We start from the raw sequence: 56353 nt of genomic DNA, 5'->3' as shown, positions 1-56353 counted from the left end.
GCCGCTGGGTCTGCTGATCGACCGCCAAGGGGTGCATTTCGACGCCGACGCGCCGTCGGATCTGGAGCGGACCCTGGCGCGCCACCCGCTCGATGAGACGCCGCTTCTGGACCGCGCGCGCGACGCCATGACACGGCTGCGCGAGGGCCACCTGAGCAAGTATTCCGGTGTCGATCCCGCCCTGCCCTGCCCCGATCCGGGTTACGTGCTGGTGATCGACCAGACATACGGCGATGCCTCGGTGCGGCATGGCGGGGCAAGTGCGGCGCGTTTTCGCGAGATGCTGGCCTGCGCACAGGAGGAAAACCCGCACGCGCCCATCCTGATCAAAACCCATCCAGAGACCACGAGCGGACATCGCCGCGGCTATCTCAACGGCGCCGAAGCGGGGCGGGTGCGCTTCATAACCGAACCGATCAGCCCCTGGCCGCTGCTCGAAGGCGCACAGGCGGTCTATACCGTGTCGTCGCAAATGGGGTTCGAGGCGATCCTCGCGGGCCACCGCCCGCAGGTGTTCGGGCGGCCGTTCTATGCCGGGTGGGGTCTGACCGAGGATCGCCACCCGGCACCGTTCGCGCGGCGCGGACGGCGCCTCACGCGCGCACAGCTTTTCGCCGGCGCGATGATCCTCGCCCCCACCTGGTACGATCCCTGCCGCGACCGGCTGTGCGATCTGGAGACGGCGCTCGCGCAGTTCGAGGCCGAGACCCGCGCCTGGCGCGAGGATCACCGGGGCTGGACCGCGCATGGCATGCGGCTTTGGAAACGCGCACCCCTCCAACGCTTTTTCGGCAGCCAGCGGCGGGTGATCTTCGGTCGCACGCGCGATGATCGCCCGGCGATGGTCTGGGCCTCGGCAAAGACGTCAGCCCCCGAGGGCGCGGTGCGAGTCGAGGACGGTTTCCTGCGCTCGCGCGGGCTGGGGGCCGACCTGGTGCCGCCGCTGTCGCTGGTGCTCGACGATCTCGGCATGTACTATGATCCCGCCCGCGAGAGCCGGCTGGAGCGGCTGATCGCAATGCGCGCGACACTGCGCGCCGATCAGGCACGGCGCGCGCATACCCTCATCACGACGCTGACGGATCACGGGCTGAGCAAGTACAATCTCGGCAGCCCCGCCCCCGCCCTGCCTGACGGCCACCGCATCCTCGTGCCGGGACAGGTCGACGACGACGCCTCGATCCGGCTGGGCGCGGGTGGGACCGCCACCAATCTCGATCTGCTGCGCCGTGCCCGCGAGGAAAACCCCGGCGCGGTGATCCTCTACAAGCCGCACCCGGACGTGGAGGCCGGGCTGCGCCCCGGCGCGGCACCGCCGGGTGCGCTCGACGGGCTGGCCGACGCGGTGGTCGCGGGCACCGATCCCGCCGCGCTGCTGGCGCAGGTGGCCGAGGTCTGGACCATGACCTCGCTGCTGGGGTTCGAGGCGCTGTTGCGCGGCGTGCGGGTCACGACCACGGGCGCGCCGTTCTACGCGGGATGGGGTCTCACCCGCGATCTCGGGCCAGTGCCCACGCGACGCAGCACCCGGCCCGGGCTCGAGGGGCTGGTCCACGCCACACTGATCGACTACCCGCGCTACCGCGACCCGCTGACCGGGCTGCCCTGCCCGGTCGAGGTGGTGGCCGACCGGCTGAAGCACGGTGAGGTGCCGCGCGCAGGGGCGGCCAACCGGCTTCTGTCCAAGGCGCAGGGGGCACTCGCGGGCCATGCGTGGCTGTGGCGCTGAGCAGGAGTGGCCGGAGCGCGGCTGGCCTGGAGGGGACATTGCGTTGAGCCGCGCCATCGGCAGGCCGCGGGCTGGCGATCCGACGTTTATTCAGGGCACTTTATGTCTCAGCATCCGTAAAACCTGTAATCGGTGCGCATACTTGACGATATCGCCAGTCCGTCACGCCGAAGGCGTGCCGCGTATACCGGCGCACCTCCGGTGCGACGGGGCGGCGTGGCGATGGCGCGGCGGGCTTCGCCCTTGATTCCGCGCCGGAACCAAGCACCCGACGACCGCAACGGGCCAGTCCAGCCCCCCTATTCTTCCGCGCGCCCGGCCTCGATCTCGCGCCAGCGGGCGACGTTGCGGTTGTGCTCGGCCAGCGTCTCGGCAAAGGCGTGACCGCCGCTGCCATCGGCAACGAAATAGACAAAATCGGTCTCGGCGGGGTCGACCGCAGCCGCGATGCTGGCGCGACCGGGATTGGCGATCGGCGTCGGCGGCAGCCCGTCGATCACGTAGGTGTTCCACTCCGTCTCGGCGCGCAACTCGCTCTGCCGGATGCCGCGACCCAGCACGCCGCGCCCCTCGGTGATGCCGTAGATCACCGTCGGGTCGGTCTGGAGCCGCATCCCCCGCCGCAGACGGTTGACAAAGACGCTCGCCACGCGACGCCGCTCTTCGGCAACAGCGGTCTCCTTCTCGATGATCGAGGCAAGGATCAGCGCCTCCCCGGCGCTCTCCAGGGGCAGGCCCTCTGCGCGCCGCTCCCACGCGGCGGCAAGGATGACCTCCTGCGCCTGCGTCATGCGCGCGATCACGCTGGCACGCGTGTCGCCCGCCTGCACCTCGTAGCTGTCGGGGGCGAGGCTGCCCTCGGGCGGCAGCTCGGCCACCTCGCCGGTGAGCACGTCCACCGCCTTCAGCCCGTCCACCACCTGCCAGCTCGTGATGCCCTCGGCAAAGGCGAGCCGGTAGCGGGTATCGGCACGGTCGAGCATGGTGTCGTAGACCGCCGGGCGCGCCTCCTCCTGAGCGGGGTCGAAACGCGCACGCTCGGCAAACTGCGCGGTGGCGGGGTCGAGTTCGCGGACTACGGCCTCCGCCCCGGTCACGCCGATGCGCCAGACCACCTCGGTGCCGCAGGTCGAGGCACCGCCCTGCGTCAGCAGATCGGTGATCCCGGACATGCTCGCCCCCTCGGGGATGAGCCAGCTTCCAGCCTTGAGATCATCCTCGCGCCCGGCGTAATCGGCCCCGATGCGAAAGATCGCGCCGCTTGTCACCGCGCCCTTTTGCTCGAGATCGCGCGACACGCCGCGCATGGTGGTGCCAGGCGGCACGCGCAGGCAAATCGGTTCCTCGAGCGGGCCGGTGGCGGTATATTGCGCCTGCCCCCACAGGATGACGCCACCCAGCAGGAACACCGTCACAACCAGGAGCGTGATCACGTTCGAGGCGATGTGGCGCCACATCAGCGCGGTTTTCCCAGCACCAGCGCCGCATTCGTGCCGCCGAAGCCGAAGCTGTTGGAAAGCGCCACGTCGATCTTGCGCTCCCGCTTGGCATTGGGCGCGAGATCGAGCGGCGTCTCGACCGCCGGGTCGTCGAGGTTGATCGTCGGGGGCGCGACCTGATCGCGAATCGCGAGGATGGAAAAGATCGTCTCGACCGCCCCCGCCGCGCCCAGCAGGTGCCCCGTGGCCGACTTGGTAGAGGTCAGCGTCGCCTTGCCCGCGGCATCCCCCAGCAGCGTCTCGACCGCCTTCAACTCGATGGTATCGGCCATCGTCGAGGTTCCGTGCGCGTTGATGTAGTCAACCTCCGCGGGCTCCAGCCCCGCATTGCGCAGCGCCGCGCGCATGGCGCGCAGGCCGCCATCACCGTCCTCTGCCGGGGCGGTGACGTGATAGGCATCGCCCGACAGGCCATACCCCAGCACCTCGGCGTATATCCTGGCACCGCGGGCCTTCGCGTGCTCGTATTCCTCCAGCACCACGGCACCCGCACCCTCGCCCATGACAAACCCGTCGCGGGCCTTGTCATAGGGACGGCTCGCCGCGGTCGGATCGTCGGCCCGCTTCGTCGAGAGCGCCTTGCAGGCATTGAACCCGGCGATGCCGATCTCGCAGATCGAGGCCTCGGCCCCGCCCGCCACCATCACATCGGCATCGCCGAACATGATCAGCCGCGCCGCGTCGCCGATGGCGTGGGCCCCGGTGGCGCAGGCGGTAACAGCGGAATGGTTCGGTCCCTTGAAGCCGTGTCGGATGCTCACCTGCCCGGAGATCAGGTTGATCAGCGCGCCGGGAATGAAGAACGGCGAGACCCGCCGCACGCCCTTGTCGCGGATGATATTGGCCGTCTCCTCGATTGAGCGCAGGCCGCCGATTCCCGAACCGAGCATGACTCCCGTACGCTCCAGGCTTTCGGCATCATCCGGCTTCCAGCCCGCATCCTCCACCGCCTGCTGAGCAGCGGCCACACCAAAGAGAATGAAGTGATCGACCTTGCGCCGCTCCTTGGGCTCCATGTAGCGGTCGGGATCAAAGGTCCCGTCGCTGCCGTCGCCATAAGGCACCTCGCAGGCATATTTGGTGATAACATTCACCGGGTCGAAACGGGTGATCGTCCCCGCGCCCGACTGACCGTCCAGAAGACGGCGCCAGCTTTCCCCGACCCCATCGGCGAGCGGGGTCACAAGCCCCAGCCCCGTGACAACGACACGCCGCATCATGCTGCCCTTTCACTATTTCGCTTCCCGCCGTCCTTACCCCGGCTCAGGGCAACGGGGCAAGAGCGCGGGCGCGCGCCCGCGCGACTCCCGGCCGCGTCAGAGAAATTCGGCGGTCGGTTCTGCGCTCGGTCGTGCCAGCGCCAGCGCCTCGCCGAGGTCGATGTCGCGCGCCATCAGCGCGCGACCGATCAGCGTGCCGGAGATGTTGGGAATGTACCGCAGCCGCGCCACGTCATCGACGCTGCGCACGGTGCCGCGCGCGATCACCGGGTGCCGTGTCAGCGTGGCCAGTCCGGAAATCACCCCGAGGCTGCCGTCGCTGTCCTCGATATCGGCGTCGATATCGGTGACGAGAATGCCGGCAAGCGGTGCCTCGTCGAATGCGGCGATGAAATCCCCGGCGTCGATCGCGCTCGGGCTCTGCCAGCCATGCGTCATCAACCGACCCTGGAACACGTCCACAGCCACGACGATCTGATCGGGATGATATTTGGCCAGTTCGCGCACGCAATCGGGATCCTGCGCCGCCAGCGTGCCAACCACGATCCGCCCCGCACCACGGTCGATCCAGCCAGTCACAGCGTCGCGCGAGCGAAACCCGCCGCCAAGCTGCACGGGAATGCCCGCGGCGCGGATGATCTCCTGAATCAGGTCGTTGTTGGCATCGCCGCCCTTCAGCCCGTTCAGGTCGGTCAGGTGCATCCATTCCGCGCCCGCACGCGCGAACCGACGTGCTGTCTCGACCGGATCGACATGCCACAGGACAGGCTCGTCGAGTCGCCCGCGGGTGAGGCTGACGCATTTGCCGTCCAGGATTTCCAGAGTGGGATAGATGATCATTGCCGAAGTCCCCAAAGCCGTGACCGGCAGACATACCGGATCGCGGGCTTCATGCCCGCTCCTGCCCTGCGCTGCTGGTCTCATACCGGCATCATAGCACCGATTCCCGCCCTGCGGGTAGCCCGCGGCTTCGCCCTGGCAGAAATACTCCGGGCGACGCCGCTCCGCTCGGATCAGGGCGCCGGAATCGCGGCCCCCTGAAACGCGACAGGCCCCGCCGTCCGGCGGGGCCCCTTGCATGCCGCGAACGGCCCTGGTTCAGGACGCGTCGGTGATGAACTTCACCGCGTCGCCGACCGTCTGGATAGTGTCGGCCGCATCGTCGGGAATCTCGATGCCGAATTCCTCTTCGAACGCCATCACCAGTTCGACCGTGTCGAGACTGTCTGCGCCCAGATCGTCGATGAAGGACGCCTTGTCGACGACCTTGTCTTCCTCGACGCCCAGATGTTCCACCACGATCTTCTTCACGCGGTCAGCGATATCGCTCATGTCTCGTTCCTCATTCTGTGTCGGGCGTCTTCGCCCCTTGGTCTGCCCCAGCCCCCACGGGGTTGGCTGTCGATGATGCCCGTCGCGGGCGGCGCTGCCTGCCGGTGCGATCCGAAGGGGATGCGGTCAGGCACCCGGGGGAATGCGAGCCCCCCGGAAAAGCTGCGTGGCCTATAGCACAGGTGAGGGCAATGGCAAATGATTTCGCCGCATCCGGCCAAGGCGAAAAATCGCCTGCCTCAGATCATCGCCAGTCCGCCATTGACGTGCAGAACGGTACCGGTGACATAGCCCGCCCCGGGGCTCGCGAGGTAGAGCGCGGCGGCCGCCACCTCATCCGGCGTGCCCATCCGCCCGGCAGGGATCTTGGCAAAGAGCGCGGCCTTCTGCTCCTCGGTGAGCTTATCGGTCATCGGCGTGGCGATGAAACCCGGCGACACCACGTTGGCGGTGATCCCGCGGGTGGCGACCTCGTGAGCGATGGACTTGGTCATGCCCTCGAGCCCTGCCTTGGCGGCGGAATAGTTGACCTGCCCGGGATTGCCGATCGTGCCGACGACCGAGCCGATATTGACGATCCGGCCCCAACGCGCCTTCATCATCGGGCGCACAGCGGCGCGGCACAGCCGCATGGCCGAGGTGAGGTTGACGTTGAGCACCTCGTTCCAGTCGTCATCCGACATCCGCATGAAGAGCTGGTCGCGGGTGATCCCGGCATTGTTCACGAGGATATCGAGGCTGCCCGCGGCGGCGATGGCCTGCTTGGGCAGCGCTTCGACCGCCTGTGCATCGCCGAGGTTGCAGGGCAGCACATGGGCGCGGCTGCCCAGTTCCCCGGCCAGCGCCTCAAGCGGGGCCACGCGCGTGCCCGACACGGCCACAGAGGCCCCCGCCCCGTGCAGCGCCCGTGCAATGGCGGCACCGATGCCGCCCGACGCGCCGGTGATGAGCGCGGATTTACCCGTCAGATCGAACATGATGACTTCTCCAAAATGTAATGCGCGGTTCAGCCGAGAGACGCGGCGGCGTCCTGCGCCTCGGCGGGTGTGGCGATGGCACGGCAGGCGATCGCGCGGTCGACACGGCGCACCATGCCCGAGAGCGCCTTGCCGGCGCCGATCTCCCAGATCTCCGTCACGCCCGCGCCACCCATGAATTGCACCGATTCGCGCCAGCGCACAGAGCCGGTGACCTGCTCGACCAGAAGCGCGCGGATTTCCGCCGGGTCGCTGACCGCCTGCGCGCGCACATTGGCCACCAACGGAACGGCGGGGGCCTTGATATCGACCGCGGCCAGCGCCTCGGCCATCGCATCGGCGGCGGGCTGCATCAGCGCGCAGTGAAACGGCGCGCTCACCGGCAGGAGCACGGCGCGCTTCGCGCCTCTGGCCTTGGCGATCTCCACCGCGCGCTCGACCGCCGCCTTGTGGCCCGAGACCACCACCTGTCCGGGGTCGTTGTCGTTGGCCGCCTGACAGACCTCGCCTTGCGCGGCCTCCCCGGCCACCGCGCGCGCGGTATCGAAATCGAGCCCCAGGAGCGCCGCCATCGCGCCGACGCCGACCGGCACCGCCTCCTGCATGGCACGGCCCCGGATGCGCAACAGCCGCGCGCAATCGGCCACGCCCAGCGCGCCCGCGGCGGCGAGCGCGGAATATTCCCCCAGCGAATGCCCGGCGACGAAGGCGGCGGCACCGGGTGTCACCCCCTCGGCCTCGAGCGCACGCATGGCGGCGAGCGAGGTGGCCATCAGCGCGGGTTGCGCGTTCTGTGTCAGCGTCAGCGCGTCCTGCTCGCCCTCCCAGACCAGCGCCGACAGCCTTTCGCCCAGCGCGTCGTCCACCTCGTCGAACACGGCGCGCGCCGCCGGATACGCATCGGCAAGGTCGCGCCCCATGCCGATCACCTGCGCGCCCTGCCCCGGAAATACGAATGCCAGGCTCATCTGTTCACCTCCCCGTGAAAAATCGCCCCCCGATACATCGCCGCGCCGCGCGTGGCAACGCCAAAGCCCGCGCGTGCCCAGCCGCACGCCGCCTGTGCGCAAGCGGCGATGGACGGGGGCGCGGCGATCGCTAGATTGGCGCGCAACCGCAAGAGGACCGCCCCATGCCGATCGCCAGTTCCGCCACTACCTACGGCGCCGTCACCAAGTCTTTTCACTGGCTGACGGCGCTGTTGATCCTTACCAACCTGCCGCTGGGCTGGTTTGCCGCGCAGATGGCCGAAGACATCACCGCGACAGGCGGCACCGAGGCACAAGTGGCGCGCGCCGCGCTCCTGTTCTCGATCCACAAGACCACCGGCGTGACAGTCTTTTTCGTGGCGCTGGGGCGTATCCTCTGGGCGCTGACGCAGACCAAGCCGGGGCTGCTGAACGGCGACCGCCCGTTCGAGGCATGGGCCGCAGAGACGGCCCACTGGCTGCTCTACGGCTCGCTCGTTGCAGTGCCTCTTTCAGGCTGGGTGCATCACGCGGCCACCACGGGCTTCGCGCCGATCTGGTGGCCGTTCGGACAAGACCTGCCCTTCGTGCCCAAATCCGAAGCGGTCTCGGAGATCGCGGCCACGCTGCACTTTCTGTTCATCGTGGTGCTCGCAGCGGCGCTCGCCGCCCATGTCGCGGGCGCGCTCAAGCATCACCTCCTCGACGGCGACGCGACGCTGCGCCGGATGCTGCCCGGGGATATCCCGGCCCGGCCCACCGCGCGCCAGCCGGGGCACACGCTGCCGCTGGTCGCCGCGCTCGCGGTCTGGGCCGGCGTTGTGGGCGGCGCGGGCGCGCTTGGCTGGTTCGAGAAACCCGGCGGCGGCGCCGCTCCCTCGCTCGCCGCCGTGGAAAGCGACTGGCAGGTACAGGAGGGCAGCTTGCAAATCGCGATCCGGCAGATGGGATCGGAGGTCAAGGGCCGCTTCGCCGACTGGACCGCCGATATCGCCTATGCCGAGGCCGCCGATGCAGAGGGCCGCCAAGGAGCGGTCGAGGTCGTGGTGGCAATCCCGTCGCTCACGCTCGGCTCGGTGACCAAACAGGCGATGGGCAAGGACTTCTTCAACGTCGAGGCGCACCCGACCGCCACCTTCGCCGCCGATCTCGTAGCCGAGGGCGACGGCCACGTCGCGCGCGGCACGCTCACCATCAAGGGTCAGAGCGTACCGGTGGAGATGCCCTTCACCCTCGACATCGACGGCGACACCGCCCGCGCGTCGGGGGGGCTAATCGTGGACCGGCGAGATTTCGGCATCGGCGAGGGCGCGCAGGACCCGGGGCAGCTCGGCTTCGAGGTGGAGGTATCGTTCAGCCTCGTGGCGAAGCGCGCGGGCGGCGCGGGTTAACGCCCGCCCACCTTTTCGCCCGACGCCACCGGCATGGTCCCGACAGCCTGTCTCCGGCAGGTGCCGCTCCACTCGCCGCGCCGAAACCGCCCGTCGTCGCGAAACCGCACCTCCAGCGTCGCCGCCGACCCGCGCCGACACCAGCCGCGCATCCTAGTGTCGATTTGCAGCGTATTGCCCCGCAGCACAGCGCCGGTCACGCCGTCACCTTCGCTGCGGCCGATCCGACCCACCGTCAGCGTGCTCAATCCCTCGCCGATATCCACTTCGATCGGGAACCCGCCCTGCCCGTTATCTACCGTGAACACCCAGGACCCGACAAGGCGCGCCGGGTCGAGCGCCTGCGCGGGCACGAAAACCCCGGTCAGTCCAACCGCCTCGCCTCGTCGATCAGCATGACGGGAATGCCGCCCCGAATCGGGAAGGCGAGCCCGGCGGACGTGCTGACAAGCTCCTGCCGTTCGGCGTCGTACTCGAGCCGCCCGTGGGTCTGCGGGCACAGGAGCGCCTCGAGCATCCGCCGGTCGAAAGCGGGGCCGGAGGTCTCCGGCGCATCGCCGGTGCGCGGGGGAACTGTCGGGTCGGTCATTGCACGATGTCCTCGCCTTCGCCGCCCCGCAGCGCGTATTCCAGCAGCGTCACCATTGTCTCGCGGCGGGTGGCGAGCGACGGGGCCTCCAGCAGCGCCTGCTTCTCCTCGGGCTCGAACCCGAGCAGCATCGACAGCGAGTTGAGGAGCAACTCGTCATCCGCCTGCTGGAGCGATTCCCAGTCTGTCTCGAGCGACCGCGCGCGGAAATAGCGCGACAGCAGGTTCATGAACCCCTCCCGGTCAAAGCCGGGGTCGGTCTCCGCCGGACCCATGTCGCGCTCGAAGCTGTCCCAGCACACCCGCGCCCTCCGGTAGGGGGCAAAGCCCTCGACCTCCCCGGTCACGCGGAACCGCGAGAGCCCCGTCAGCGTGATCATGTAGCGCCCGTCCTCCGTCTCGGAAAATTGCGTCACGCGACCGACGCAGCCGATCCGGTGCAGCCCGGTACAGTCCTCGCGGCCCGGCGCGGGGCTGGGCTGCACCATGCCGATAAGCCGCTCGGGCGTCTTGAGCGCATCCTCGAGCATCGCGAGGTAGCGCGGCTCGAACAGGTGAAGCGGTAGCCGAGCGCGCGGCAAGAGCAGCGCACCGGGCAGCGGAAAGACAGGGATGATCTCGGGGAGATCGAAACGTTTTGACATATCCTTTACTTTAGCCCGGTGGCGGGCTCAGGCAAATATCATCGAGCTGAGCTTGCGCCGCCCGGCGAGCAGGACCGGATCGTTGGGCTTGAGCGCCTCGAATATCTTGAAAAGCTGCGCCTTGGCCGCGCCGTCATTCCACTCGCGGTCGCGGCGGAACAGCTCGAGCAGCTCGTCCACCGCCTCCTGCACCTGCCCCGCGGCATAGAGCCCGGTGGCAAGGTCGAACCGCGCCTGATGGTTGTCGGGATCGGCCTCGACGGCGGCGCGCAGATCGGCCACGGGGCCCGTCTGCTCGGCCTGCCGGGCGAGCGCGATCTGCGCGTGAACGCCCTCCATCTCGGGCGACGACGCGATCTCGGCGGGCGCGCCGTTGAGGATCGCCTCGGCCTGGTCCAGATCGCCCGCCGCCACCTTGACCCGCGCCATCCCGGCAAAGGCGCGCGCGTTCTTGTCATCCTCCTGCGCCACGGCGGCGAAGGTCTGCATCGCGTCGGTGAGCGCGCCCTGTTCGAGCATCTCCTCGGCCGCGTCGAGTGCCGAGTCCAGCCCGCCTTCGCCGTCGCCGTCCGCAGCACCGCCCGCCGCCTCGATCACGCGGGTCACGAAGGCATCGACCTCCGATTGCGGCAGCGCCCCCTGGAAGCCGTCGATCGGCTGGCCTTGCCAGAAGGCATAGACCGTGGGCAGCGACTGGATGCGCAATTGCCCGGCGATGGCCTGGTTGCGGTCCACGTCCACCTTGGCCATGCGCACCTTGCCGCCCGCGCGCGTCACCGCCGCCTCGAGCGCCGGGCCCAGCGTCTTGCACGGGCCGCACCACGCCGCCCAGAAATCGACGATCACCGGCACTTTCTGGCTGGCTTCGATCACCTCGGCCATGAAATCGGCCTCGTTGACGTCGCGGACGAGATCGCCCGCCGCGGGGCCGTTCGCGGTCTTGCCAAGTTCCAGCATGTCGAGACTCCCTCTATCCGAATGCCCCCTATATGAGGGCGCGTTCGCCGCTGTCAAAGATCAAATGTCGCAAACACCGGCGCGTGATCGCTTGGCTTCTCCCAGCCGCGTGCGGCGCGCAGGATGCGGCTGGAATGGCCCGCCTCGCGGATGTCGCCGCTGGCCCAGACGTGATCGAGCCGGCGGCCCTTGTCGGCGGCGTCCCAGTCGCGGGCGCGGTAGGACCACCAGCTGTAGAGCTGGCCCTCGGGGATGTCGGCGCGGGTGACGTCGTGCCAGCCGCCGGCCTCCATCGCGGCACCGAGGTGATCGACCTCCACCGGCGTATGGCTCACCACCTTCAATAGCTGCTTGTGCGACCACACGTCATCCTCGCGCGGGGCGATGTTGAGATCGCCCACCAGGATGGATTTCTGCGGGCGCTCCTGCCCGAAGAAATCGCGCATGTCGGTGAGGTAATCGAGCTTTTGCCCGAACTTGTCGTTCACCGCGCGGTCGGGCACATCGCCGCCTGCGGGGACGTAGAAATTGTGGATGGTCACGCCGTTCTCCAGCCGCCCTGCGATGTGGCGGGCATGGCCCAGCCCCGCGAAATCGAGGCTGCCCGCCTCCTCGATGGGCAGCCGTGACAGGATCGCCACGCCGTTATAGCCCTTCTCGCCGCGCGCGATCATGTGGGGATAGCCGAGATTGGCGAATATCTCGCCGGGGATTTTCTCCACCGGGCTCTTGCACTCCTGCAGGCACAGGATGTCCGGCCCCTCCTCGCGCAAGAGCCGCGCGACCAGCGGCGCGCGCAGCCGCACCGAATTGATGTTCCAGGTGGCGAGGGTGAAGGGCATGGCGTGTCGGTCCTCGTGTTGTGCGTGGCGCAGACCTACGGGCGCGCGGGCGCGGCGTCCACCCCCTCCGGCGCGCGGCCCGCGACGGGGCGATCCCGGTTTACATGGCGCGGGACGCGGGGCACTCTCTGCCGCAGGCTCCGCCGCCCGAAAGGACACACATGACCGACAGCACCAGCGTCACCCCCACCGATAGCGACCTCGCCTTCACCCGCGAGAGCGCGCGCGGCACTATCGCCGAGCCCGCCTATGCCGGTGCGCTCAGCTTCATGCGCCGCCGCTACACCCGCGACCTGGCAGGGGCAGACGTGGCGGTGATGGGCGTGCCCTTCGATCTGGCGGTATCGGGGCGGTCGGGCGCGCGGCTGGGGCCGCGGGCGGTGCGCGCGGCCTCCGCCCATATCGCGTGGTCGGCGCCGTGGCCGTGGGATTTCGACCCGTTCGAGCGGCTGGCGGTGGTGGATTGCGGCGATTGCTTCTTCGATCCCGGTTACCCCGCGCAGGTGCCCGAGGCCATCGCGCAGGCGGCGCGCGACGTGCTCGCGACCGACACCGCGCTGCTGACGCTGGGGGGCGATCATTTCATCACCTGGCCGCTGCTCAAGGCGCATGCCGCAAAGCATGGCCCCCTCTCGCTGATCCAGATCGACGCGCATTCCGACACTTGGGAGGACGAGCCGGGCCGGATCGACCACGGCACGATGCTGTGGCACGCGGTGCGCGAGGGGCTGGTGGTGCCCGAGACCTCGGTGCAGGTGGGTATCCGCACGCACAACCCCGACCCGCTCGGATTCACCGTGATCGACGCGCGCGAGGTGCACCTGAGCGGCCCGCAGGCGGTAGCGGCGCGGGTGCGCGGGATCGTGGGCAACCGGCCCTGCTATCTCACCTTCGACATCGACGCGCTCGACCCTTCGGCCGCACCGGGCACCGGCACGCCGGTGGTGGGCGGGCTCAGCACCTTCCAGGCGCAGGAAATCCTGCGCGGACTGGAGGGAATCGCGCTGGAGGGCATGGACGTGGTCGAGGTGGCCCCGGCCCATGACGTGTCGGAGATCACCGCGCTCGCGGCGGCGACGCTCGCCTGCGACCTGCTGTGCCTGCACGCCGCCGGGCGGTAGCGCCGCAAAGGCCAGACGGTCGCGGCATCCTGAAAAACAAAAGGCCCCGGGCGATGCCGGGGCCAGTCCAACAGGGAGGTTCACGTCTTACCGTATGTGAACATTAGCACATATATCATAATAATCAGATACGCCTTTGACCCAAGTCAAGCGACCGTGACCTTTAAACCACAAGGCGATATCCGCCGGACTCGGTTACCAGGAGGCGAACGTTGCCCGGATCGGGCTCGATCTTCTGGCGCAGCCGGTAGATATGCGTCTCGAGCGTGTGGGTCGTCACCCCGGCATTGTAGCCCCAAACCTCGTGCAGCAGCACATCGCGCGGCACCACGCCCTCGGGCGAACGATAGAGGAATTTCAGGATGTTGGTTTCCTTCTCGGTCAGGCGCACCTTGCGGTCCTCCTCGGTGATGAGCATCTTCATCGCCGGCTTGAACGTGTAAGGGCCAAGCTGGAAAATCGCGTCCTCCGACTGTTCGTGCTGGCGAAGCTGCGCCCGGATACGCGCCAGCAGCACCGGGAACTTGAACGGCTTGGTGACGTAATCGTTGGCCCCCGCGTCGAGGCCGAGGATGGTGTCGGCGTCGCCGTCATGCCCGGTCAGCATGAGGATCGGCGCACGCACCCCCTGCTTGCGCATCAGCCGGCACAGTTCGCGCCCGTCGGTATCCGGCAGGCCGACATCGAGGATGATGAGGTCATAGATCATGTCCTTGGCCCGGGCCATCGCCTCGGCGGCGGTGGCGGCCTCGAACACGTCGAAATCCTCGGTCATGACAAGCTGTTCGCCAAGCGCCTCGCGCAGGTCGTCATCGTCATCGACGAGAAGTATCTTCTTGACTTGGGCCATGATGCGATCCTCTTCCTGTCCGCCAAGATGCGCAAGCCCCGCGCGCCCGGCAAGGGACTCGTCACAGCTTTCACAGCCACGTGTTACCGCGCGAGCGGTTCTTTGCAATTCGTTACAACATACGCTACCGAAAGGCACGATTTCCCGGAGAAACCCGATGAGCTTCGCCCCCGACCTGACAGAAACCATCGCGCGCGCGCGCGCCGATCTGCGCATGGGCGTGCCCGTGGTGCTGCGCGGCGCCGGCGGCGCGGCGCTGGTGCTGGCGGCCGAGACGCTCGACGCGCAGCGGCTTGCCGATGTGCAGGCGCTGGGCGGCGCACCGGTGCTGGCGATCACCGCACGCCGCGCCGCGACATTGAAGGCGCGCGCCTATGACGGCGATCTTGCCCGCGTGGTGCTGCCGCCGGACGCGCGGCTGTCGTGGGTGCTGGCGGTGGCCGATCCGGCCGACGACCTCAAGATGCCGATGAAGGGCCCCCTCATCAGCGATCGCGGCGGCGACGCGGGCCTGCACCGGCTTGCGCTCACGCTGGTAAAATCCGCGCGGCTGCTGCCCGCCGCGGTTCTGCTCGATCTGCCCGACGGGGCGGGCTTTGCCGCTCGGCACGGGCTGACGGCGCTCGACGCCGACGCCGCCGCACCGCATCTCCTCGAGGTCAGCCCGATGCACCCGGTGGTGAGCGCGCGCCTGCCGCTCTCGGTCTCCGAGGCCGGGCGGCTGCATGTATTCCGCCCGGAGGATGGCGGCGAGGAGCATTACGCCGTCGAGATCGGTCAGCCCCGGCGCGACGCACCTGTGCTGGCGCGGCTGCACTCGGCCTGTTTCACCGGCGACCTGCTGGGCAGTCTGAAATGCGATTGCGGTCCCCAACTGCGCGGCGCGCTGGCGCAGATGGGGGCCGAGGGGGCGGGCGTGCTGCTCTACCTCAACCAGGAGGGGCGCGGCATCGGTCTCGCCAACAAGATGCGCGCCTATTCCCTGCAGGATCAGGGGTTCGACACGGTCGAGGCCAATCACCGGCTGGGATTCGAGGATGACGAGCGCGATTTCCGCATCGGTGCGGACCTGCTGCGGCGGATGGGATTTTCCTCGGTGCGGCTGATGACCAACAACCCCGCCAAGCTGGCGATGATGGCGCAGAACGGCATCGCCGTCGCCGAGCGCGTCCCCCTGCGGCTGGGCGAGACCGACCACAACCGCGCCTACCTCGCCACCAAGGCGGCGAAATCGGGACATATGCTGTAGCTGGCGGGGCATCGGCGGGTCGCGTCATGACAGGTAAAACCGACCGCAGTTTATGGTTGTTCCGGGGGCTGGCCGGGGTCATGGTCGGATCGAGTTGACCTGGCCCGGGGCATCCGTGATCAAGATCCTGCACACCGCCGACATTCATCTCGACGCGCCGCTGCGCTCGCTTGCGCTGCGCGACGAGAGCCTGCGCGACGCGGTGCAGGCCGCGACGCGGGCCGCGTTCACGCGGACCGTTGATGTGGCGCTGTCGGAACGGGTGGCGGCGCTGCTGATCTCGGGGGACCTGTTCGACGGGCGCGCGCGCAGCGCCCGCACCGCCGCGTTCCTGACCGCGCAGCTTGACCGGCTGCGCACCGCCGATATCCCCGTATTCTACATCAAGGGCAATCACGACGCCGAGAACCCGATCACCGGCGCACTCGACCTGCCGGACAACGTGCATGTCTTCGACGCGCGTGGCGGCTGCGTGCAACTGACCGACGATATCCGGGTCCACGGGGTCAGCTTTGCCGACCGCCATGCGCCCGACAGCCTCCTGCCGCGCTTTCCCGCGCCGGTGCCGGGGGCGGTGAATATCGCCATGCTGCACACGTCGCTTGCCGGTGCGGCGGGACATGACACCTATGCGCCCTGCACACTGGCCGATCTGACTGCCATGGGCTTCGACTACTGGGCGCTGGGCCATGTGCACAAGCGGCAGGTCCATTCCGAAGCCCCATGGGTGGTGATGCCCGGCATGCCGCAGGGCCGCGATATCGGCGAGGCGGGGGCGAAATCCGCCAGCCTGCTGACGGTGGACGCGGGCCGGATCGAGGTGACGGAGGTGCCGACCTCGGTGGTGGAGTTCGCCGCCACGGCGCTGGACATCTCGGGCGTGGACAGCGACGACGCCCTGCGCGCCGCCCTGCGTGATCATCTGCGGGGCGTGGCCGACACGCTTACAAGCGACGCGGGCGTCATCCGCCTGACGCTGACCGGCACACCGCCCCGCCACTGGCAGATCCTGCGGGATCAAGACATCTGGGCCGAGGCGGTGGCGGCGCTTGCGCGCGACACCGGGCGGTTGTGGCTGGACAAGCTGCACCTGGAGATCGACGCGCCGGGCGATGCCGCACGCGCGGGCAGCGCCACGGACGAACTGGCCGCGCTCATGGCCGCGATCCGCGCGGAGCCCGGTTTCGGCGCCGCCGCACAGGCCGAGATCGAGGAGGTGATCGGCGATCTGCCGCAATCGGTGCGCGCCACGCTCCTGCCCGATGCGGATGCGGCCGGGGCGCTGACCGACAGCCTTGCCGCCACCGGCGCGCGCCGGGTGCTGGCGCGGATGAAGGGGGCCGAGGGCTGATGCGGCTACGCAGGCTTTCGCTGGACCGGTTTGGCCATTTCACCGGCCAGGCCCTCGATTTCGGGGAGGCGGGCGCGCGCCCGGATTTCCATATCGTCTACGGTCCCAACGAGGCCGGCAAGACCACCACGATGGAGGCGGCGCTGCGGCTGTTCTACGGCTTTCCGCATCGCGAACCTTATGCCTTCAAGCACCAGCGCGCGAACCTGCAGGTCTCTGGCGAGGTGGAGATCGACGGCGCGACGCGCGCCTTCACCCGTCTGCCCCGGCGCAGCGGCGATCTTGTGGATGCCTCCGGCACGGCCCTGCCCGAAACCGCCCTGGCCGCGCATCTGGGCGGCTTGAGTGAAGAGGATTACCGCAACCTGCTGTGCCTTGACGACGACACGATCGAACGCGGCGGCGAAGAGATCGCGCAGGCGCGTGGCGAGATCGGGCGGCTGCTGTTTTCCGCCGCCGCCGGGGTGGCCGATCTGAGCACGGTGCTCGACAGTGTACGCGCAGAGGCCGATGCGCTCTGGCGCAAACGCGCCAGCAAGACCCGCATCGCCGCGTTGAAGCGCGACCTGGCCGAGGTGGACAAGACCATCCGCGAGCGCGATGTCACCGCCAGCGCATGGCGCGGGCTGAAAAAGGCATGGGCCGAGGCGCAAGCCGTCGAGGCAGAGGCGCGCACGGCGCGCGATGCCCTGCACGCGCGCGCCGCCGACCTGTCCGCGAGACGCCGCGCGCTGCCGCTGCTGGCCGATCTGGATGCGCTGGAGGCGCGGCTTGCCCCCTTTGCCGGGTATCCGGAGCGGCTGGATTTCGAACCCGAAACGCTGGTCACGCTCAAGACCGACCAGACCCGCGCGCAAGGAGATATCGAGCGCCTGACCGCCGAGATCGAGGACCTGACGGCACAGCGCGACGGCCTTGCCCTGTCGCCCACCCTTGTCGCGCTGGCCGACGAGTTGGACTCGCTGGAGGATCTGCGCGCACGCGACCGGGCCGGCGCGCTGGACCTGCCGCGCCGCCGCGACCAGATGCGCGAGGCCGAAGAGGTCATGGCCCGCGCCGCCCGCGACCTCGGCGCACCCGGGGATTGCGACCCGCGGAGCCTCGTGCCGACGCCCGCGCAGCTCGCGGCACTGGAAGGGGCGCGCGACCGGCTGCGCAGCGCCCGCGCCACGGCCGAGGCCGAGGCCCGGGAAGTCGCCGGGCTGACCGAACGGCGCACCCGCGCGCGGGCCGATCTGGACCGGCTCGCCGCGCATGCCCCGTCAGAGGCCGATATCGGCGCGATCCTCGCCCGCCACGAGGCCGACACGCTGATGCAGGCGCATGCCACCGCGACGCAGGCGATCAGCAGCGCCGAACAGGCGGCGCGCGCGGCGCTGGATACGCTGGCCGTGGGCGGCGTCCGGTTCGACGCACTGCCCGATTGCCCGATGACCGCCGCGCGCGCCCGCGACCGGGCCGAGGCGCACGACACGCTGCGCCAGAAGATCGATCAGGAAATCGCGACCCGCGCCCGGCACCGCGAGGATATCGCGGCGCGGCAGGCGCAGATGGATGAATTGTGCCGCGACGGGCAGCTTGTCCCCGACGATGCCGCATCCGCCCTGCGTGCCGCGCGGGACGGCCTCTGGCAGGCACATGTGGCGGCGCTGATCCCGGCCACCGCGCAGGAGTTTGCCGCCGCGATGCAGGCGTTTGATACCGCGCAGGAGGCCCGCATCAGCCACGCCAGCGAACTGGGCCAGTTGCGCCAGATCGCGCAAGCCAGGGCCGAGGCCCGGGCCCGCGCCGATCAGGCCGAGGCGCGGCTGACCGAGCATCGGGCTGCGCAGGAGGCGATCGAAGCCGAGGTGACCACCGCCGCCGGGACCGTGGGGCTGCCCGGCCCGATAACGCCCGCCGACTGGCGCGACTGGGTGACGCGCCACGGCACTGCGCAGGACGCCGCCCGCACCGCCGCGCAGGTACGGGAAACGCACGCTCGGACACTGGCCCGCGCGCAGGCGCTGCTCGACGCTCTGACCCCGCATCTGGACCTTGCCGCCCCCGACATCGCCAGCGCCGTCAGCGCGGCACGCCGCCTGGCGGACTCCGAACAGGCGGTGCGCCGGGGGATCGAAACGGCGCGCGAGACGCTGCGGCTGGCCGAGACCGACCTTGCCTCGCGAACAGAGAAGCGCGACACCTGCCAGCAAGAGGCCGAAGACACCGCACGGGCATGGCGAACCCTTGTCACCGACAGCCTCGGCGATGTCGTCGCCCCCGACACCGTGCTGGCCGCGCTCGACCCACTGCGCAGCCTTGCCGCGCAGGAGGAAAAGCGCGCCGAGGCCGCCCAGCGCGTGACCACGATGACGCGCGACCAGGCGCTCTTTGCCGGGAAGGTCGCGGCGCTGGCCCGGGCGCATGGCCACGCCCCCGATGACACACCGGCCGACACATTCGCCGCGCTGCGCACGGCGTCCGAGACCGCCCGCGGCGCGGCTGCGCAGGCGCAAGACATCGACACCCGCATCGCGGCGGCGCAAGAGGCGCGGTCGCAGGCCGATAGGCGGCTGACCGAAATCGCCGGGACGGTCAAGACACTGGGCCGCGCCTTTCCCGAGGAGGCAGGTGTCGAAACGCTCGACGCGCTGCGTATCACTGCGCGCCGTGCCGCCGAGGTGATCGCCGACCGCGACAGGCAGGCCACGCTGATCCGCCAGATCACGTCGGAACTGGGCACCGGGGATCTGACCACCGCCCGCGCCCGGCTGGAGGGCGCAAGCCGGGTCGCTCTGGATGCCGGGGCCGAGGCATGCAAGGCCGATCTGGCGCGATCCGAGCAGGCCCTGACCGACGCGACCGAGGCCCGCGTGACCGCCCGTCAGGCGTTGGCGCGGGTAACCGGCGACACCGATATCGCCACCCTGACCGAGCGCCGCGCCACGCTGGAGCTGGAGCTGCGAGAGGCGGCAATGAAGCACCTGGAGCTGTCGCTGGGCCACCGGCTGGCCGAGACGGCGATCCGGCGCTACCGCGACACCCATCGCAGCGGCATGATGGCCGCGACCGAGCACTGCTTTGCCGCGCTGACGCAAGGTGCCTATGAACGACTGACGACCCAGCCCGACGGGGCCGGGGAAACCCTGCTGGCCGTCGACTCTTCCGGCACTGCCAAGCGTGTCGCCGAGATGTCCAAGGGGACGCGGTTTCAGCTCTACCTCGCCCTGCGTGCCGCCGCGCACGGGCAGCTTCTGGATCATGGCCCCAGCCTGCCGTTCTTTTGCGACGACATTTTCGAGACCTTCGACGAGGACCGCACCAGCGCCGCCTGTCGCGTCATGGAGCGCATCGGGCAACGCGGCCAGGCCATCTACCTGACCCACCACCGCCACGTGGTCGATATCGCGCAAAGGATCTGCGAAACGCCGCCCATGGTGCACGAGATTTGAACGCGCGCGGGCCGTCAGGCGGGCCGTCAGCGGATGCGCCGTTCCTCCAGAAGCCGGGCAAGCGCCGCCCGCCGGTCCGTCGTCAGGAACGGGGCCGTGCCTCCGATCCCGGCGATCAGCCCGTCGAACGCCGACCGGTTCCACGCGGCGCAGTGGATGGCGACCGGTACGGGCGCCGGGGCGAGCATCCGGTCGCTGCCGATGTCCAGCACCGCGATCAGATCATCCCCCCAGACATAGTCCAGCCCCGTCACGTCGAGCAGCAGCGCGTCGGACGGCCACAGCAGCCAGCCCCACACCACCGCCGCGTAAAGCACCCGCGCATCCCGGTGCCCGTCGGCCCCCACGCCGCAGGGGCCCGACAGCGCCACCTCCAGCACCTCATACAGAGGGCCGTGTCGCGTCTTCGCGATCTCGATACGCGTGTAGCGCCAGCTTGTGCTGGACAGATCGCTCACAGACAGGGGCGTCTCTTGAATATCCATGTCAGGCGCGGTCAGCGAGCGGCATCGCGGGGCTCGTGGAGACCATGCTGCGCGCGATGGATGGCCCGCGCCACGACCAGCCCCGGCCAGCAGCGTCAACCCGCTGACATTTCTGCCGGAATGGCGAATGAAGGCGGTTCTGGACCGCGCCCGCATTCATCGCCATTGATCCGCATTCACGCACCACGATTGTCTTGTGCCGACTGCGTCTCTTGTGCGAAGCCAGAGCCCGTAAGCCGTCATGCGCCGGGACTTCCAGACGGATCCCGCTGCGTCTCAAGTCCGCAACTTGTCCCGATGACCGCAAGCAGTTCCACAGTGGCATCAAGGCCGTCAAGGGCCTTGAGAACGTAGGCTTGATCGGCCCCGTCGGTACTGGACATCACACGAAGCAGCGACCACCCGCCAATGATACCGTAGGTGTCTGGAATTCCCTTCTTTCTTCCCTTTTTCCCGGGCTTGAGCACAAATGCCGGAGTCGGATTGACAAACCTGTTCGCGAGGTCGAGCACCGCAGCCATGGGTTCATACGCGCCAGCGCCGGCCTCGACCCGGGCAATCAACCCCAGTTCCTGCAATTCAGCCAGTGCATCCGGGGTTCTGTTTCCTCTTTCCTGATCGCTGAACATTGTTGCCAACCGGCGAAATGACCGGTTGTCGGTTGATGTGGCGTCGGATTCGACGGATGTCCCGAGGTCTTCGGGCGCAAACATGAAACTGGGCAGAGGAGCGCCGCGAAGGAGCGAGGCAAGAATCAAGCCCCGCAGCCAGTCAACCAGTTGAAACAGCGCGTGCAATCCATGTTCAGAGAGCACGACCTCGAACGGCGGCGGCGGCGCGGCGTGCGGTGAATGAAACGGGCCCAGCAACTCACCGATAAAGCCGGAAACCGAAAACTCGCGCTTGATAGCCACGCCGCCCCGACTGTCGACCGAGCATAGAAGCCCGTTGCCCGCCCCCGCCATGTAGTGCATCTCCTGACTGTGGAAGGGAAACCGGATATGGGCGCTGATATCGGGCTCTTTTTGCCGGATATCGAGAAACTCCAGTGCCCAACGATCATCAATCAGGTTGTTTTGGCGAAGCTTGTAAAGGTAACGGTCCTCAAACGCCAACCGGCCTGCCCGGAGATCCGAAAGGACCCGCTCGACCGATTCATTTGCCGTCCCGTCCGCCGGCGGCTCAAAGATAATGACATCTTCTCTCTGGCTCATGGGCTAACTCCTCGAGGCGGGAAGAGACCTGCTCCATCCCCCGTCTGCCTGATCGTCCAATTCCTTGCCGCTTCGGGTCTGCATCTGAGCTAGTCTCCGAATATGTCGGACATGGGTATCCCGTCACGCGCGTCGTTGAACGGTGCGGGTCGCGGGCTTGGGGCGCTGTCACCGGCTGTCTGCGACGGCGTTTTCGTTGCGGATCCTCCGCTTGTATCCGACGATTCAGAAGGGTCGTTCGCGCCGGCTTGTCCGGGCGACCCGGTTGTGTCGGTTGCCGAAGCGGCCTCTGATGACTGTTCGAAAAAGCCGGAAAACGGGTTCTGTCTTACCATTCCGCTGCCAACCGCCATGCCTTGTCCGGCCCTTCCCGTACCTTCCGCCCAGGCTGCATTTCCCAGAGCCGTCGGGAGGTCCTCGCCCTTGATCGACACGTTCCGGGCGGTGTTGGCAAGCATGCCGTTTGCCGTCTTGGCGGCCTCGGTCACGACTTGATCGCGCCCCTTTGCAAAACCTTCGAGCTCGACCTGGCGGGTAGCGGCACGGGTATCGATCGCCTCGTTGAAAGTGCCGCTTGCCAAGCTGATTTTCCCGGCTTGCCACCCGGCTTTCTCGGCCGCGTCTTCGGCCGCAGCCATGGCGCGAACCGGATCGCCATGCTTGGACATTTCGCGCTCATATGTACTGGCCCGCACATCGAAATATGTTTCGCCGGCATCCAGGCCGGTATTGACCGCGACGCGCCCGGCCCTGGCCGCCCATCCGGTCTTGTCCATGCCGCCCAACCGGGCCTGAAAGGCGGATTTCCCCCCCTTTGCCGCGCCCCGCATGAAGGCATCAAAATCTCCCGTAACGCGATCCTTGTCGGGGTCGAACTTGTAACCTTCCTCGACCGCGCCGATCGCGACGGCCCCCGTTGCACCAACAAGACCGAGCGGGGCCGAAGCCGCGCCAGCCGCGGCTGCCGCCGTACCCTTTGCAACATCGCGAACGAACGTGGCACCGGTTTCGCCCACGCCGTACCAGTACGCATCATCCCTCTCGGCTTGGCTCTCGCGTTGCCAGCGATCGACCTCCGATTGCCGGTCCCCGCGCAGTTCCTCCCAGACCGCTTCAGCCTGCCACAGTTCGCCGCTTTCATGGGCCTCTGCGAGCCGCGAAATCAGATGGGCCGCATCCTCGCCGGGCGGCAAGTTTCCGGCGATCTCCAGCATGCCGTCCAGCAGGTGGTCACGCCTTTGTGCCTCGGCTTCGGTCGCCGCGCGCCTTGCCTCGGCCTCGCGCCTGGCCTGTTGCGCTTCTTCTTCGCGCTCCTTCCACCATTCTTCCCGGTCCCGGGCTGCCTGCCGGTGATGCTCTTCCTGCTCGCGCGCGCGCGTCTCGCGTTCCTGACGCAGCGCTTCGGACGCCTCTCTTGCCTCTTGCCTGTTCAGCCACCGCCAGTCGCCATTTTCGTCCGGCCCCCAGTATTCGCCCTTGTCATTGGTCTCGAACGGCTCTCCGTTCTCGTCATAGATCGGCGTTGGCGGGCGCACGCGTTCCGCGCCGGGCGTGTTGGGAGGCGCGCGGTGGCGTGTTTCGCCGCTGCTCGGGTCGCTACTTGCGCTCCGCTGGCGGCTGCCGGGCGGGTCCGTGCTGCCGCCCCGGTCGCGACGGGGCGGGTCGCCGCCTCTGGCGGATTCGCCGCCCAAGGGCGAGCGGGCCAGCAATGCCTCTGCTATTGCATTCTGCACGTCCTCGGCCGTGACTTGAACGCCCGCCTGCACCGCATTGGCGATCGCGGCGGCAACCGCCTGCGCGACGTGGACGGCGACGCCCGCCGCGATCAGCGCGCTGGTAACAGCGGCGAAGACCCGGGCATGGATCGTCTCGGATAACTTGAGATAGGCCCGGTCGTGAATGCTGCGCATCGCGCCAAAGACGGTTTCGTTCAGCCAACCGATCAGCCCCTCGGACCTGGCCTTATCGAATCTTTCGGCCGACATGGAGACATCGACACGCGTCGCCAACACTCGCGCGCCGAGCCGCGAATACATCTCGTATCGCGACCCGGACGGCTGGTTGGCAAAGGAATAGCGCCCGCCGTCGTCGCCCATACGCGGGATACTCTGCCCGCCCGCATCGCGCAGCCAGCGTTGCGCCTGATCGGTCGATCCGGCGGTGCCCATGTCAAAGCTCAGCACGCCCGAGACGTTCCTGCCGCGCACGAGGATCGACCAGTGGCACTGGTCATCGCTGTATCTCGCACCCTGCCCGGCGGTCACGTTGAGCGTGGTGTAGACAACGCTTGTTAACGTCTTGAGCGCCGAGGTGGTCTCGTCGTGAAGCCCGGCGCAGACACTCGATTGCGCCTGCGCGGGGGCGGGCTGCAACATTGCTCCGCACAGTACCATCACGCCCGCCATCGCGGCGGCGCCGAGGTGGCGGCCCTTGCGAAAGATCACGATGCTGACCACGGCGAGCATTGCGGTCGTGAAGGCGCCGGTGACCAGCCCGGCGCGCACGAGCAAGATGGTGATCGCCAGCATCGAGAAGAATTGCGTGCAGCCATAGGCCAGCACCCAGACCAGCAGGTAGCCGAAGGTGCGCTCGGCGATGATGCCGCCGTCCTCGCTCTGCCGGACCACATGGGTCCGGGCCCGCCACACCCCGACCAGCACCCCGGTGCCCGCGGCGACGGCGACGAGCGCCAGCGGCGGTGCGGATGCCTGAAACAACGTCAGTTGCACCAGATAGCACAGGGCCGCTGCGCCCGGCGGGAGAAGGCAGCTGATCCAGCCGATGCGCCAGGGCTTGCGATACGTCCAGGCCATCATCCCGAACGATCCGATCAGCAGCCAGAGCATCCCCGCGATCGTCTGCCCCACGAACAGCAGCACGAAGCCCGGCCCGAGCACTGCCGCACTGAGCGCAAGGCTCCGGGTGATCGCCTTGGTCGCCGCCGCGACCACGGGGGCAAGCGCCGCGGTCCGAGGTGCCGCCCCGTCCGTTGCGCCGTCCGGCCCGGTTGTCCTGTTCCCGGCGCGCCGCTCGGTTTCCCGGGCATCTTCGGGCCCGTCTCGGAGGTGGGCCTTCCTGCCCGTGGACTCACCGCCCCCTGCGCGGGTCCGATTGGTACCGGCATCTCCCGGTGCCTGTTCCGCGCCGCCGAACAGGTCCGCGAAACCGAACGGGTCTGAGGAGGGGGCTGTGCCATTGTCGGGATGGTCAGAGGATTCCGGCAGCATTTTTCCGCAATGCGCGCAAAAGTGCTTGCTTCTGGCGTTCACCGCCCCGCACGACTGACACGTCCTGGACACGGCCAACTCCGCCCCTGAACAGCTTGTAAGCTTTCCAGCTTAGCCAAAGGCGGGGACGAATCAAGCCTCACGGTCTGCGCGCCACCTCAGGCGTCGTCGCGCAAGGCCACCCCCTGACGCCGGATCCAATCCGCGTGGCGCGCGGAAAAAACGGTCAGACCGGCCGTCTCATCGGCGTGCGGCAGTTCGAACAGCAGCATCGCGCCGCATTTCTTGAGAACCGCCTCAAAGCCTGCGGGGCTGTGGAAGCGCCCGGGATGCAGGCTGTAGGGCAGCGGCTCCGGCGACTGGACGAGCGTCATCCCCGCGGAGCGAAAATCGTCGATCCACTCGATGTACTGAGCCCTCGATATTTCCATATCGTATTCAAGACCCTGAAGCAGGATGTCCCGGTTCGGGCCGCCCCGCGCCACGGGCACGGACACGGTCCACCACGACATCTCTGCCGTCGGCCAATGCCGGTAGAGGCGCACGATGCGGCCGTCTTCGTGCAGCAGGGGCAGGATGTTGGCCGCGTTCGCCCCGTCGATCAGAAATCGCGTCAGAGTCTTTTGCACCGTGGTCTTTTGCATCGTGCCCTCCGTCCTGAAGCCCCATGGGACACGCGGCGCACGGGTGACGGCACGGTTCGACCGCAGACGGCTGCCGCTGGGCGCGCGTGCCCGGTAGCATGGTACAACAGCGACGGCACTCGACAAGGCCGAACGCGCGCCGCCACGCCGCCGGGCGCGCGGACCCTGCCGGTTTCAGGCCACCCTGCCACCGTCGAGCCCGGAAATCGCCTGGATCAGGCTGTCCTCCGTGACCTCGTCGGAGGTGAATTCGCGCATGATCCGGCCCGAGAACATGGCGACGATCCGGTCGCTGACATGCAGCACCTCGGGCATTTCCGAACTGATGACGATCACCGCATAGCCCTGCGCGGCCAGATCGCGGATCAGGTTGTGGATCTCTGCCTTCGACCCCACGTCGATGCCGCGCGTGGGCTCGTCCACGATCAGGACCTCGGGGCGCATCGACAGCCATTTGCCGATCACGATCTTCTGCTGGTTGCCGCCCGACAGGTTGCCGACCAGTTGCCGCCAGCCGGGCGTGCGGATATCGAGCCGGTCGCGATACTGGTCGAAAATCGCCACCTCGGCCTCGTCGCTGACAAACGGACCGGCGGTCATGTCATCGACCTGCGGCAGGGTCATGTTGTCGCGGCAATTCATGCCCAGCACCAGCCCCTGCCCCTTGCGGTCCTCGGGCACCAGCGAAATGCCGCGGCGGATGGCGTCCCGTGGCGAATGGATGCGCACCTCCTCGCCGTCGAGGAATATCTGCCCCGAGGACGGATCGCGCAGACCGAAGATGGTCTCGGCGATCTCGGTACGACCGGCACCGACCAGCCCGTAGAACCCGACAACCTCGCCCTTGCGAACGGTAAAGCTGACATCCCGGAACAACGCGCCGCAGCTCAGGTTGCGCACCTCCAGCGCCACCTCGCCCATCTCGTGATGCACCGCGTTGCGGCTGAGATCGAGCTTGCGGCCGATCATCAGGTGCGTGACCTCTTCCTCGTCGGTCGCGGCGGTGTCGAGCGTACCGCGATAGGTGCCGTCGCGCAGCACGCTGATCCGGTCGGTGATCCGGAAGATCTCTTCCATGCGGTGCGAGATGTAGATGATCCCCACGCCCCGTGACTGCAAATCCGCGATCACCCGGAACAGGACGACCTTTTCCGCATCGGTCAGCGAGGCAGTCGGCTCGTCGAAGATCACGGCGCGGGGATCGACCGTCAGGGCGCGGGCGATCTCGACCATCTGCTGGTTGGCGATGGACAGGTCGCCGACGCGGGTGCGCGCGTCGAACCCGACATTGAGCGCCTCCAGGATGGCATCCGTTTCACGGTAAAGCCGCGCGTGATCGACGCGCCCGAACGATTTGCGCGGCAGTTCGCCGAGAAAGATGTTCTCGGCCACCGTCAACTCGTCGGCAAGGCTCAGTTCCTGGTGGACAAAGACCACGCCGCGGGCCTTGGCGTGCAGCGGCGAGGCGATCACCACCGGCTCTTCGGCGATGAAGATGCGGCCCTCGTCGGGCTGATGAATGCCGCCCAGCACCTTCATCAGGGTGGATTTGCCGGCACCGTTCTCGCCCATCAGGGCATGGACCTCGCCGGGGCGCAGGTCGAACGACACGCCGTCGAGGGCGCGCACCCCGGGAAAGGTCTTGACGACCCCTTCGAGGCGCAGCACGTGGGTTGGCCCGGTCATATCTTCAACTCCTCCTTGCCCTTGCGGTTCAGTTGCCGATCGAGGAACAGCACCGCGATCAGGATCAGGCCGATCACGAGGTTCACCGTCTCGGTATCCGCGCCGATATGGCCCAGCCCCTTGCGCAACAACTGGATCGCGATGACCCCGCCCAGCGTCGATATGATAGAGCCGTAGCCGCCCGACAGCTTGGTGCCGCCGAGCACGACCGCGGTGATCGCCCAGAGCTCGTAAAGCATCCCGTCATTGGGATTCACGGAACCGCTCTCGGAATAGAACACCACCGCCGAGAGCGCGGCAAGAAATCCCATCAGCATGAAATTCCACATGAAATGCGGGCCCACGCGGATACCGGCATTGACCGCCGCCTCCCGGTTGTTGCCGATGGCATAGGCGTTGCGGCCATGCACCGTGCGGGTCATCAGCAGCCACAGCAGCAGCGCCGAGCCCAGCAGGAACCAGGTGGCCGTGTGCAGCCCGAGAAACTGCGCCTCGGCGAAATCCACCAGCGTCCAGTTCAGGTGGCTGGTGGGCTGCTCGCCGTTGTACATGAAGACCAGCCCGCGAAAGCCCAGCATCGCACCCAGCGTCACGATGAAGGCATCCACCCCCGTCTTCCACACGATCAGCCCGTTGACCGCCCCCAGCACCACCCCCGTCAGCAGGGCAAAGCCCCAGGCCAGCGGGATCGCCCCGTCGCCCATGGCCTGCATGAAGGGCCAGGTCATGCTGTCCAGCAGGACGATGGCCGACAGGGCGAACGTGGCTCCGACGCTGAGGTCGATATTGCCGTTGATCATGATGATCGTCATGCCCAGCGCGATGATCCCGATCGGGGCCGACTGCTTGAGCAGCAGCAGCATGTTGTCGAAATCCATGAACGCCGCGTCGGTGACCGAAAGATACTGCCCGGCGATCGAGAAGAACGCCAGTTCCAGCGCGATGAAGCCCCAGATCGCCCCCTGTTTGACCAGGTCCTTGCGCTTGTCGCTTGTCATGCCGTCCCTCCCTCAGGCGATCGGTGACCAAAGGCGGCCCCGCTTGGCGGCGATGTCCAGCCACACCGCCAGGACGATGATGATCCAGGTGACGACGTACTGGACGTAGAATTCCAGCCCGATCAGCAGCAGCCCGTTATGGATGAAGCCGAGGATCAGCACACCGATCACGGTCTTGAACACGGTGCCGGCCCCGCCCAGCAGCGACGCCCCCCCGAGGATCACGGCCGCCAGTACCTCCAGCTCCATGCCCTGCCCGACGGTGTTCTGGCTGCCAAGGCTGCGGCTGGCCTGCAACAGGCCGGCGGTGGCCACGCAGAAGGCCGAGATCAGGTAGGTGAAGAACACCACGCGCGCCCGCGGTATGCCCGAGAAGGTCGCCGCCTGCCCGTTGCCGCCGACGGCATAGACCTTGCGCCCGAACGGCGTCCGCGACAGCAGCAGGCCGAGCACGGCGGCGAGCAGCCCGAAGAGGATGATCGGCATCGGAATGCCCGCGATATCGCCCCGCCCGAAGACGCCGAACCAGGTGGCTTCCTTGTCGGCGATGTCCATGTTCTTGCCGCCCGACCAGGTCAGGGTCAGGCCGTGGATCGCCGACAGCATCCCCAGCGTCACGATCAGCGAATTGAGCCGCAGATAGCCGACCAGAAAGCCGATGAACGCCCCCAGCGCCAACGTCAGCCCGAACATCGCCGGGATCGCGAGTGCCGGGCCCAGCTTGTCGTGCAGGTCCAACACCACGATGGTCGAGAACGACATCATCGACCCGACCGAGAGGTCGAGATTGCCGCCGATCACCACGAAGGTCACGCCCAGCGCCATGACGCCGAGGATCGCCGAGGAGCGGATCACCCCGAAGACGTTGTCGATCGCGATGAACCGCTGATTAATCAGCGCGAAGCCCGCCATGAACAGCACGAAGGCGACCAGGATGCCCTGCCGTGCAAGAAACCCGCCGATACCCTTTTTCGTCAGCTCCGCCATGTCATCCTCCCGTCAGGTGTGCCGTCGCGCGGGCGCACTGGGCACATTACTCCGCCGATCTTCACGATTCGCCCGGTCGCGTCACGACCGCCCCGTGCGAGCGGCACGGGACGTGCGGCGCCCGCGCCGGGCACGGACCGCCCGGAGAACGGCGCGCGCGCATCCGCCCGCTCACAGACCGCGAGCCGATCAGAAGACGGGCTTTTCGAACGCGTCCATATTGTCCTGGGTGATCTTCGGCGTGTCGAAGTAGTTCAGGAACGGGACATCCTTGCCCGACAGCACGTCGATGGCCGTCCGCAGCGCGGCCTCGGCATCATCCACCGGCGATTGGTAGATCGAGCCCCAGTAGTCGCCCCGGGCCATGGCTTCGTAGCCCACCGAAAAGTTGGTGGCACCGACAAAGGTGATGCCGTCGGCACGGTCGGCGGCCCTTGCGGCATTCAGAGCGCCCACGCCCATGTTGTCGTCACCGGCATAGACCCCGTCGATGTCGTCATACTTGACGAGAAAGGCCTCCATCACCTGCTGCGACTTCTCTCGGTTCCAGTCGCCCGGCTGACTTTCGACCAGATCGACGTTCGGGCAGACCTCGGGCAGACGGTCCTGAAAGCCTTCGGACCGCTCGATGGCGGTGGTGTAGCCGGGCTGGCCGGTGATCTCGATCACACGGGCCTCGTCCTCGATGCCCAGATCATTGAAGCGGTCGCACATGATCTCGGCTGCGCGCGCGCCCTGGGTGATGTTGTCCGGGCCCGAAAACGAGGCCACGAAGTCGAACCCCTGCTCGGCGATGTTCGAATTGGTCACGATGACGGGAATATCCGCCTTGTACGCCTTGCGGACGGCGGGGATCACGGCCTCGCCATTGGTCGGCCAGATGATGATGGCATCCACCTGGCGCTGGATGAGGTCTTCCATATGGGCGATCTGGCGCGCGACATCCCCGCCGGCGTCCAGAACCACCACCTCGACATCGGGGTTGGCCTCGGCGGCGGCGATGAACGCCTGTTCATAGGTCGTCTGGTAGCTGTCGACACCCACGTTGTTCTGGGTGATGCCGATGGTCATCGTCTCGGCGGCAGCGGCGGAGCCGAGCATCGCGGTCGTGCAGACCAGCGCACTCTTGGTCGGGAAATTCATCGATTGGTCCTCCCATAGGGTTTTCGGATCGACTGCGGCTGTCCTCTTCAGCCCGGGCGCGAGCCCAGCAATCTGCCCGCTATCCAGCGCGATTCTCGCCGCGGAGGAACGTCCAATAAATATCCACTATGGATATTTTCGTATCCATTCTGGACAAAACATTCATACTGACGGCCCCCAGAATTGAACATGTTTCGGAGAACGCAATGTCCACACCACCATCACCCCCGTTTTCACTGTCATCCACCGGTCGCATGCAACATCAAACCGCACATGATATCCATTCCGGACCGTCCGGGGCCGCGCTCTCCGCCGCCGTCCCGGCCCCGGCGCTCAGCCCCGAGCTTGAGCGGGTGGTGTCGTTTCTACAGGATATCAGCGTCGAGATCGACACGGGGATCGACCCGACCACGCCCAACCCGCACCTGAACATGATCCTGCACCTGCTGCACAGCCACTGCACCGGGCGGGTCGTGTCGCCCACGGCGATGGTCTCGGCCTCCGGCGTGCCCTATGCGACCGGCATGCGCAAGCTGGCCGAGATCGAGGCGGCGGGGCTTGTCGAACGGCGGCCGCGGACAAAATCGGGCAAGACCGTCTCGCTGCACCCCGCCCCGAAGCTGCTGGAGAGCTTCAACCGGATCGCGGACCGCGTTGACCGCATGGCCCGCAGCGCGTTCGGCGGAACCGACCGGACCGCGACGGCAAGCGACTATTATTTCGGCGGCTCCTATCAGCCCGGCCAGGCGACGATCCCGCCGCCGCGCGCGCTGCCCCAGCCGCTCAGGCTGGCCGGAGGCTTGCGCATCCTGGTTCACGGGGACCCGACCTTCATGGTCATGGACACCCTCAAGCGTCAGTTCGAGCAGATCGTCGGCACCGATATCAACCAGCGGGCGTTTTCCATCGACCGCCTGCGCGATGAGGCGCTGCGCAACGCAGGCCGCTCCCGAAGCCGGTATGACCTGATCGCCGTTGACCTGCCCTGGCTGGGCGAATTCGTCGAGAAGGGCGTGATCCGGCCCCTGCCCGAGGCCATGGATGTCGAGCGGCTCGACCCCGGCGACTTCCACACCGCGGGCTGGCGGGCCGCGCATTGGGACGGCGTGCCCTACGGCGTTCCGAGCCAGACCACGCCCGAGCTCATGTTCTACCGCAAGGACTGGTTCGCCCGCGACGGGCTGGAGCCGCCGGCGACCACCGATGAGGTGATCGCCGCCGCGCGACACTTTCACAAGCCGCAGCAGGGGCGCTACGGCATCGCCTGGAACGCGGCGCGCGGCACCGCGCTCGGGCACAGCTTCATCATGACCTGCGCCGATTTCGGCCAGCCTGTCATCGACCTGCCCGAAATCGCGGGCGGGTACGACGCCGACCACCTCGCCGGCGGCGGTTTCCGGCCCATGCTGGACAGCGACCGCGCGCTGGCCGCAGCCGAATATCTTGTCGAGCTGATGGAATATTCGCCACCCGATATCCTGTCGATGTCGTGGTACGAGCGGGTCCGCCCCTTTGCCCAGGGCAAGGTCGCCATGGCCTATGGCTATACCCTGCTGGCCCCGTATTTCGAGCTGGACGCCAGTTGCCCGGCGCATGACAACACAGGCTACCTGCCGCATCCGCACGGTCCCAAAGGGGTGCCCATCGCCCCGGTCGGCGGATACGCGCTGTGCATCCCCGCAAACCTCGCCGAGGACCGGCTGCCCGACGCGGTCGAGGCGCTGGTCTCCTTCACATCCCCCGCGGCGCAGAAACTCTATGTCCAGAACGGCAGCCGCACGGTGCCGCGCTATTCGGTCGGGGCCGATCCCGAGGTGCGCCGCCTGTCCCCGATATTCGAACTCGTCGACCAGATGTCGTGGCGCGACGAGCTGCAATTCTGGCCGCGCCCGCCGATCCCGCAGATTTCCGGCATCATCGCGATCTGCGGTCACGAGCTTCACGACATGTTGCGCGGCATCGTCTCACCCCGCGAGGCGCTGGCAAAGATCCAGTCCCGCGTCGAAGATCTATTACGAGAACCGGTCACTTAGGGAGGAAACCATGGACCCCAACCGCCTGAAAGGCAAAAACATCCTGATCACCGGTGCCGCCCGCGGCATGGGGGCCGCCAACGCCGAGAGCTTTGCCGCGCAGGGCGCCAATGTCTGCCTCGGCGATCTCGACGAGGCCGAGGCGCGGGCCGTTGCCGACCGCATCAACGGTGCCGGACACGGGCAGGCCATCGCGGTCAAGATGGATGTGACCAGCCGTGCCGACAACGCGAGCGCCGTCGCCGCCACGGTCGAGGCGTTCGGCTCGATCAATGTGGGGCTGTTCAACGCGGGTCTCAACAAGCCCCGGTTCTTCATGGATATCGACGAAGACAACTGGGACATGATCATGAACGTCAACACCAAGGCGATGTGGCTGGGCATGCAGGAGACCGCCCGCCAGATGATCGCGCAGGGCCCGATGGAGGGTCATCCCTACAAGCTGATCAACGTGGGCAGTATCGCCAGCCGCAAGCCGTTGGTCGATGTGACGGTCTATTGCACCTCGAAATACGGCTGTCTCGCGCTTACCCATTGCGGGGCCATCGGCCTGGCCGAGCACAACATCACCGTCAACGGCTATGCCCCCGGCGTCGTGGTCACGCCGCTCTGGGAGCAGCTCGACAAGGACCTTGTCGATATCGGCTTCAAGGAGCGCGAGGGCCAGGCCTATGACGACATCGTGCGCGACGCGCTCCAGATCAAGCGCGTCAGTTACCCCGACGACATCACCGGCACCGCGTCGTTCCTCGCCAGCGACGACAGCGACTACATGACCGGCCAGATGATCCATATCGACGGCGGCTGGTGCATCCAGTGACGCTCACCTCCGCGTAGGGTGGGCAGTTTGCCCGCCTTTCTTCAATCCCCTTTCAACGAAGGTGGGCAAACTGCCCACCCTACGGAGTTATCCCATGACACGCGCCCTGATGCCCAACATGCTCACCCCGCAGGATCTCGAACCCAACTGGGAATGGCGCGACCGCCTTCCCGCCTGGGGCCACACCTCGGTGGATTTCGAGCGCCGGATCGACCATGACCGCCTGCGCCGATACCGCCTCGCCCGCACCCGGCAGGCGCTTCAGGCCTCCGGCGCGGGCACGCTCTTGCTCTTCGACGTGAACAATATCCGCTATGTCTCGGCCACCAAGATCGGCGAGTGGGAGCGCGACAAGATGTGCCGCTTCTGCCTGCTTACGGGCGATGACAGCCCCTATGTGTGGGATTTCGGATCGGCTGCGGTGCATCACCAGCGCTATTCCGACTGGCTGGAGCCCGATCACTGCCTTGCCGGTGTGGTCGGCATGCGCGGCACGATCCCGCCGGAATTCGGCCTGATGCGCAAATACGCCAAGGATATCGCCCGGCTCATCAAGGAGGCCGGCATGGCCGACATGCCGGTGGGTGTGGATTATGCCGAAACCGCGATGTTCCACGCGCTTCAGGAGGAAGGGATCAAGGTGATCGACGGCCAGCAGATCATGCTGGCGGCGCGCGAGATCAAGAACTGGGACGAGATCCAGTTGCTCACACAGGCCGCCTCGATGGTCGATGGCGTCTATCACATGATCTACGAGGAGCTGAAGCCGGGCGTGCGCGAGAACGATATCGTCGCGCTCTCCAACAAGATGCTCTACGAGATGGGCAGCGACGACGTGGAGGCGATCAACGCCATTTCCGGCGAACGCTGCAATCCGCATCCGCACAACTTCACCGACCGGCTGTTCCGGCCCGGCGATCAGGCGTTTTTCGACATCCTGCAAAGCTATCAGGGCTATCGTACCTGCTATTACCGGACCTTCAATATCGGCCGCTCGACGCCCGCGCAGAACGACGCCTATGTCAAGGCGCGGGAATGGATCGACGCCTCCATCGCGATGATCAAGCCGGGTGTCAGCACCGACAAGGTGGCCGCGGTCTGGCCCAAGGCCGAAGAGTTCGGCTTTCCCTCGGAAGAGGCGGCGTTCGGGCTGCAATTCGGCCACGGTCTGGGGCTTGCGCTGCATGAGCGGCCCATCATCAGCCGCGCCGTCAGCCTCGATCACCCGATGGAGATCCAGACCGGCATGGTCTTTGCGCTGGAAACCTACTGCCCCGCCGCCGACGGCTACTCCGCCGCGCGGATCGAGGAGGAAGTGGTGGTCACGCCCACGGGCTGCGAGGTGATCAGCCTCTTTCCCGCCGAGGACCTGCCGATCGCCAACCGATATTGAGCTGTGGCGGGGAGACCCCCGCCCTACCGACGAAATGCAGGGCGGGGGTCTTCCCGCCCCTCCCGGAGGATGTCATGGTCACGAAAACCAACACCGACGATTACCTGGCGATGTACCGCCAGATGGTGCGCATCCGCACCTTCGAGGACAACGCCAACCAGCTTTACCTCTCGGCCAGGATGCCGGGCCTCACCCACATGTATTCGGGCGAGGAGGCGGTGGCGGTGGGGATCTGCGAGGCGCTGACCGATGACGACCGGATCACCTCGACCCACCGGGGCCACGGCCATTGCGTGGCCAAGGGCGCGGAGTTCCGCGCGATGTTCTGCGAGCTTCTGGGCAAGGAAGAGGGCTATTGCCGGGGCAAGGGCGGCTCGATGCACATCGCCGACCAGAGCCACGGCAACCTCGGGGCCAACGCCATCGTCGGCGGCTCGATGGGGATCGCCACCGGCTCGGCCCTGCGGGCGAAACTGCTGGGGCACGAGGATGTCACCGTGTGCTTCTTCGGCGACGGGGCCACGGCGCAAGGGCTGCTCTATGAGGTCATGAACATGGCCGCGCTGTGGTCGCTTCCGGTGATCTATGCCTGCGAGAACAACGGCTATTCCGAATACACCCGGACCGAGGAGATCGCCGCCGGCGCGATCACCGCCCGCGCCGAGGCGTTCGGCATCGAGGCGTTCAAGGTGGACGGGCAGGACGTGCTGGCGGTGAACGAACTGGCGCAAAAGCTCGTCGCCCGCTGCCGCAAGGGCGAGGGCCCGTTCTTCGTTGAGCTCGAGACCTATCGCTATCACGGCCACCATGTCGGCGACATCAACCGCGAATACTATCGCTCGAAGGACGAGGAGAGGGAGTGGAAGCAGAACCGCGACCCGATCATCCGTTTCCGCGCGTGGCTGATCTCGGAGGGCATCGCCACCGAGGACGAGATCGAGGCGATGAATGCCGGGATCGAAAACGACGCCGCCGAGGCCGTCGCCCATGCCGAGGCCGCCCCCTACCCGGACGTGTCCGAGGTGGCCATGCATGTCTGCGCGGATTGAGGAGACCGAAATGAGAGAGATCACCCTGTCGCAGGCCGTCAACGAGGCCATCGCAGAGGAAATGCGCCGTGACGAGACGGTGTTCCTGATGGGCGAGGACGTGGCCGAGGCCGGCACGCCCTTCAAGGTGCTGAGCGGCCTTGTCGAGGAATTCGGCACCGCCCGCGTCATCGACACGCCGATTTCCGAGCCCGGATTTGTCGGCATGGCCGTGGGCGCGGCGATGACCGGCACGCGGCCCGTGGTGGACCTGATGTTCGGGGACTTCCTCTATCTGGTGATGGATCAGCTCTGCAATCAGGCGGCCAAGCAGCATTACATGTCCGGCGGCAAGCTGACCGTGCCGATGGTGCTGCGCACCAATCTGGGGGCCACGCGGCGCTCGGCGGCGCAGCACAGCCAGTCGCTGCAGGCGCTGGTGGCGCATATCCCGGGGCTGAAGGTGGCGATGCCGTCCTCGGCCTACGAGGCCAAGGGGCTGATGAAGACGGCGATCCGCGACAACAACCCGGTCGTCATCTTCGAGGACAAGCTGATGTATCAGGACAAGGCCCCGGTGCCGGAAGAGGAATACCTGATCCCCTTCGGTGCCGCCAATATCAGGCGCGAGGGCTCTGACATCACGCTGATCGCCACCTCCTCAATGGTGCAGGTGGCCGAGGCGGCCGCCGAAACGCTCGCGGCGGAGGGCATCAGCGCCGAAGTCATAGACCCGCGCACCCTCGTGCCGCTGGACGAGGCGACGCTTCTCTCAAGCGTGAAGAAGACCAGCCGCGCCATCGTCATCGACGAGGGCCACCAGAGCTACGGGGTGACCGCCGAGATCGCCAGCCGCCTCAACGAAAAGGCGTTCTACCATCTCGACGCGCCGGTGCTGCGCATGGGGGCGATGGACGTGCCGGTGCCGTTCTCGCCCGCATTGGAGGACATCACCGTGCCGACGCCCGAGGGCGTGGCCGAAAACGCCCGCAAGCTCTGTGCCGGGGACATGATCCATGCCGCATGACGTGACGATGCCGCAACTGGGCATGGCGCAGGACGCGGGCAAGATCGTGTCCTGGCTGAAATCCCCCGGCGACGCGGTCGCCAGGGGGGACGCCCTGTTCGAGGTGGAAACCGACAAGGCCACGATGGAGGTCGAGGCGCAGGCCGACGGGTTTCTCACCGGCGTGACCGCGTCCGAAGGCGACGACGTGCCGGTAGGCGCGGTGATCGCCCGGATATCGGACAGCGCCGCGGGTGACACGCCCGCCCCTGCCCCCGCCCCGGCAGAGACCCCCGCAGAGACCCCGGCAGAGGACCTGCCGCCGGGCCATTCCGTGACCATGCCGCAGCTAGGCATGGCGCAGGATACCGGCCTGCTGGTCGCCTGGCTCAAATCGCCCGGTGACGCGGTGGCGGCCGCCGATATCCTGTTCGAGGTCGAAACCGACAAGAGCACCATGGAGGTGGAGGCGGGCCGCGACGGCTATCTCGCCGCCACGCTCGCCAAGGCGGGCGAGGAGGTGCCGGTGGGCGATGCGGTGGCGATCCTCAGCGACGAGGCCCCGGCGCATACGGTCGCGCGCTCCGTCGCCACGGCCCCGGCGCAGGCCGCCCCCACAACAGACACCGCAACAGACACCGCACCCGGCGCCGCGCCCGTCCCGGCGGCACCCGGGCCACGGCTCGGGGCGTCACCGGCCGCCGGAGCCGCCGCGCCGCACCCGACCGGCGGGCGCATCCTTGCCTCGCCCAAGGCGCGGCGTCTGGCGCTGGAACAGGGGCTGGACCTGACTAGGCTGGCCGGGGCCGGGTACCCGCAGCCCTACCACGTCCGCGATCTCGACACCCTGCGCGCCCTGCCCGCCGCCACCGCCCCGGCACCCGATGCGGGCGCGGCGGCCAGCCGGCACCTTGTCGCCGAAATCGCCGGGGATGGCGTGCCGGGCTTTGCCGCCTGGGCCGCCGAGGCGCACGGGCTGAGCGATGCCGACGCAATCCTCGCCGGGTTGGCCGCCGCCTGCCTCGCCACATCCGGCCCCGTGGCGGTAGAGCAGCACGGTCAGTCCCGCACCTACGCCCTGCCCGCCGACAGCGCGCTGTCAGGGGTCGCCGAAACCGGCGATTCCCCCGCGCTCATCCTGCGCGACCTGCGCGGATCGCGCCTGCGCTCGGTCGATGCGGGCGGCGAGGCCACCCCGGTGCTGACGCTGCTGCCAAACGGTGCCGGGCTGACGATCACGCTGGACTGCACCGCCGGACAGTTGGACGCGCACGCCGCGATCCGGCTTCTCGACGACTTCGCAGGCCGGGTGGAGCAGCCGCTCCGCCACCTGCTCTGACCTGACCGGAGACCGACATGGACCATACCGACCTTTATATCGACGGCGACTGGCGCAAGAGCGGCGACCGCTTCGACGTGATCAACCCCGCCACCGAAGAGGTGCTGGCCTCGGTCGCCTCGGCGGACATCCAGGATGCCGATGCCGCGCTGAACGCCGCTGAAAGGGCGATGGCCGACTGGGCCGCGCGGACACCGCGCGCGCGCTCGGAGGTGCTGCGCCGGGCGTGGGAGTTGATGACCGACCGCCTCGATCACTTCGCGCGTCTGATCACGCTGGAGAACGGCAAGGCGGGGGTGGACGCCCGTGGCGAGGCCGCCTACGCCGCCGAGTTCTTTCGCTGGTTCGCCGAGGAGGCGGTGCGCGCCGACGGCATGATCACCCATGCCCCGGCGTCGGGCGCACGCATCGTGGTGCAGCACAAGCCCGCCGGTCTGGCTGTGCTGATCACCCCGTGGAACTACCCCGCCGCGATGGGCACCCGCAAGATCGCGCCGGCGCTGGCGGCGGGCTGTGGTGTCATCATCAAACCCGCCTCGGAGACTCCGCTCACCATGCTGGCGCTGATGCCGCTGCTGGAAGAGGCGGGCGTGCCGCCCGGCCTCGTCAACGTCCTTCCAAGCCGCAGGACCGGCGCGCTGGTCGATCACATGCTGCACGATCCCCGCGTCCGGGTGGTGAGCTTCACCGGCTCTACCGGGGTGGGGCGCGCGCTGCTCAAATCCGCCGCCGATCAGGTGCTGAAACCGGCGATGGAACTTGGCGGCAACGCGCCTTGCATCGTATTCGGGGACGCAGATATGGACGCGGCCGTCGAGGGCACCATGCTCGCCAAGATGCGCAACCTGGGCGAAGCCTGCACCGCGGCCAACCGCATCTACGTGCATGACGATGTCGCCGCAGAGTTCACCCGCCGCCTGACCGAACGGATGGCCGCGCTGAAGCTGGGCGACGGCACCGATCCGTCGGTCGATGTCGGCCCGCTGGTCAACGCAGGCACCCGCGACAAGGTGGCCGCCTTTGTCGCCGATGCCGTGGCGCGCGGCGCGTGCATCGAGTGCGGCGGCGCGTGCATCGAGTGCGGCGGCGAGGTGCCCGAGGGCCGTGGCTATTTCTACCCGCCGACGGTGCTGTCGAACGTGCCCGCTGATGCCGACTGCGTGCATGACGAGATTTTCGGCCCGGTCGCCGCGATCCAGACCTTCACCGATCAGGACGAGGTGATCGCGCGCGCCAACGCCACCGAGTACGGGCTGGTGGCCTACGTGTTCACCGGCGATTTCAAGCGCGGGATGCAGGTCTGCGAGCGGCTGGAGTATGGCATGGTGGGCCTCAACCGGGGCCTCGTCAGCGACCCGGCAGCGCCGTTCGGCGGGGTGAAGCAATCCGGTCTTGGCCGCGAGGGCGGGCACGAGGGCATGCTCGAATTCATGGAAACCCAGTATATCTCGGCCAACTGGTGAGGGGGCGGACATGTCGGAGATCATAGCCAGCCCCTCGACCCGCCGCCTCGCGCGTGACCGGGACATCGATATCGAGGCACTCGCGCACCGTCTCGGGCGCACCACCATCGCGCCCGAGGACATCAGCCCCGGAACCGATGCCGGTGACGGTGACGGCAGCCCCGCCCCCGCCGCCTCGGCCGACGCGTCCTTCTGGGACGTGGACCACAGCCGATACGGCCCTGTGACCGAAGAACCGATGAGCCGCTTCGCGCAGGTCGCCGCGCGCAATCTCGCCGCCGCGCAGGCGCTGATCCCGGCGGTCACGCATCACGACCGCGCGGACGTGAGCGCGATCGAGGCGTTTCGCAAGGCCCTCGGACCCGAGGCGCAGGCGCGCGGGATCAAGCTCACGGCGCTGGCCTTTCACGTCGCGGCCCTGGCGCGGGCCTTGCGCGCCTTTCCCCGATTCAACGCCTCGCTCAGCCCCGACGGCAACACGCTGGTGCTCAAGGGTTTCGTCCATATCGGCATCGCCGTGGATACGCCAAACGGGCTGATGGTGCCCGTGATCCGCGATGCGGACACCAAGGGGCTTTGGCGGATCGCGGCCGAGATCGCCGATCTCGCGGCGCGCGCGCAGGCCCGCCGGATCGGCCCCGACGAGATGGGCGGCGCGTCGATGACGATCACCAATCTCGGCGGCATCGGCGGCACCGCCTTCACCCCCATCGTCAACCCGCCCGAGGTGGCGATCCTCGGGCTGACCCGGACCGAGACCGTCACCGTCTGGGACGGCGACACGCCGCGGCCCGTGCCGATGGTGCCGCTGGATCTCAGCTACGATCACCGGGGCATCAACGGCGCCGATGCCGCACGGTTCCTGACCCATTACGCCGGACTCATCGGCGATCCCCGCAACATGCTGATCTGAGAGCCGGGCGGTGCCGGGGGGCGCACCCGTCCGCTCACCCTGCCACTGGCGCGGGCGGCGGACGGATCGCGTCGGCCAGCTCGCCATGCAGCGCCTTGCGCTCGTCCTCCGACAGGAACGCGCCGATCTCCACCTCGCGCCCGCCCCCTCTGAGCGTCAGGTAATGCGCCACCGGCCCGCCCTCTGCGTGCATCCTTAGCCGGGCCCAATGGCGGTCGCAGGCCCATTCCCGCACCTCGCCGCGCGGGTCGGTGCGCACCAGCCGCACCTCGTCCGGCGCGATGGTCAGCACTTCGCGCAACCGCGCGCTGCGATAGGTCGCCTCCAACGCCCACCACACGCCGCCCACCGCCAGCAGCAGGAACGGCAATAGCCCCCATAGCACCAACGTGCCCAAAAGCGGGTAGAGCGGGATGGTGATGAGCGTGAAGGTCGCCAGCACGAAGGCGGCAAAGCCCCGGCGCGGCAGCGACCGGTGCGGCCAGAGTTCGAGCTCGAGGTTGGGGTCCGCCCCACGCGGCGGGTGGCTCCAGTGATACGGCATGACCCGTTTGTAGCCTGCCCATGGAAAATGAAAAGAGCGCGCGGAGGGCCTGTAAGCCGGATTCTGTCCCGGGGGCGCGGGGCCCCCTTCGGATGACCATTCGTCTCGACGCGCGGTTGCCCGCGCGCCTCTAGCTGCCTACCCGGACCGCCGGGCCAAGACGTGGCCTGCGGGCGGTATCGGTTGCCCGACCTGCCCCCGCGCGCGGTCCCTATTCGGCATTGCTCCCGGTGGGGCTTGCCGTGCCGGTCCGGTTGCCCGTCCCGCGGTGGGCTTTTACCCCACCGTTTCACCCTTGCCCAGCCAACCCGGCAAAGCCGACGCGGCTGGGCGGTCTGTTTTCTGTGGCGCTTTCCCTCGGGTTGCCCCGGCCGGGCGTTACCCGGCACCGCCGTCTTGTGGAGTCCGGACTTTCCTCGCCACCCCGTTTCCGGGGTGTCGCGGCCATCCGGCCCTCCGCGCGGATACGCAGTTAGGCGCTCGGCTCGGCGCGGTCAACGGCAAAGCGCGCGGCCAGATCGTCCATCGCCGCGCAATCGGCGGCCGAGAGCGGCCCCTCGGCCTGCGGGCGAAAGCGCAGCCGAAAGACCCCGAGCAGCAGCTCGCGCGGCACGTCGCCCGCCGGATAGCCGAACCGCGCCGCATCGCGCAGGAAAGCGGCCCAGTCGGCGCGCCCGTCCCCCCGCGCATCGGGCCACACCGAGAGCCCCGCGCGCGCCAGCCCCCGCCAGTCAAAACGCGGGCCGGGATCGGACTTGCGCCCCGGGGCCATGTCGGAATGCGCGATCACCCGCGCGGGCGGGATCGCCCATCGCGCCATGACGTCGCCCATCAGCGCCTCCAGCGCCGTCATCTGCGGCAGCGGATAGGGATGGTCGCCGCGATTGGCCAGCTCGATGCCGATCGAGCGGGAATTGACATCCCGCACATCTCCCCAGCGCCCCGCCCCCGCGTGCCAGGCGCGCGCGCCCTCATCGACAAGCTGCCAGACGCGGCCCCGCTCGCAGATCAGATAATGCGCCGAGACCTCTGCCGCCGGGTCGCACAGCCGCGCCAGAGCCGCCCCGGCGCTCTCCATCGCGGTGTGGTGCAGCACGATGAGATCCGGGCGCACGCCCCCCCGGCGCGGGCCGTGATTGGGCGAAGGATGCGCCGTCACACGCCGCCGCGACTCACTCGCGCAGGGCACGGCGGTACGGCGACGGGTCCCAGCCGCAGGCATAGCCGTCGCCATCGGGGTCGAGCGCCATGCGGTCACGCTCGGGCCCGCCCTTGCGCAGGAAATCGAGCTGCGCCTGATCGGGCGAGGCATACTCCGCGCAATTCCGCTCGTGCCGCGACCCCGTCGCGATGCCGAAGCGGCGATACATGCCGGTGCCGACGGGATGCGTGGTGGCGAGCGCATAATCCACGATGTTGGGACCCACATCGCCGGGACGGGTGCCGATCTCTTCGGGCTCGATCACCTGGTACTGCGCGCGGTTGCGCGCGATGCGCGCGGCGTCCTCCTCGATCGAGCGTTCGGAACCGACCGCGTCGAAACTGTTCTCCTGCGAGATGCCCGCATCGTTGACCACGGCGGGCGGCGGGTTCGACGGGCTGGCCTGAAGCGGTTCATCGCCCGCGCCGTCCTCCGGTACGGTCACGTCCAGCGCGGCCCGTGCTTCGGCGGCGATACGGTCGGCCTCCGACATTTCGGGGGCCGCAGGGGCCTCGGTCGCGCCGCCCGTCGCGTCGAGCGGCTGCGAAGAGATCGCGTCCGGCGGCGGCAGGGCCACGTACTCGCCCGACAGCTCGGCCTCGCGAGCCGCCTTCTTGCGCTGATAGGTATCATAATCCCCGAAGCCGACCCCCGCCCCGCTATCCGGGATTGCCGGAGCACAGGCGGCCAGCGCAGCCATCGTCACAAACCCAAGCATCAACCGCATTCGCATCATCCTGTTCCGGCCCGCCTCAACGCGGGAACCTACCACCATTTCGCGGGCTTTTCCATGAAGCCTGCGGCCCGCTCCAGCGCGTCGGCGGTATTGAGCAGATCGCCCTCCTCCCACGGTCGCCCGATCAGTTGCAGCCCCAGCGGCAGCCCCTGCCGGTCAAGCCCGGCCGGCACCGTGATGCCCGGCAGCCCGGCAAGGTTTACCGTCACGGTGAACACGTCGTTGAGATACATCTGCACCGGATCGGCCTCCGCCATCTCGCCGAGGCCAAATGCCGCGCTTGGCGTGGCAGGCGTCAGGATCGCGTCGACACCGGCGGCAAAGACCTCCTCGAAATCGCGCTTGATCAAGGTCCGCACCTTGCGCGCACGGTTGTAATAGGCATCGTAGAAGCCGGCCGACAGCACGTAGGTGCCGACCATGACCCGGCGCTGCACCTCGGGACCGAAGCCCTCGGCACGGGTCTTTTCGTACATTTCGGTGATGCCGTCGCCCTGCGCCAACCTCGCCCGGTGGCCATAGCGCACCCCGTCATAGCGCGCGAGGTTCGACGACGCCTCGGCAGGCGCGATCACGTAATAGGCGGGCAGCGCGTATTTGGTATGCGGCAGCGAAATGTCGCGGATTTCGGCGCCCGCGTCACGCAGCATCGCGGTGCCGTCGGTCCAGAGTTTCTCGATCTCGTCGGGCATGCCGTCCATGCGGTATTCGCGCGGGATACCGATCACCTTGCCCCTGATGTCGCCGGTCAGCATCGCCTCGAAATCCGGCACGGGGATATCGGCGGAGGTGCTGTCCATGGGATCGTGCCCGCACATTGCGCCCAGCATGATCGCGGCGTCACGCACCGACTTGGTCATCGGCCCCGCCTGATCGAGCGACGACGCAAAGGCCACGATGCCCCAGCGCGAACAGCGCCCGTAGGTCGGCTTGATACCGGTGATGCCGGTAAAGGCCGCAGGCTGCCGGATCGAGCCGCCGGTATCGGTGCCGGTCGCGGCAAGGCAGAGATCGGCGGCCACCGCGCTGGCCGAGCCACCCGACGAGCCGCCGGGGGTGAGCGCCGCCTCGTCATTGCCGCGCCGCCACGGGTTGACCACATTGCCATAGCAGGAGGTCTCGTTACTGCTCCCCATGGCGAACTCGTCCATGTTGAGCTTGCCCAGCATCACCGCGCCCGCGTCAAAGAGGTTCTGCGTCACGGTCGATTCGTATTCCGGGCGGAAGCCTTCCAGAATGCGGCTCGCGGCCTGGGACGGCACGCCGCGCGTGCAGAACAGATCCTTGATCCCCAGCGGGATGCCGCACATCGCGGGCGCGTCACCCGCCTTGATCCGCGCGTCCGCCGCCTGCGCCTGTTCGCGCGCCAGATCGGGGGTGGGGTGGACGAAAGCATTCAGCGCCCCCGCCGCCCCGGCGGCGGCAAGGCACGCCTCGGTCAACTCCACGCTCGTCACGTCGCCGCGGCGCAGCGCGTCGCGCGCATCGGCGATGGTCATTTCGTTTAGACCCGACATCACTCCACCACCTTCGGCACGGCAAAGAACCCCTCGCGCGCATCGGGCGCGTTCGACAGCACCTTGTCCTGCATCCCGCCCGCCGTCACCTCGTCCTTGCGACGCTTCAGGCGCATGGGCGTGACGCTCGTCATCGGCTCCACACCCTCGACATCGACCTCGCCCAACTGCTCGATGAAGCCGAGGATGGTGTTGAATTCCTGCGCCAGCGCGGGCAGCGCGTCCGCGTCCACGCGAATACGCGCGAGCTTGGCCACGCGGGCGGCGGTCTCGGGATCTATCGACATGCGCCTCTCCATGATGGGGTCGGAATGCGTTTACCCGCGCGCGCAGGCAGAGGCAAGCGGTGGCCCCTTTCCTCGGGGCACAGGCCTGCTACTCTTGCGGCGATCAACAGCGAAGGAGTCCCAAATGCGTATCACCTGGCTCGGCCACAGCTCGTTCCGCATCGAGATCGCGGGGCAGGTCCTGCTGATCGACCCCTGGCTCGACGGCAACCCGATGCTGCCTGAAGACAAGCACGAGGCCGCCACCGAGGGGGCTACCCACATCCTCGTCACCCACGCCCATTTCGACCATATCAATGGGCTTTTGCCGCTGGCCAGGCACCTCGGCGTGCCCGTGGTGGGACAATTCGACCTGATGAGCCACTGGGCCGAGGCCGAGCAGATCGAGACCGTCGGCTTCAACAAGGGCGGCACCGTCGATCTGGAGGGCGTGAAGGTGACGATGGTCCACGCCACCCATTCCACCTCCATCGCCACGCCCGACGGCCCACATGTGACGGGCAGCGAATGCGGGTACATGATCGCGGGCGAAGGCCACACGATCTATCTCTCGGGCGATACCGACGTGATGGCGGACATGGGTGTGTTCAACGCCCTGCACAGGCCCGATATCGGCATCCTGTGTGCGGGCGGGCATTTCACCATGGACATGACCCGCGCCGCCTATGCGGCGAAAACCTTCTTTGATTTCAAGACGGTTATCCCGTGTCATTACCGCACATTCCCGGTGCTGGAACAATCCGCCGAGGTGCTGGCCACGGGCCTGCCGGGTGTCGATGTGATCGAGCCGCAGGTGATGCAGGCGATCGAAATCTGAGCGCGTTTCCGGGGGCACGCTGCCCCCGCAGGCAGGTAAAGTGGGGGCGCCGCCCCCACACCCCCGGGAGTATTTGAGCCAGGAAGAAATCAGGGGCGGCGGCGGCGCTGTGGTTTCGGCTTGGGCCCGGTGTCCTTGCCGTCGTCCTCGTCCTTCAGCCCCAACTGGTCGCGCAGCACGCGGGGGCGGATTTCCTCGACCGCGCCGGGCTTGAGATTGCCGAGCTGGAAGGGACCGTAGGACAGCCGGATCAGCCGGTTGACGATCAGTCCCACCGCCTCCATCGCGCGGCGGACTTCGCGGTTCTTGCCTTCGCGGATCGACACGGTGGCCCAGGCGTTGGCGCCCTTCTGGCGGTCGAGCGTCACGGTCATCGGCTGGAACCGCTCGCCCCCAAGGGTGAGCCCCTGACGCAGCGGCTCGAAGGTCGCATCCTCCGGCGTGCCGTTGACACGCACCCGGTAGCGGCGCAGCCAGCCGGTGGCGGGCAGTTCCATCCGCCGCTTGAGCCCGCCATCGTTGGTCAGCAGCAACAGCCCCTCGGAATTGATGTCGAGCCGACCCACGCTCATCACCCGCGGCATGTCGGCGGGCAGGTCGTCATAGATCGTGGTACGGCCCTGCTCGTCGCTCGTCGTGGTCACCCGGCCGCGCGGCTTGTGATAGAGCCACAGGCGCGGCGGCTCGGGCGTGTCAAGCGCGCGGCCGTCCACCACGATCCTGTCGGCGGCGGTGACGTTGAGCGCGGGCGAATCGATCCTGCGCCCGTTCACCGTGACACGCCCCGCCGCGATCAGCCGTTCGGCCTCGCGGCGGCTGGCGCGGCCTGCGCGCGCGATGACCTTGGCGATGCGCTCGCCCTTGGGGGTGCTGTTGTCCATGCCCGGGCGCATAGCGCAAAGCCGGGGCTTGCGAAAGGGCGATGCGCGCGCCACAAGCGGCGCATGGTGTCCATGGGTCACATGCAGGCCGCGCTCACCGAGGCGCGGGCCGCCGCCGAACGCGGCGAGGTGCCGGTAGGCGCGGTGGTGGTCGCGCCGTCGGGGGTGATCGTGGCGCGCGCGGGCAACCGCACCCGCGAACTCAATGACCCCACCGCCCATGCCGAGATCCTCGCCATCCGTGCCGCCTGCGCCGATGCCCGGTCCGAGCGGCTGCCGGGCCACGCGCTCTACGTCACGCTGGAGCCGTGTGCCATGTGCGCCGCCGCCATTTCCGCGGCGCGGATCGAGCGGCTTTGCTATGGGGCCGACGATCCCAAGTCGGGCGGCGTGGCGCATGGCGCGCGGGTGTTTTCGCATCCGCAATGCCACCACCGGCCAGAGATCCATGACGCCATCGGTGCCACCCAAGCCGAAGCGCTGCTCACAGGCTTCTTCGCCGCGCGGCGCGGCTCATAGGATCGTCACAGGATCGTCACCCCGTCGGCGAGAAACGGATGCGCCGCGATGGCCGGGGCGACGATGGTCTCGGACAACACCGGCTTGAGCCGCGCAGCCAGCGTCTCGGGCATGTCCTGCAATATGCCCTTGCGGGCGGTGACGGCGATGGTGCGCGTCAGCGGGGCCAGCGGCAGCTCCATCACGTCGATCTGATCGGCGAATCGGCGCGCCCGCATCAGCGCCAGCGGCGTCAGGATCGACCAGCCCGTGCCCTGCCCCACCAGCGCCAGGATCGAGTGATAGCTGTCGAGCTCGAACCGGTAGGGCAGGTTCAGATCCTCGCGCGCCAGATGGGCCGAGATGAGCCGCCCCATGTAATGGCGCTGCGTGTACTGGATGAGCGGCAGCCGCTTGAGCTGGCGCAGGATATCGCGGTCCGCCCGGATCGCGCCGCGCGGCACCACGGCGACAAAACGCTCGCGCAGCACCGGGTGCACCTCGGTCCAGTCGGCGGTATCGCCAAGCCGTGCCGACACGATGATATCGAGCGCGCGCGCGTCGAGCTGATCGTAGAGATAGTGGCTCGCCCCGGTTTCCAGCAGGAACTGGCATCCCTTGAGCTCGCCCGCCATGTGGGTGAGAAGTTGCGGCGTCACATCCGCCTCGAGATCCTCGATCATGCCGAGGCGGAACCGCGTCAGCGTGGTCAGGTGCGACATCGCCAGTTCGGCCCGCGCCTGCGCCGCCTCGTCGAGGATCACCTGCGCGCGGCGGTGCATGATCTCGCCCGCCGGGGTCAGGCGGATGGGGCGGGCGTTGCGCTGCAACAGCGTGGCCCCCACCGCGCCTTCGAGATTGGTCAGTTGCTGGCTCACCGCCGAAGGGCTCGCCCCCAGCCGCCGCGCGGCGGCCGAGATCGAGCGCTCGTCGGCGGCGGCCATGAACACCTCGATGCCCCACAGCGTGATCCGGCCGCTTCGCCCTGTCATCGGGCTATTTGTCGAGCTTCGACAGCTTGTCCTGTAACTCGGCGAGCTGCTTGCGGATCGTGTCGAGATCCTCGCCCGATTCCGCGCTCCCGTCGCCCTGCCGCTCCTCGTCCTCGCGGGGCGCGCCCGGCCCGGTGCCGCCCAGCCCGCCGAGGCCCCCGGTCATCGCCTTGACGAAGGCCTCCTGCTGCGCGCGCATCGCCTCCATTCCGGGCATCGCGGCGAGCGGGTTGGCCTTGGTCATGTTCTCAAGCATCTTGGATTGCCCGTCGCGCAGCATCTCGAAACTGGCGGCGAGGAACTCCGGCACCACGCTGGTGGCCTGCGTGGTATAGCTGCGCACCAGGTCGTTTAGCACGTTGATCGGCAGTACGCTCTCGCCCCGGCTCTCGTGCTCGGCGACGATCTGCAGCAGGTATTGGCGGGTCAGGTCATCGCCAGATTTCAGGTCGATGATCTGGACCTCGCGCCCCTTGCGGATGAACCCCGCGATATCTTCGAGCGTCACGTAATCCGAGGTCTCGGTGTTGTAGAGACGCCGGCTCGCGTAGCGTTTGATCAGGAGCGGTTTCGTCGTATCGGCCAAAGGGGGATCCTCCCACGGGATGCAGCGCTGCGGCAAAGCCTAGACGCAGTCGCAGCAAATTGAAAGGGCGAGCCTTTCGGCCCGCCCCGCAAAACTGCGTCCCGCTTGGGAGGGAATGGAACGCGTCCTGCTGTCTGGTCCGCGCCTTACTTGGCGGCGGTCGCCTTCTTGGTGGCGCTGGTCACGTCGTCGGTGGCCTTCTTGACGGCGGCAGCGGCGTCTTCCTGCATGGTCTTGCCCGAGGCGAGCAGCAGTTCGACGGTTTCCATTTGCACCTTCTTGGCAACTTCAGCGAAGGCGGCCATGTGCTCGGCGGCGACTTCGGCATTGGCCGAGGTGAAATCGGTCATCGCCTTGGCGTAGTCGGCGGGCTCGGTCTTGGCTTTCGACATCTCGGACAGTTTGGCAAGGGTGTCCTTGGTCCACTTGCTGGAGATCTCGGCCGACTGCTCGGCGGCGGTCAGGGCAACGCCCGACAGCTTCTCGTTCAGGGCCGCCTGGCTCTTGAACGCGTCTTCCATGGCCTTGGAGTCGACGGGAAAGTTGCCCATGACGTCTTTGAACATGGCGGTGAAATCGGTGGTCTTGGTCATAGTCTCGTCCTTTCGGTTTGAGCGGGGGGGCCGCTTCTTTGCTACTGGACGGAACATACTTGCTGCACCGCAGCATTTCAAGAGTTTTTCTGCATTGCAGCAAAAAATTCATGCCCGGCGGCGCGGCCCGGTCCCGCCACCGCGCGCCTCAGGTCACCGCCTTTTTGCGGACATAGGTGCCGGGCGCCGGGGCGAGCGGCGGGTGCTCGTCGTCGCCCGGCTCGCGCGCCGGGACCATCTTGCCCGAGCGTTTCGCCAGCCATGCCTCCCAGCGCGGCCACCACGAGCCGTCGTGCCGCGTGGCCCCGCCCATCCATTCCTCCGGCGTGCCGCTCAGATCCTCGTTGGTATAGTGGCCGTATTTCTTCTTGGCGGGCGGGTTGACGATGCCGGCGATATGGCCGGATTCCGAGACGATGAAGGTCCGGTTCTTCGATCCGGTCTGCCGAAAGCCGCGATAGCAATCCTTCCATGCTGCGATGTGGTCGGTCTCGCAGGTCACCGACATGAGCGGAATCTTCACGTCGCGGATATGCAGCCGTTCACCGCACAACTCCATCCCGTCCTCGACGAACTCGTTGCGCTGGCACAGGCCCCGAAGATACTGCATGGTCATCCTGCCCGGCAGGTTGGCCCCGTCGCCGTTCCAGTAGAGCAGATCGAACGCGGGCGGTGCCTCGCCCATCATGTATTTGCTCACCGCGGGCTGATAGATCAGGTCGCGCGAGCGCAGGAACGACATGGTCCGCCCCATGATGAACGAGCGCAGCACGCCCTGCGCGTTTACCTCTTCCTCGATGCCGTCGATGAAATCGTCCTGGAGGAAGGGGGTGAATTCGCCCTGTTCGGCAAAATCCGTGAGCGCGGTAAAGAACGTGGCCGACTTCACCGACTTGTCGCCGCGCTTGTGCATCAGCGCCAGCGCCAGGTGCAGCGTCGTGCCCGCGATGCAATAGCCCACCGCGTTGACCTGTTTCTCGCCGGTGATCGCCTTGACCTCGCGAATCGCGGTCAGGTAGCCCTCCTCGATATACTCCTCCAGCCCCACCCCGGCATGGCTTGAATCGGCATTGACCCAGCTCACCACAAAGAGGGTGTAACCCTGCTCGGTGATCCACCGGATCAGGCTGTTCTGCGCCTTGAGGTCGAGAATGTAGAACTTGTTGATCCAGGGCGGAAAGATCACCAACGGCGTGGCATGGACCTGTTCGGTCGCCGGCGCGTACTGGATGAGTTCCATCAGCCGGTTGCGATAGACCACCTCGCCCGGCGTGGTGGCGATGTTCTCGCCCAGTTCGAACGCGCGCTCGTCCGCCAGCCGCACGACCATCTCGCCGTTATTGGCCTCCAGGTCGGCGATCAGGTTCTCCAGCCCCTTCACAAGGCTCTCGCCCTCGGTTTCCAGCGCGCGTTCCAGCGCGTCGGGGTTGGTGCCGAGGAAATTGGTCGGCGACATCATGTCGATGATCTGATGCGCGAAATAGTCGAGCCGCCGACGGTCCTTGTCGGGCAGGTCCTCGTCGATCTCGTCGAGCGCCCGTTCGATCGCCTGCGCGTTGAGCGCATATTGCCGTTTGACGTAGCGAAAGAACGGGTGGCTCTCCCACAGAGGGTTGGCAAAGCGCTTGTCCCCGGCCAGCGGATCGGGGGCGTCGTCGTCGCCGTCCGCATCGGCGCCGCCGCGCAGCATCGTCTGCTGCGCGTCGAGGAAATGGCGCACCGACTTGCCCCAGTATTCGAGTTGCTGCTCGTATATCCGGCCCGGATGTTCGAGCATCTCGGTCCAGTAAGAGGTCGCCGCCTTGTTGAAGAGGTCCTGCGACGGGGTGTTCAACGTGGGATTCGCGGGCTTTCGCGCAGCCAGCACCTGAATCAGGCGCTGCGACAAATCCTCGACCTTCGCAAGATTTTCGTTTAGTTTCCCGACGTTTGTTCCTGCGACATCGTCCTGCGTTGTCATTTCGAACATTTCCCCTTAACAATTTCTGCCATGCAGCATAACGTTCGGCAAGCGCGAGGCTGCCCACGCCGACCGCCCTCAGCTTCCCGCGAAAGGAGAAGACAATGCGCCAGATGTCCACCTACGACCTGATGGAATCCTTCCGCAACGCCAATCAATGGCTGGGGGCGTCTGCGCTTTCCTTCGCATCCTATCCGCTTTTCAGCATGTTGCCAAACCCCGCCTTTCAATGGATGTCGGCCTGGGGCCAGGTGACCGAACGCACGTTCCAGCGCATGGTGGCCAAGCCCGACTGGGGCATCCGCACCTTCACCTGCGAGGACGGCAAGGACCACCTCGTCAACATCGAGACGGTGGTGTCCCGCCCGTTCGGCGACCTCATCCACTTTCAGGTCTCGGGCCGCGAGGAACAGCCGCGCAAGGTGCTACTGGTGGCGCCGATGTCGGGCCATTACGCGACGCTGCTGCGCTCGACCGTCAAATCGCTGCTCGTCAATTGCGAGGTCTACGTCACCGACTGGCATAACGCGCGCGACATCCCGGTGTCCGAGGGCAAGTTCGACGTCGAGGATTACACCCTCTACCTTGTCGATTTCATGAAGGCGCTCGGCCCCGAGGTCAACGTGGTCGCGGTCTGCCAGCCGGCGCCGCTGGCGCTTGCGGCCACCGCCTATCTCGCCGAGATCGAGCCCGACGCGCAGCCGAGCACCCTCACCCTCATCGGCGGGCCGGTCGACCCCGACGCCGCCGCCACCGACGTGACCGATTTCGGCCGCCGCGTGACCATGGGACAACTCGAGGAGATGATGATCCAGCGGGTGGGCTTTCTCCACAAGGGTGTCGGGCGGCTGGTCTATCCCGGCCTGTTGCAACTGGCCTCGTTCATATCGATGAACGGCGAACGGCACTCCAAGGCCTTTACCGACCAGATCCTGCGCGTGGCGCAGGGCGAGGCCAGCGACAACGACGCCCATAACCGCTTCTACGACGAATACCTCGCGGTGATGGACATGACCGCCGAGTTCTACCTCTCGACCGTCGAGCGCATCTTCAAGGGGCTGGAGATCGCGCAGAACCGCTTTGTCGTGGACGGCCACCGCGTCGATATCGGCAAGATCACCGATGTCGCGGTCAAGACCGTCGAGGGCGGCAAGGACGACATTTCGGCCCCCGGACAGTGCGTCGCCGCGCTCGACCTGTGCACCGGCCTGCCCGACAGCATGAAGGCCAGCTATATCGAGCCCGAGGCCGGGCATTACGGCATCTTCGCGGGCCGGTCCTGGCGCAACAACATCCGCCCGCTGGTGCTCGATTTCATCGACGCCAATGCCGGACGCCACAAGCCCGGCAAACCGGCCAACCGCAACGCCGCGGCGGGCTGAGCCCCTTTTCGCGGCGCGGGCAATCGGCTAGACGGACCCGGTCCAAGCGCAAAGGCCCGCAGATGAGACCCGTCCGCCTGCTCTCCGGCATCCTGACCGTCAGCGGCTGGACGCTGATAAGCCGCGTCCTGGGCTTCGTGCGCGACGTGATGATCGCGGGCCTGATCGGGCCCGGCCCGCTGATGGACGCCTTCGTCGCGGCGTTCCGCCTGCCCAACATGTTCCGCCGCTTCTTCGCCGAGGGCGCGTTCAATGCCGCCTTCGTGCCGATGTTCTCCAAGCGGCTGGAGGCGGACGAGAACCCGCTCGGCTTCGCCGGCCTCGCGCTGTCGGGGCTGGGGCTGGTGCTGTTGGTGCTGACGGGGCTGGCGATGGTGTTCATGCCCGCGCTCGTGTGGGCCACCGCCGAGGGGTTCGCGGGCGACGCACGCTTCGGCCTGACGGTCGATTTCGGGCGCGTCGTCTTTCCCTATATCCTGTTCATCTCGCTCGCCGCGCTCCTGTCGGGCGCGCTCAATGCCGCCGGGCGCTTTGCCGCCGCTGCCGCAGCACCTGTGCTGCTCAACGTCCTCTTGATCGCCGCGATGGCGGTGGCGGCGTGGATGGGCGGCGCGGTGATGCTGGCGCTCGTCTGGGCGGTGCCGTTTGCGGGGGTGGCGCAGCTTGCCCTCGTCTGGCTGGCCGCCGAGCGGGCGGGGCTGCGCATCCGTCCGGTGCGCCCGCGCTGGACGCCCGAGATGGCGCAGCTTGTGCGCATCGCCATTCCGGCGGCGCTGGCGGGCGGAGTGATACAGGTCAACCTCGTGGTCGGCCAGCTTGTCGCGTCGCAGACCGACAAGGCGGTGAGCTGGCTCTACGCCGCCGACCGGCTCTATCAACTGCCGCTGGGCGTGGTGGGGATCGCGGTGGGCATCGTGCTGTTGCCCGACCTGTCGCGCAGGCTCAAGGCGGGCGACGATGACGGCGCGCGCCACGCCCTGTCGCGCGGCGGCGAGGTGGCGCTGGCGCTGACGGTGCCCTGCGCCGTGGCGCTGGTGGCGATCCCGCTGCCGCTGGTGGCGGTGCTGTTCGAGCGCGGCGCGTTTGGTGCCGATGACAGTGCGGCCACCGCGCTCGCCGTGGCGGTCTACGGCCTCGGGCTGCCCGCCTTCGTGCTGCAAAAGATATTGCAGCCGATCTTCTTTGCCCGCGAGGACACGCGCCGCCCGTTCCATTACGCACTGGTGGCAATGGTGGTGAACGCGGTGCTCGCCTTCGGCCTCGCCCCCGTCATCGGCTGGATCGCGGCGGCGCTGGCCACCACGGTGGCCGCCTGGGTGATGGTCTGGCAACTGGCGCGCGGCGCGCGCGATTTCGGCGACGTGGCCCGTTTCGATGCGCAGTTCCGCCGCAGGCTGTGGCGGATCGTGCTGGCCTCCGCGCTGATGGGCGCGGTGCTGTGGGGGGCGGCGGTGGTGCTCGGTCCGTTCCTCGCCATCGGCGGCTGGCGCTGGCTGGCACTGACGCTGCTGGTCGGCCTCGGGGTGCTGAGCTACGGGCTTGTCGGGCAGGGGCTGGGGGCGTTCCGGCTGCAGGAGATGCGCGGGCAATTGCGGCGGCGGTAGCGCATCGGTCCGGTGCCCGCCCCTCAGTCGTGCCGCAGCCGCGCGCGCAGGCGCGCCAGCCCGCCGGGGCTGAGCGGGACCGAGACGGCAAAGCCCGCCAGGAACCCCGCCACGTCGGCCACCCAGGTGGGTGCGCCGTCGAACAGCAGCGCAAACACAAGCTGCAACCCCATCAGCACGCCGATCAGGGTAAAGGCGCGCGCCTGGTTGGCCCCCAACTGCCCCAGCCGCAGCCACATCACGTAGGTGAACCCGCCGATCATCCCGTAGACGCCCGGAAACGCGCCGATGAGCCACCCATGTTGCCCCGGCAGCATGCCGTAGGCCAGCGCTCCGCCCACCGTTGCGGTGACAAAGATCACCAGCACCGCCCAGTGGCGGAACACCTCGCCCAGGAACTTGCCCAGCGCCAGCAGCAGCACGGCGGCGAACACCGCGTGGGTAAAGCTGCCGTGGACAAAGGCATAGGTGACGAGGCGGCGCAGGTGCTCGGCCGGCACCTGCCCGGTGTCGACCATCCAGCGCAGGATCTGGCCGTGAAACCCGTAATCCTGGATCGCCGCGCTGCGCCAGCCCACCGCATCCGCGCCGCCGATGATCCCGCGCGCACCCAGCGAGAACGCCGCCTCGACCCCGGCGATCACCAGAAACAGCACCACCACCACCGGCGGCAGCGGGTTGAGGGGGCTGGGATCGTCGCGCATGGCCGCTCTCCTTGACGGGGGTTGGCGGCATGGGTAAGCGAGACCTCCAGAGAAATCCACCACGGAGTGCGCCCATGGCCCAGGCGGCCTTTACCCCCCGCGTGTTTTCGGGAATTCAGCCCTCGGGCAACCTGCACCTGGGCAATTACCTGGGCGCGCTCAAACGCTTCGCCGAGGCGCAGGATCGCGGCACCGAGACGCTCTATTGCATGGTCGACCTGCACGCCGTCACCGTCTGGCAGGAGCCCGCCGACCTCACGCGCGCGACGCGCGAGCTGACCGCCGGGTTCATCGCCTCGGGGCTCGATCCGACGCGCTCGATCCTGTTCAACCAGTCCCAGGTGGCAGAGCACAGCCAGTTGGCCTGGGTGTTCAACTGCGTCGCCCGCATGGGCTGGATGCAGCGGATGACGCAATTCAAGGATAAGGCGGGCAAGAACGCGCAGAACGCCTCCCTGGGGCTCTTCGCCTACCCGGCGCTGATGGCCGCCGATATCCTCGCCTATCACGGCACCCACGTGCCTGTGGGCGAGGACCAGAAACAGCATATCGAGCTGTCGCGCGACATCGCCATGAAATTCAATCACGATTACGGGGTCGAGTTCTTTCCCTTGCCCGAGCCGGTGATCGAGGGGGCGGCGACGCGGGTGATGTCCCTGCGCGACGGCACGAAGAAGATGTCGAAATCCGACCCGTCGGACATGAGCCGGATCAACCTCACCGACAATGCCGATGCGATTTCAAGGAAAATCCGCAAGGCCAGGACCGACCCCGAGCCGCTGCCCATGGATGCCAAGGGGTTGGAAGACCGCCCGGAGGCGCGCAACCTCGTCAACATCTATGCCGCGCTGGCCGACATGAGCGTGGATGCGGTGATGGCCGAGGCCGGCGGGCAGCCGTTTTCCGTCTTCAAGCCGCGTCTGGCGGATCTGGCGGTGGACCGTCTCGCGCCGATCTCGACCGAAATGAAGCGGCTGATGCGCGACGAGGTGGCGATCGACACGATCCTCGCCGACGGTGCGGCCCGCGCCCGCGCCATCGCCGCCCCGATCCTGCGCCGCACCTACGATATCATGGGCATGGTCGGCGCGCCGCACGGCTGAGCCGCGCCGCGCCCGGCCACGGCTGGACCTCCTGCCAAGACGCAACGCATTTTCCGGCGCGGCAGTCTTGTAATAACTGGCGATCCAGCGAGGACTCGAACCGGCTCTGTTGTACAAATCCCGTGAGGGATTCATCTCGTTATTCCATCATGGTAGCTGGGTTGCATGAGCAGACCGACACCACCGACCTACAAGACCAGGAACTGGCCAGCCTATAACGAAGCGCTGAAGCGCCGCGGTTCGCGGACGATCTGGTCCGACCCCGGGATGAGCTGGGATGCCGTGCCGACAGGCAGACGTGGCCGGCGGCAGAGCTACAGTGACACCGCCATCCAGACGTGCCTGACGATGAAGGTTCTGTTCGGCATGGCGCTGCGACAGACGACGGGCTTCGTCGAAAGCCTGCTGCATTTGGT

At 67.7% G+C, this 56353-nt stretch carries 51 protein-coding genes and 1 other RNA gene (1 of these 52 cut by a window edge); 20 read left to right on the top strand and 32 right to left on the bottom strand.

Going from position 1 to position 56353, the window contains the following annotated elements:
- Window positions 1-1729, top strand: the 3' portion of a protein-coding gene (locus tag ACFFU4_RS00260) for a capsule polysaccharide biogenesis protein (RefSeq protein WP_377065846.1). It extends 284 nt beyond the left edge of the window; the window shows 1729 of its 2013 coding nt (coding positions 285-2013); its start codon lies off the left edge, out of view; it ends in the stop codon at window positions 1727-1729.
- A gap of 299 nt (window positions 1730-2028) precedes the next feature.
- Here the strand turns inward: ACFFU4_RS00260 and mltG are convergent, their stop codons facing one another.
- The 6 genes from mltG to fabD form a co-directional block, all read right to left on the bottom strand.
- Window positions 2029-3186 (bottom strand): endolytic transglycosylase MltG, encoded by a 1158-nt coding sequence (gene mltG, locus ACFFU4_RS00255; protein WP_377065844.1) that lies wholly within the window; start codon window positions 3184-3186, stop codon window positions 2029-2031.
- A complete protein-coding gene (gene fabF, locus ACFFU4_RS00250) occupies window positions 3186-4445 on the bottom strand; it encodes a beta-ketoacyl-ACP synthase II (RefSeq protein ID WP_377065842.1) in 1260 nt (419 codons plus the stop codon). Before fabF ends, mltG begins: the two co-directional genes overlap by 1 nt.
- 99 nt (window positions 4446-4544) lie before the next feature.
- On the bottom strand, window positions 4545-5288 hold the full coding sequence (locus ACFFU4_RS00245) for a 1-(5-phosphoribosyl)-5-[(5-phosphoribosylamino)methylideneamino] imidazole-4-carboxamide isomerase (protein WP_377065840.1): 744 nt from the start codon (window positions 5286-5288) through the stop codon (window positions 4545-4547).
- Between the two features lie 258 nt (window positions 5289-5546).
- Window positions 5547-5780: an acyl carrier protein gene (locus ACFFU4_RS00240; RefSeq protein ID WP_377065838.1), complete on the bottom strand. Its 234-nt coding sequence runs from the start codon at window positions 5778-5780 to the stop codon at window positions 5547-5549.
- Window positions 5781-6019: 239 nt separating this feature from the next.
- Window positions 6020-6757, bottom strand: a complete 738-nt coding sequence (gene fabG / locus ACFFU4_RS00235) for a 3-oxoacyl-[acyl-carrier-protein] reductase (protein WP_377065836.1) — start codon at window positions 6755-6757, stop codon at window positions 6020-6022.
- Between the two features lie 29 nt (window positions 6758-6786).
- On the bottom strand, window positions 6787-7725 hold the full coding sequence (gene fabD, locus ACFFU4_RS00230; protein WP_377065834.1) for an ACP S-malonyltransferase: 939 nt from the start codon (window positions 7723-7725) through the stop codon (window positions 6787-6789).
- A gap of 164 nt (window positions 7726-7889) precedes the next feature.
- On the opposite strand from fabD, the gene ACFFU4_RS00225 reads away from it, so the two are divergent.
- A complete protein-coding gene (locus tag ACFFU4_RS00225) occupies window positions 7890-9116 on the top strand; it encodes a cytochrome b/b6 domain-containing protein (protein WP_377065832.1) in 1227 nt (408 codons plus the stop codon).
- Here the strand turns inward: ACFFU4_RS00225 and ACFFU4_RS00220 are convergent.
- From ACFFU4_RS00220 to ACFFU4_RS00200, 5 genes are read right to left on the bottom strand one after another with little or no spacing between them, the layout of a single operon-like run.
- Window positions 9113-9469 carry a hypothetical protein gene (locus ACFFU4_RS00220; protein ID WP_377065830.1) on the bottom strand — a complete coding sequence of 119 codons (357 nt, stop codon included), beginning with the start codon at window positions 9467-9469 and terminating at the stop codon, window positions 9113-9115. The genes ACFFU4_RS00225 and ACFFU4_RS00220 overlap by 4 nt on opposite strands.
- Before the next feature lie 11 nt (window positions 9470-9480).
- Entirely contained in the window at window positions 9481-9705 is a 225-nt protein-coding gene (locus tag ACFFU4_RS00215; protein ID WP_377065828.1) for a Trm112 family protein, read from the bottom strand.
- Window positions 9702-10349, bottom strand: a complete 648-nt coding sequence (locus ACFFU4_RS00210; protein ID WP_377065826.1) for an LON peptidase substrate-binding domain-containing protein — start codon at window positions 10347-10349, stop codon at window positions 9702-9704. The genes ACFFU4_RS00215 and ACFFU4_RS00210 overlap by 4 nt, the downstream gene beginning before the upstream one ends.
- 27 nt (window positions 10350-10376) lie before the next feature.
- Entirely contained in the window at window positions 10377-11306 is a 930-nt protein-coding gene (locus ACFFU4_RS00205; RefSeq protein WP_377065824.1) for a tetratricopeptide repeat protein, read from the bottom strand.
- Window positions 11307-11359: 53 nt separating this feature from the next.
- Window positions 11360-12148: an exodeoxyribonuclease III gene (locus ACFFU4_RS00200; RefSeq protein WP_377065822.1), complete on the bottom strand. Its 789-nt coding sequence runs from the start codon at window positions 12146-12148 to the stop codon at window positions 11360-11362.
- A gap of 161 nt (window positions 12149-12309) precedes the next feature.
- Here ACFFU4_RS00200 and speB point away from each other — a divergent pair, with 161 nt between their 5' ends.
- The gene (gene speB, locus ACFFU4_RS00195) at window positions 12310-13269 is read left to right on the top strand and encodes an agmatinase (RefSeq protein ID WP_377065820.1); all 960 of its coding nucleotides are present in this window, start codon (window positions 12310-12312) and stop codon (window positions 13267-13269) included.
- A 163-nt stretch (window positions 13270-13432) separates the two neighbouring features.
- Here speB and ACFFU4_RS00190 read toward each other — a convergent pair whose 3' ends face one another.
- The gene (locus ACFFU4_RS00190; RefSeq protein ID WP_377065818.1) at window positions 13433-14119 is read right to left on the bottom strand and encodes a response regulator transcription factor; all 687 of its coding nucleotides are present in this window, start codon (window positions 14117-14119) and stop codon (window positions 13433-13435) included.
- A 157-nt stretch (window positions 14120-14276) separates the two neighbouring features.
- Here ACFFU4_RS00190 and ribA point away from each other — a divergent pair, with 157 nt between their 5' ends.
- The 3 genes from ribA to ACFFU4_RS00175 all read left to right on the top strand — a co-directional run bounded on the left by ribA (window position 14277) and on the right by ACFFU4_RS00175 (window position 20153).
- Window positions 14277-15368: a GTP cyclohydrolase II gene (gene ribA / locus ACFFU4_RS00185; protein WP_377065816.1), complete on the top strand. Its 1092-nt coding sequence runs from the start codon at window positions 14277-14279 to the stop codon at window positions 15366-15368.
- A 115-nt stretch (window positions 15369-15483) separates the two neighbouring features.
- The gene (locus ACFFU4_RS00180) at window positions 15484-16719 is read left to right on the top strand and encodes a metallophosphoesterase family protein (RefSeq protein ID WP_377065814.1); all 1236 of its coding nucleotides are present in this window, start codon (window positions 15484-15486) and stop codon (window positions 16717-16719) included.
- Complete coding sequence (locus ACFFU4_RS00175; RefSeq protein WP_377065812.1) at window positions 16719-20153, top strand: AAA family ATPase; 3435 nt, start codon at window positions 16719-16721, stop codon at window positions 20151-20153. The genes ACFFU4_RS00180 and ACFFU4_RS00175 overlap by 1 nt, the downstream gene beginning before the upstream one ends.
- A gap of 26 nt (window positions 20154-20179) precedes the next feature.
- Here the strand turns inward: ACFFU4_RS00175 and ACFFU4_RS00170 are convergent, their stop codons facing one another.
- The 8 genes from ACFFU4_RS00170 to ACFFU4_RS00135 all read right to left on the bottom strand — a co-directional run bounded on the left by ACFFU4_RS00170 (window position 20180) and on the right by ACFFU4_RS00135 (window position 30537).
- Window positions 20180-20638 (bottom strand): hypothetical protein, encoded by a 459-nt coding sequence (locus ACFFU4_RS00170; protein ID WP_377065810.1) that lies wholly within the window; start codon window positions 20636-20638, stop codon window positions 20180-20182.
- 239 nt (window positions 20639-20877) lie between these two features.
- A complete protein-coding gene (locus ACFFU4_RS00165) occupies window positions 20878-21852 on the bottom strand; it encodes a hypothetical protein (protein ID WP_377065808.1) in 975 nt (324 codons plus the stop codon).
- 89 nt (window positions 21853-21941) lie between these two features.
- Window positions 21942-24803 (bottom strand): hypothetical protein, encoded by a 2862-nt coding sequence (locus tag ACFFU4_RS00160; RefSeq protein ID WP_377065806.1) that lies wholly within the window; start codon window positions 24801-24803, stop codon window positions 21942-21944.
- Window positions 24804-25237: 434 nt separating this feature from the next.
- Window positions 25238-25723: a hypothetical protein gene (locus ACFFU4_RS00155; RefSeq protein ID WP_377065804.1), complete on the bottom strand. Its 486-nt coding sequence runs from the start codon at window positions 25721-25723 to the stop codon at window positions 25238-25240.
- 174 nt (window positions 25724-25897) lie between these two features.
- On the bottom strand, window positions 25898-27409 hold the full coding sequence (locus ACFFU4_RS00150; protein WP_377065802.1) for a sugar ABC transporter ATP-binding protein: 1512 nt from the start codon (window positions 27407-27409) through the stop codon (window positions 25898-25900).
- Window positions 27406-28407, bottom strand: a complete 1002-nt coding sequence (locus ACFFU4_RS00145; RefSeq protein WP_377065800.1) for an ABC transporter permease — start codon at window positions 28405-28407, stop codon at window positions 27406-27408. The genes ACFFU4_RS00150 and ACFFU4_RS00145 overlap by 4 nt, the downstream gene beginning before the upstream one ends.
- A 12-nt stretch (window positions 28408-28419) precedes the next feature.
- Window positions 28420-29394 (bottom strand): ABC transporter permease, encoded by a 975-nt coding sequence (locus ACFFU4_RS00140; protein ID WP_377065798.1) that lies wholly within the window; start codon window positions 29392-29394, stop codon window positions 28420-28422.
- Window positions 29395-29583: 189 nt separating this feature from the next.
- The gene (locus tag ACFFU4_RS00135) at window positions 29584-30537 is read right to left on the bottom strand and encodes a sugar ABC transporter substrate-binding protein (protein ID WP_377065796.1); all 954 of its coding nucleotides are present in this window, start codon (window positions 30535-30537) and stop codon (window positions 29584-29586) included.
- A gap of 254 nt (window positions 30538-30791) precedes the next feature.
- On the opposite strand from ACFFU4_RS00135, the gene ACFFU4_RS00130 reads away from it, so the two are divergent.
- The 8 genes from ACFFU4_RS00130 to ACFFU4_RS00095 all read left to right on the top strand — a co-directional run bounded on the left by ACFFU4_RS00130 (window position 30792) and on the right by ACFFU4_RS00095 (window position 40532).
- Window positions 30792-32570, top strand: coding sequence for an extracellular solute-binding protein (locus tag ACFFU4_RS00130; RefSeq protein WP_377065794.1), 1779 nt, complete (start codon window positions 30792-30794; stop codon window positions 32568-32570).
- Between the two features lie 10 nt (window positions 32571-32580).
- A complete protein-coding gene (locus tag ACFFU4_RS00125; RefSeq protein ID WP_377065792.1) occupies window positions 32581-33390 on the top strand; it encodes an SDR family NAD(P)-dependent oxidoreductase in 810 nt (269 codons plus the stop codon).
- 94 nt (window positions 33391-33484) lie between these two features.
- The gene (locus ACFFU4_RS00120) at window positions 33485-34783 is read left to right on the top strand and encodes a M24 family metallopeptidase (RefSeq protein WP_377065790.1); all 1299 of its coding nucleotides are present in this window, start codon (window positions 33485-33487) and stop codon (window positions 34781-34783) included.
- 74 nt (window positions 34784-34857) lie between these two features.
- The gene (locus ACFFU4_RS00115; RefSeq protein ID WP_377065789.1) at window positions 34858-35832 is read left to right on the top strand and encodes a thiamine pyrophosphate-dependent dehydrogenase E1 component subunit alpha; all 975 of its coding nucleotides are present in this window, start codon (window positions 34858-34860) and stop codon (window positions 35830-35832) included.
- 10 nt (window positions 35833-35842) lie between these two features.
- Window positions 35843-36838 carry an alpha-ketoacid dehydrogenase subunit beta gene (locus ACFFU4_RS00110; RefSeq protein ID WP_377065787.1) on the top strand — a complete coding sequence of 332 codons (996 nt, stop codon included), beginning with the start codon at window positions 35843-35845 and terminating at the stop codon, window positions 36836-36838.
- Window positions 36828-38156, top strand: a complete 1329-nt coding sequence (locus tag ACFFU4_RS00105) for a biotin/lipoyl-containing protein (RefSeq protein WP_377065785.1) — start codon at window positions 36828-36830, stop codon at window positions 38154-38156. Before ACFFU4_RS00110 ends, ACFFU4_RS00105 begins: the two co-directional genes overlap by 11 nt.
- A gap of 17 nt (window positions 38157-38173) precedes the next feature.
- The gene (locus tag ACFFU4_RS00100; protein ID WP_377065783.1) at window positions 38174-39619 is read left to right on the top strand and encodes an NAD-dependent succinate-semialdehyde dehydrogenase; all 1446 of its coding nucleotides are present in this window, start codon (window positions 38174-38176) and stop codon (window positions 39617-39619) included.
- Window positions 39620-39629: 10 nt separating this feature from the next.
- Window positions 39630-40532 (top strand): 2-oxo acid dehydrogenase subunit E2, encoded by a 903-nt coding sequence (locus ACFFU4_RS00095; protein ID WP_377065781.1) that lies wholly within the window; start codon window positions 39630-39632, stop codon window positions 40530-40532.
- A 34-nt stretch (window positions 40533-40566) separates the two neighbouring features.
- On the opposite strand, the gene ACFFU4_RS00090 is transcribed toward ACFFU4_RS00095, so the two are convergent.
- The 6 genes from ACFFU4_RS00090 to gatC form a co-directional block, all read right to left on the bottom strand.
- Window positions 40567-41076, bottom strand: coding sequence for a DUF2244 domain-containing protein (locus ACFFU4_RS00090; RefSeq protein ID WP_377065779.1), 510 nt, complete (start codon window positions 41074-41076; stop codon window positions 40567-40569).
- Window positions 41077-41112: 36 nt separating this feature from the next.
- Window positions 41113-41536: RNase P RNA component class A (gene rnpB, locus ACFFU4_RS00085), an RNA gene on the bottom strand.
- A gap of 12 nt (window positions 41537-41548) precedes the next feature.
- Window positions 41549-42190: an N-acetylmuramoyl-L-alanine amidase gene (locus ACFFU4_RS00080; RefSeq protein ID WP_512700568.1), complete on the bottom strand. Its 642-nt coding sequence runs from the start codon at window positions 42188-42190 to the stop codon at window positions 41549-41551.
- Between the two features lie 58 nt (window positions 42191-42248).
- Window positions 42249-43004 carry a hypothetical protein gene (locus ACFFU4_RS00075; protein ID WP_377065775.1) on the bottom strand — a complete coding sequence of 252 codons (756 nt, stop codon included), beginning with the start codon at window positions 43002-43004 and terminating at the stop codon, window positions 42249-42251.
- 38 nt (window positions 43005-43042) lie between these two features.
- Window positions 43043-44530 (bottom strand): Asp-tRNA(Asn)/Glu-tRNA(Gln) amidotransferase subunit GatA, encoded by a 1488-nt coding sequence (gatA, locus tag ACFFU4_RS00070; protein WP_377065773.1) that lies wholly within the window; start codon window positions 44528-44530, stop codon window positions 43043-43045.
- Window positions 44530-44817 (bottom strand): Asp-tRNA(Asn)/Glu-tRNA(Gln) amidotransferase subunit GatC, encoded by a 288-nt coding sequence (gatC, locus tag ACFFU4_RS00065; protein ID WP_377065771.1) that lies wholly within the window; start codon window positions 44815-44817, stop codon window positions 44530-44532. The genes gatA and gatC overlap by 1 nt, the downstream gene beginning before the upstream one ends.
- 124 nt (window positions 44818-44941) lie before the next feature.
- On the opposite strand from gatC, the gene ACFFU4_RS00060 reads away from it, so the two are divergent.
- Entirely contained in the window at window positions 44942-45634 is a 693-nt protein-coding gene (locus tag ACFFU4_RS00060) for a metal-dependent hydrolase (protein ID WP_377065769.1), read from the top strand.
- Window positions 45635-45723: 89 nt separating this feature from the next.
- On the opposite strand, the gene ACFFU4_RS00055 is transcribed toward ACFFU4_RS00060, so the two are convergent.
- Window positions 45724-46515 (bottom strand): pseudouridine synthase, encoded by a 792-nt coding sequence (locus ACFFU4_RS00055; RefSeq protein WP_377065767.1) that lies wholly within the window; start codon window positions 46513-46515, stop codon window positions 45724-45726.
- A gap of 63 nt (window positions 46516-46578) precedes the next feature.
- Here ACFFU4_RS00055 and ACFFU4_RS00050 point away from each other — a divergent pair, with 63 nt between their 5' ends.
- Window positions 46579-47034 (top strand): nucleoside deaminase, encoded by a 456-nt coding sequence (locus tag ACFFU4_RS00050; protein ID WP_377065765.1) that lies wholly within the window; start codon window positions 46579-46581, stop codon window positions 47032-47034.
- A gap of 5 nt (window positions 47035-47039) precedes the next feature.
- Here ACFFU4_RS00050 and ACFFU4_RS00045 read toward each other — a convergent pair whose 3' ends face one another.
- The 4 genes from ACFFU4_RS00045 to ACFFU4_RS00030 all read right to left on the bottom strand — a co-directional run bounded on the left by ACFFU4_RS00045 (window position 47040) and on the right by ACFFU4_RS00030 (window position 51144).
- Window positions 47040-48005, bottom strand: coding sequence for a LysR family transcriptional regulator (locus ACFFU4_RS00045; protein WP_377065763.1), 966 nt, complete (start codon window positions 48003-48005; stop codon window positions 47040-47042).
- Window positions 48006-48009: 4 nt separating this feature from the next.
- Window positions 48010-48591 carry a polyhydroxyalkanoate synthesis repressor PhaR gene (phaR, locus tag ACFFU4_RS00040; protein WP_377065761.1) on the bottom strand — a complete coding sequence of 194 codons (582 nt, stop codon included), beginning with the start codon at window positions 48589-48591 and terminating at the stop codon, window positions 48010-48012.
- A 146-nt stretch (window positions 48592-48737) separates the two neighbouring features.
- Entirely contained in the window at window positions 48738-49184 is a 447-nt protein-coding gene (locus ACFFU4_RS00035) for a phasin, PhaP (RefSeq protein ID WP_377065759.1), read from the bottom strand.
- Between the two features lie 148 nt (window positions 49185-49332).
- Window positions 49333-51144: a PHA/PHB synthase family protein gene (locus ACFFU4_RS00030; RefSeq protein WP_377065988.1), complete on the bottom strand. Its 1812-nt coding sequence runs from the start codon at window positions 51142-51144 to the stop codon at window positions 49333-49335.
- A 104-nt stretch (window positions 51145-51248) separates the two neighbouring features.
- Between ACFFU4_RS00030 and phaZ the strand changes: the two genes are divergently transcribed.
- Both phaZ and murJ read left to right on the top strand, forming a co-directional pair.
- On the top strand, window positions 51249-52526 hold the full coding sequence (phaZ, locus tag ACFFU4_RS00025; RefSeq protein WP_377065757.1) for a polyhydroxyalkanoate depolymerase: 1278 nt from the start codon (window positions 51249-51251) through the stop codon (window positions 52524-52526).
- 62 nt (window positions 52527-52588) lie between these two features.
- Window positions 52589-54130 (top strand): murein biosynthesis integral membrane protein MurJ, encoded by a 1542-nt coding sequence (murJ, locus tag ACFFU4_RS00020; protein ID WP_377065755.1) that lies wholly within the window; start codon window positions 52589-52591, stop codon window positions 54128-54130.
- Window positions 54131-54153: 23 nt separating this feature from the next.
- Here the strand turns inward: murJ and ACFFU4_RS00015 are convergent, their stop codons facing one another.
- Window positions 54154-54834: a rhomboid family intramembrane serine protease gene (locus ACFFU4_RS00015; protein ID WP_377065753.1), complete on the bottom strand. Its 681-nt coding sequence runs from the start codon at window positions 54832-54834 to the stop codon at window positions 54154-54156.
- Window positions 54835-54908: 74 nt separating this feature from the next.
- Between ACFFU4_RS00015 and trpS the strand changes: the two genes are divergently transcribed.
- Entirely contained in the window at window positions 54909-55937 is a 1029-nt protein-coding gene (gene trpS, locus ACFFU4_RS00010; RefSeq protein WP_377065751.1) for a tryptophan--tRNA ligase, read from the top strand.
- Window positions 55938-56102: 165 nt separating this feature from the next.
- On the top strand, window positions 56103-56353 hold a 251-nt coding region (locus tag ACFFU4_RS00005), incomplete at its 3' end, for a transposase (RefSeq protein WP_377065749.1).

Origin of the sequence: Roseovarius ramblicola (assembly GCF_042430665.1) — a bacterium.
GTDB classification, from domain to species: Bacteria; Pseudomonadota; Alphaproteobacteria; order Rhodobacterales; family Rhodobacteraceae; genus Roseovarius; species Roseovarius ramblicola.
This window is presented reverse-complemented; position numbering and strand designations above follow the sequence as displayed.

What these genes read in the sequence shown, in the direction of transcription:
- mltG (WP_377065844.1), bottom strand. Translation starts at nt 3,186, where the DNA reads ATGTGGCGCCACATCGCCTCGAACGTGATCACGCTCCTGGTTGTGACG.
- fabF (WP_377065842.1), bottom strand. Translation starts at nt 4,445, where the DNA reads ATGCGGCGTGTCGTTGTCACGGGGCTGGGGCTTGTGACCCCGCTCGCC.
- ACFFU4_RS00245 (WP_377065840.1), bottom strand. Translation starts at nt 5,288, where the DNA reads ATGATCATCTATCCCACTCTGGAAATCCTGGACGGCAAATGCGTCAGC.
- ACFFU4_RS00240 (WP_377065838.1), bottom strand. Translation starts at nt 5,780, where the DNA reads ATGAGCGATATCGCTGACCGCGTGAAGAAGATCGTGGTGGAACATCTG.
- fabG (WP_377065836.1), bottom strand. Translation starts at nt 6,757, where the DNA reads ATGTTCGATCTGACGGGTAAATCCGCGCTCATCACCGGCGCGTCGGGC.
- fabD (WP_377065834.1), bottom strand. Translation starts at nt 7,725, where the DNA reads ATGAGCCTGGCATTCGTATTTCCGGGGCAGGGCGCGCAGGTGATCGGC.
- ACFFU4_RS00225 (WP_377065832.1), top strand. Translation starts at nt 7,890, where the DNA reads ATGCCGATCGCCAGTTCCGCCACTACCTACGGCGCCGTCACCAAGTCT.
- ACFFU4_RS00215 (WP_377065828.1), bottom strand. Translation starts at nt 9,705, where the DNA reads ATGACCGACCCGACAGTTCCCCCGCGCACCGGCGATGCGCCGGAGACC.
- ACFFU4_RS00210 (WP_377065826.1), bottom strand. Translation starts at nt 10,349, where the DNA reads ATGTCAAAACGTTTCGATCTCCCCGAGATCATCCCTGTCTTTCCGCTG.
- ACFFU4_RS00205 (WP_377065824.1), bottom strand. Translation starts at nt 11,306, where the DNA reads ATGCTGGAACTTGGCAAGACCGCGAACGGCCCCGCGGCGGGCGATCTC.
- ACFFU4_RS00200 (WP_377065822.1), bottom strand. Translation starts at nt 12,148, where the DNA reads ATGCCCTTCACCCTCGCCACCTGGAACATCAATTCGGTGCGGCTGCGC.
- speB (WP_377065820.1), top strand. Translation starts at nt 12,310, where the DNA reads ATGACCGACAGCACCAGCGTCACCCCCACCGATAGCGACCTCGCCTTC.
- ACFFU4_RS00190 (WP_377065818.1), bottom strand. Translation starts at nt 14,119, where the DNA reads ATGGCCCAAGTCAAGAAGATACTTCTCGTCGATGACGATGACGACCTG.
- ribA (WP_377065816.1), top strand. Translation starts at nt 14,277, where the DNA reads ATGAGCTTCGCCCCCGACCTGACAGAAACCATCGCGCGCGCGCGCGCC.
- ACFFU4_RS00175 (WP_377065812.1), top strand. Translation starts at nt 16,719, where the DNA reads ATGCGGCTACGCAGGCTTTCGCTGGACCGGTTTGGCCATTTCACCGGC.
- ACFFU4_RS00170 (WP_377065810.1), bottom strand. Translation starts at nt 20,638, where the DNA reads ATGGATATTCAAGAGACGCCCCTGTCTGTGAGCGATCTGTCCAGCACA.
- ACFFU4_RS00165 (WP_377065808.1), bottom strand. Translation starts at nt 21,852, where the DNA reads ATGAGCCAGAGAGAAGATGTCATTATCTTTGAGCCGCCGGCGGACGGG.
- ACFFU4_RS00155 (WP_377065804.1), bottom strand. Translation starts at nt 25,723, where the DNA reads ATGCAAAAGACCACGGTGCAAAAGACTCTGACGCGATTTCTGATCGAC.
- ACFFU4_RS00150 (WP_377065802.1), bottom strand. Translation starts at nt 27,409, where the DNA reads ATGACCGGGCCAACCCACGTGCTGCGCCTCGAAGGGGTCGTCAAGACC.
- ACFFU4_RS00145 (WP_377065800.1), bottom strand. Translation starts at nt 28,407, where the DNA reads ATGACAAGCGACAAGCGCAAGGACCTGGTCAAACAGGGGGCGATCTGG.
- ACFFU4_RS00140 (WP_377065798.1), bottom strand. Translation starts at nt 29,394, where the DNA reads ATGGCGGAGCTGACGAAAAAGGGTATCGGCGGGTTTCTTGCACGGCAG.
- ACFFU4_RS00135 (WP_377065796.1), bottom strand. Translation starts at nt 30,537, where the DNA reads ATGAATTTCCCGACCAAGAGTGCGCTGGTCTGCACGACCGCGATGCTC.
- ACFFU4_RS00130 (WP_377065794.1), top strand. Translation starts at nt 30,792, where the DNA reads ATGCAACATCAAACCGCACATGATATCCATTCCGGACCGTCCGGGGCC.
- ACFFU4_RS00125 (WP_377065792.1), top strand. Translation starts at nt 32,581, where the DNA reads ATGGACCCCAACCGCCTGAAAGGCAAAAACATCCTGATCACCGGTGCC.
- ACFFU4_RS00120 (WP_377065790.1), top strand. Translation starts at nt 33,485, where the DNA reads ATGACACGCGCCCTGATGCCCAACATGCTCACCCCGCAGGATCTCGAA.
- ACFFU4_RS00115 (WP_377065789.1), top strand. Translation starts at nt 34,858, where the DNA reads ATGGTCACGAAAACCAACACCGACGATTACCTGGCGATGTACCGCCAG.
- ACFFU4_RS00110 (WP_377065787.1), top strand. Translation starts at nt 35,843, where the DNA reads ATGAGAGAGATCACCCTGTCGCAGGCCGTCAACGAGGCCATCGCAGAG.
- ACFFU4_RS00105 (WP_377065785.1), top strand. Translation starts at nt 36,828, where the DNA reads ATGCCGCATGACGTGACGATGCCGCAACTGGGCATGGCGCAGGACGCG.
- ACFFU4_RS00100 (WP_377065783.1), top strand. Translation starts at nt 38,174, where the DNA reads ATGGACCATACCGACCTTTATATCGACGGCGACTGGCGCAAGAGCGGC.
- ACFFU4_RS00095 (WP_377065781.1), top strand. Translation starts at nt 39,630, where the DNA reads ATGTCGGAGATCATAGCCAGCCCCTCGACCCGCCGCCTCGCGCGTGAC.
- ACFFU4_RS00090 (WP_377065779.1), bottom strand. Translation starts at nt 41,076, where the DNA reads ATGCCGTATCACTGGAGCCACCCGCCGCGTGGGGCGGACCCCAACCTC.
- ACFFU4_RS00075 (WP_377065775.1), bottom strand. Translation starts at nt 43,004, where the DNA reads ATGCGGTTGATGCTTGGGTTTGTGACGATGGCTGCGCTGGCCGCCTGT.
- gatA (WP_377065773.1), bottom strand. Translation starts at nt 44,530, where the DNA reads ATGTCGGGTCTAAACGAAATGACCATCGCCGATGCGCGCGACGCGCTG.
- gatC (WP_377065771.1), bottom strand. Translation starts at nt 44,817, where the DNA reads ATGTCGATAGATCCCGAGACCGCCGCCCGCGTGGCCAAGCTCGCGCGT.
- ACFFU4_RS00060 (WP_377065769.1), top strand. Translation starts at nt 44,942, where the DNA reads ATGCGTATCACCTGGCTCGGCCACAGCTCGTTCCGCATCGAGATCGCG.
- ACFFU4_RS00055 (WP_377065767.1), bottom strand. Translation starts at nt 46,515, where the DNA reads ATGGACAACAGCACCCCCAAGGGCGAGCGCATCGCCAAGGTCATCGCG.
- ACFFU4_RS00050 (WP_377065765.1), top strand. Translation starts at nt 46,579, where the DNA reads ATGGTGTCCATGGGTCACATGCAGGCCGCGCTCACCGAGGCGCGGGCC.
- ACFFU4_RS00045 (WP_377065763.1), bottom strand. Translation starts at nt 48,005, where the DNA reads ATGACAGGGCGAAGCGGCCGGATCACGCTGTGGGGCATCGAGGTGTTC.
- ACFFU4_RS00035 (WP_377065759.1), bottom strand. Translation starts at nt 49,184, where the DNA reads ATGACCAAGACCACCGATTTCACCGCCATGTTCAAAGACGTCATGGGC.
- ACFFU4_RS00030 (WP_377065988.1), bottom strand. Translation starts at nt 51,144, where the DNA reads ATGACAACGCAGGACGATGTCGCAGGAACAAACGTCGGGAAACTAAAC.
- phaZ (WP_377065757.1), top strand. Translation starts at nt 51,249, where the DNA reads ATGCGCCAGATGTCCACCTACGACCTGATGGAATCCTTCCGCAACGCC.
- murJ (WP_377065755.1), top strand. Translation starts at nt 52,589, where the DNA reads ATGAGACCCGTCCGCCTGCTCTCCGGCATCCTGACCGTCAGCGGCTGG.
- ACFFU4_RS00015 (WP_377065753.1), bottom strand. Translation starts at nt 54,834, where the DNA reads ATGCGCGACGATCCCAGCCCCCTCAACCCGCTGCCGCCGGTGGTGGTG.
- trpS (WP_377065751.1), top strand. Translation starts at nt 54,909, where the DNA reads ATGGCCCAGGCGGCCTTTACCCCCCGCGTGTTTTCGGGAATTCAGCCC.